Consider the following 56,972-nt stretch of genomic DNA (forward strand, 5'->3'; position numbering starts at 1 on the left):
ATACCTGCTGCGCCCAGCCAGATCGGCCAGCTCTCACTGGCGTGCAGCAATGGCTGCTCAAGGACGGCTTGCGCCGTGTCCGGCAGCACGCCGTGGTTGAAGTCGCGGGCGGCGACCACCAGCAATGAGTCGCCCATCAACGTTTCGCAATGCACATCCGGCCACTGGCCATGGCCGAAGCGAATCGCGCAATCAAGCGGGCCTTGCTCGAAGCTGGCGAACTCCATGCTCGACTCCAGCCGCAAGTGCAGCTCGGGGTGAGCCGCCCTGAAATCATGCAGGCGCGGCAACAACCAATGCATGGCGTAGGAAGGCAGCACCGAAGCGGTCAGTTGTGGGTGCCTGGTTTTAGCCATCAGTTTTTCGGTGATCCCGGCGATCTCGCCCAGCCCCTGCCTGATCTGGTAGGCATACACGCGGCCTTCATCCGTCAGCATCAGCGTGCGCTTGTTGCGCATGACCAACGCGAGGCCCAGGTAATCTTCAAGGGCGCGAATCTGATGGCTGACGGCACTGTGGGTCACGTGCAGTTCGAGGGCGGCCAGGTTCACCTTGCCTAATCGGGCCAAGGCCTCGAAGGCCCGCAGCGCGGCGAGTGGTGGCAGTTTCAATGTGTGAATTCCTTTCACAGAAAAGCCTAATAATAGCCGCTATACGTGAAATGAGCGGGCTACCGATAATGGCGACAAGTTATTTATTCAAATAACACCGTGCTGAAACTGTCGGGAGTTGTGCGCCATGATTGATGAGATTCAAGCGTTTCTGAACGATTACTTTAGTGTGCTGCAAACTCAGGACTTGAATACGTTTGATCAAGTCTTTCATCGTGGCTGCGTGTTATACAGCGCACAGAACTCGACCGTGGTCGTGCGGCCGTTCGATGAATACCGGACTATGGTTCAAGGCCGAAAGTCGCCGCAGGAAGGCGGTTTTCCGCAGCTTGACGAGGTATTGATGATCGACGTGATGTCGCCGGAAATGGCCATCGTCAAAGTGCGTTTGCGCTTGTTCAATAACGTGATGGTTGATTATTTGAACCTGATGAAAGTTGACGGTCGCTGGATGATCTTCGCCAAACTTTTTCATAAGGCCGGTGAAGTGGCTGATCAATAAGCTATTGCCTGGATGCAAAAACGCCCCGACTAATCGGGGCGTTTTTGTTAGCGTCGAAAACTCAGCGGTTGCGGGTCAGCAACGCAGGTTTTTCACCACGAGGACGGCCTGGCAGTTGATCCAGCTGCTCAGGTGTCGGGAAGCGATCCGCTTTCGACTCCTTGTGGATGATTTTCGGCGCCGGGCCACCACGCGGGTTCTGCACGGCGGGTTCCGACAAGCGTGGCTGGTCGTCACGGGCCGGGCGGCGGTTGTTGCTGCGCGAGTCTTCGCGACGGGCTTGGCCGTCACGTGGCGCACCATTACGCGGGCCGTTGCGCTTGGCAGGTGGTGTACCGGTGGTACCGCCGCTGCTGTTGCGTGGGCCATTTTGACGACCGCCCTGTGGCTGGCCGCCACGTGGAGCGCTCGTACCTGCGCCCGCACCTTGTGCCGGGGCACCTGGGCGGCGGCCACGGCCTTGGGCCGGCTTGGCCTGGGGCACGTAGTCAACGCGGTTACCGAAGTTATCCACGTCGTCGTCGAGGAACTCGTCCGGGGCGCGGTCGGCGGCGGCGCGTGGCGGCTGGCTCGGCTGGCGCTGTTCGCGGGCCGGGGTGCCTTCACGGGGCTTCTGCTCACGGGCTGGGCGTTCGCCACGGCCGTTGGTGGGCGCTTTTTCCTTGCCGCCTTTGTCTTTGCCCTTGTCGCGACGACCACCGCCACCACCGCCGCCGTTCGGGCCATCGCCCTTCGGACCGCGTGGGTTGCGTGGGTTACGCACGTCCGGACGCTCGCGCGCTTCAGGCTTTTCGGCCTCCACGGCGCTGGAGTCGAAGCCCATCAGGTCGCCGTCGGCGATTTTCTGCTTGGTCATGCGCTCGATGCTTTTCAGCAGTTTTTCTTCGTCCGGAGCGACCAGGGAAATGGCCTCGCCCGAACGACCGGCACGGCCGGTACGGCCGATACGGTGCACGTAATCTTCATCGACGTTCGGCAGCTCGAAGTTGACCACATGTGGCAATTGGTCGATATCCAGGCCGCGTGCGGCGATATCGGTGGCGACCAGGATGCGCACAGTGCCGGCCTTGAAGTCGGCCAGGGCTTTGGTGCGCGCGTTCTGGCTCTTGTTACCATGGATGGCGACGGCGGTGAGGCCGTGCTTGTCCAGGTATTCGGCCAGGCGGTTGGCGCCGTGCTTGGTGCGGGTAAACACCAGCACCTGTTCCCACGCGCCGTGGGTGATCAGGTGCGCAAGCAGCGAGCGCTTGTGGCTGGCGGCCAGGCGGAACACGCGTTGCTCGATACGCTCGACCGTGGTGTTCGGCGGCGTGACTTCGATGCGTTCCGGGTTGTGCAGCAGCTTGCCGGCCAGGGCGGTGATGTCCTGGGAGAACGTTGCCGAGAACAGCAGGTTCTGACGTTTGGCCGGCAGGCGGGCGAGCACTTTTTTCACGTCATGGACAAAGCCCATGTCGAGCATGCGGTCGGCTTCGTCCAGCACGAGGATTTCCACGTGGGACAAGTCGACGCTGCCTTGGCCGCACAGGTCGAGCAAACGACCCGGGCAGGCGACCAGCACGTCAACACCACGGGACATGGCCTGAACCTGTGGGTTCATGCCGACGCCGCCGAAGATGCAGGCGCTGACGAACTTCAAGTCGCGGGCATACAGCTTGAAGCTGTCGTGCACCTGGGCGGCGAGTTCGCGGGTTGGGGTCAAGACCAGTACGCGCGGTTGGCGCGGGCCGTGACGCTGGGATTTGTCCGGGTGACCGTTGGGGAACAACCGCTCCAGAATCGGGAGGGCGAAACCACCGGTTTTACCAGTACCTGTCTGCGCCGCAACCATCAGGTCGCGACCTTGCAACACGGCGGGAATGGCCCGCTGTTGCACCGGAGTAGGCTCGGTATAGCCCGCTGCCTCGATGGCGCGGACTAAAGCCTCGGAGAGACCGAGGGAAGCAAAGGACATGAGTAATCCTGTTTTAGTTAGGGCTTGGCCCAAAGGGATAATCTTGCCGGGCGTGAATGGCGCTTAGGGGAGCGCAACCCCGTCCGGTCCTGCTGCGTCTGGCGGGCACTCCACCGGCTCGCGCGGGCTGCAAAGCTGCGCAGTAGCTGGGTTAGGTGCCTTTTTCAAGACCTCAGCGGCCGGGCGTGAGCCTGGCGGAAAGGCCGGAGTATAACAGAGCAATCACGGCGCGCCGCTTTCCTGCTGCTCAACGGTGTGTTCGGAGGCCGTTATTGCTTGGATTCCGCCATATTTGGCGCTTAAGGCCGCGTAGGCGGGCTCTTGCTTGAAGCGCTTGAGCTCGGCGGCAAAGCGTTGCACCAGCAGGTCCATGCCGGCGCCCCGGCGTACGGCCAAAAATTGCGGCTGGCGGCTGACCACCAGCGGCGCCTGGCTGACCTTGCCTTCCAGGCCCATGGCCTTGATCACATGCTGGCCGACGCGACGGTCCGTAATCACCAGGTCAACGCGGCCCAGCGACAGTTTGCCGAAGTTGGCCTCATGGCTGGGCGCCGGCTCGCGGTCGAACAGGGTGGATTCGCTGAAAGCCTCGCCATACAGATAGCCCGGCGACGTGCCGACCGTCAGCCCGCGCAGGTCATCCAGGGTCTGGGCCGGATGAGGGCGGTCGTTGGCATAGAACAGCACGAATTCGACAGCCGACAACGGTTCGCTGGGGTAAAGCAGCAAGGCGTCGCGCTCATGGCTGTGGAAAATATCCAGCGCGCCATCGGCGTGGCCTTGATCCAACATGGCCAGGCAGCGTTTCCAGGGCAGGAATTGCCACTCTACATCCACCCCCAGGCGTTGGAACACGATCATCGTGGTTTCGTAATCCAGGCCGCGCATGCTGCCGTTGTCGTCGTACACATAAGGTGCCCAAGGCTCGGTGACAACGCGCAATTTCTCGCCGTAAGCGGCGAAGCTCAGGCAAGCAAAAAGCACAGTGGTCAACAGCTTGAGAATGACGGGCATACCCTGAGGTTACGATGCTCCTGCGCTAAAGAGAAGCTCTGGCACGCGCATTCGCGGGCAAGTTGATGTAGCGCATTAAAAGCAAAAGGCCCTCGTATAAACGAGGGCCTTGGCATTACCCAGCAAGCCTTAGCGCGGCAGCTTGAGGTTATTCCAGATGGCCAGGCTGGGTTCAGTCTGGTTCAGGGTGTAGAAGTGCAGCCCTGGTGCGCCACCTTGCAGCAATTGTTCACACATCCGCGTGATCACCTGCTCGCCGAACGCCTGGATGCTCTTGACGTCATCGCCATAAGCTTCCAGTTGCTTGCGCACCCAGCGTGGGATTTCAGCACCGCAGGCGTCGGAGAAACGCGCCAGCTTGCTGTAGTTGGTGATCGGCATGATGCCCGGCACGATAGGGATATTCACACCCATGGCCCGCACACGCTCGACAAAGTAGAAGTAACTGTCGGCGTTGAAGAAGTACTGAGTGATCGCACTGTCGGCGCCGGCATTGGCCTTGCGCACGAAGTTCTGCAGATCGTCTTCGAAATTACGCGCCTGTGGGTGCATCTCCGGGTAAGCCGCCACTTCGATATGGAAGTGATCGCCGCTTTCTTCACGGATGAAGCTCACCAGGTCATTGGCGTAGCGCAGCTCACCGCTGGCCATGCCCATGCCGGATGGCAGGTCGCCACGCAGGGCGACGATGCGCTTGATGCCGGCTTGTTTGTATTGGGTCAGCAGGCTGCGCAGGTCGGCCTTGCTGTCGCCCACGCACGACAAGTGCGGAGCGGCGGGAACTTTGACTTCGCTTTCGAGCTGCAGCACGGTGTTGATCGTGCGGTCACGGGTCGAGCCGCCGGCGCCGTAGGTGCAGGAGAAGAAGTCGGGGTTGAAGCTGGCCAACTGCTTGGCAGTCGCCATCAGTTTTTCATGCCCAGCATCGGTCTTGGTCGGGAAAAACTCGAAGCTGTAGCGACGGTCTTGGGACATGGTTAACACCCTTGGAAACTCATAAAACCGGTGTGGGAGCGGGCTTGCCCGCGATGCAGGCACCTCGGTTTTTCAGCAATACCGAGGGGATGCTATCGCAGCGGTGCGGCGATCCGACAAGCCAGCTCCCACAAAAGCCAGCTCCCCTATGGCAGCTGGCACTGGGCCGATCAGTAACGGTAAGCGTGCGGCTTGAACGGACCTTCAACGGTCACGCCGATGTAGTCGGCCTGGGTCTTGGTCAGTTGAGTCACCACGCCGCCGAAGCCGCGGACCATTTCCAGGGCCACTTCTTCGTCGAGTTTCTTCGGCAGTACTTCCACGGTCAGGCGCTCGGCTTTCTGGGCCGGCGACAGGTCGGCGTACTTCTGACCGAACAGGAAGATCTGCGCCAGGACCTGGTTGGCGAACGAGCCGTCCATGATGCGGCTTGGGTGGCCGGTGGCGTTGCCCAGGTTAACCAGACGGCCTTCGGCCAGCAGGATCAGGTAGTCATCGTTCTGCGGGTCGAAATCGCCAGCGCCGGTACGGTGAACCTTGTGTACCTGCGGCTTCACTTCTTCCCATGCCCAGTTCTTGCGCATGAAAGCGGTGTCGATTTCATTGTCGAAGTGACCGATGTTGCAGACCACGGCACGCTTCTTCAGGGCTTTGAGCATGTTTGCGTCGCAAACATTCACGTTGCCGGTAGTGGTCACGATCAGGTCGATCTTGCCCAGCAGGGCTTTGTCGATGCTCGCTTCGGTGCCGTCGTTCTGGCCGTTGATGAACGGCGAAACCACTTCGAAGCCGTCCATGCAGGCTTGCATGGCGCAGATCGGGTCAACTTCGGAGACTTTAACGATCATGCCTTCCTGGCGCAGGGACTGGGACGAACCCTTGCCCACGTCGCCGTAGCCGATCACCAGGGCTTGTTTGCCCGACAGCAGGTGGTCGGTGCCGCGCTTGATGGCATCGTTGAGGCTGTGACGGCAGCCGTACTTGTTGTCGTTCTTGCTCTTGGTCACCGAGTCGTTGACGTTGATGGCCGGGATTTTCAGCTCGCCCTTGGCCAGCATGTCCAGCAGGCGGTGCACGCCGGTGGTGGTTTCTTCGGTCACACCGTGAACGCGGTCCAGAATCTGCGGGTATTTCTTGTGCAGCAGCTCGGTCAGGTCGCCGCCGTCGTCGAGGATCATGTTGGCGTCCCATGGCTTGCCATCTTTGAGGATGGTTTGCTCCAGGCACCACTCGTACTCTTCTTCGGTTTCGCCTTTCCAGGCGTAAACCGCGATGCCGGCAGCCGCGATAGCAGCAGCGGCCTGGTCTTGAGTCGAGAAAATGTTGCAGGACGACCAGCGTACTTCGGCACCCAGGGCAACCAGGGTTTCGATCAGTACGGCAGTCTGAATGGTCATGTGGATGCAGCCGAGGATCTTCGCGCCTTTGAGCGGCTGCTCAGCAGCGTACTTGCGGCGCAGGCCCATCAGGGCTGGCATTTCGGATTCGGCGATAAAGGTTTCGCGACGGCCCCAGGCAGCGAGGGACATGTCGGCGACTTTGTAGTCGGTAAAACCTGCAGGCGTGATTACAGCGCTCATGAAGAGCCTCCATTCGTAGTGTGCGAATGGGCGCCGTTGTGCGTTTAGTATCCAGCTGGCTAACCAGGCCGGACAACGCCCCATCCGAGCCTGACAGGTTGAACCTGCTGCAGCGCCCCTCGGACAGGTGGCGGGAGAACGGTATCAATCGAAGATGACCGTTTTGAAGCGGTGGCGATTATAGCCGTGTGCGCGGCACTTCCCAAGCCTTTCTGTCGGCCACATGCAGATCGTGCATGGGCGTGATAGGCAATGGCGCATAGAGCTTGGGCGCGGGCTCTGCCATGATGTTGCCCATCATTTCGCAAGACGCTTTGGAGTGACCATGAACTTCCACACCCGCAAATGGGTAAAACCCGAAGACCTCAACCCCAACGGCACCCTGTTCGGCGGCAGCCTGCTGCGCTGGATCGACGAAGAAGCGGCCATTTACGCGATTGTTCAACTGGGCAACCAGCGTGTGGTGACCAAGTACATCTCCGAAATCAACTTCGTCAGCGCCTCGCGCCAGGGCGACATCATCGAGCTGGGCATCACCGCCACCGAGTTCGGCCGCACCTCGATCACCCTGACCTGTGAAGTGCGCAACAAGATCACCCGCAAAAGCATCCTCACTGTGGAGAAAATGGTCTTCGTCAACCTGGGTGAAGACGGTTTGCCGGCACCGCACGGGCGTACTGAAATCAAATATGTGAAAGACCAGTTTCAGGATGAGTAACTGCACGGCCTGCGTCAGCGGGCATTGAACGCTCGCGAATGAAGACAGGTCGTACCTGAACCGCATCCCCTTGTTCAGGTACGACCATGGCTACGCAAGCAGACGGCAAAACCCCCAACCTGTCGCAGGAAGAGCAACAGGACGTCGACGAGAACCAGCCGCCCCGCGCGGCGGTTCTGCACGAAATCATCCGCACCCAGGGCGACCAGGAACTGGAGCGCAATGTGGCTGCGTTGTGGTGGTCGGCGCTGGCGGCGGGCCTGACCATGGGCCTGTCGCTAATGGGCATGGGCCTGCTCAACTCGCGCCTGCCGGATGGCGAAGGCTTCAAGGTGATCGCCAGCTTTGGTTATTGCGCGGGCTTTCTCGCGGTGATCCTGGCGCGCCAGCAACTGTTCACCGAAAACACCCTGACCGCCGTGCTGCCGGTGATGAGCAAGCCGACGCTGGCCAATGCCGGCCGCCTGTTGCGGTTGTGGACGGTGGTGCTGGTGGGCAACCTGTGCGGCACCTTGCTGGTGGCCTACGTGATGCTGCACCTGCCGATCTTCGACACCAAGACCGACATGGCCTTCCTCGAAATCGGCCGCAAGGTCATGGAAAACGACCCCGGCCAGATGTTCGCCAAGGGCATTATTTCCGGCTGGATGATCGCCACCATGGTGTGGATGATCCCGTCCATGGAAAGCGCGAAGATGTTCATCATCATCCTGATCACTTACCTCATGGCGCTGGGGGACTTCACCCACATCGTCGTCGGTTCGGCGGAAGTGTCGTACCTGGTGTTTGCCGGCGAACTGCCGTGGAAGGATTTCTGGCTGGTGTTCGCCGGGCCGACCCTGGCGGGCAATATCATCGGCGGCAGTTTTATCTTTGCGTTGATCAGCCATGCGCAGATTCGCAGTGAGAGCAGCTTGCCGGGCAAGGCTGCTGCGGACCCCAGACATCCGCAGCAAATCAAAAAGGATCAGTGAGCCTCAGGCGTGGCCTGGGGCTCTCCCTTGGTCACATGCTTGACCAGCTTGCCGATGCTCAAACCCTGCAACAGGATCGACGACAGCACCACGATGTAGGTGATGCTCAGCAGCAAGTCGCGTTCCGGGCCAAGTGGCAGGGCCAGCGCCAGTGCGACCGAGACGCCACCGCGCAAACCACCCCAGGTGAGAATGCGGATAGTGCCGCGTGGCACCGTGCGCCAGCGGCGCAGCAACAGGATCGCCGGGGCCACGGTGAGCAGGCGTGAGGCCAGGATCGCCACGGCCAGCAAGCTGGCGGCCAGTACGTGCAACCAGTTGAACGGCAACAGCAGCAGCTCCATGCCGATCAGGGCAAACAGCAGGGCGTTGAGCATGTCATCGAGCAACTCCCAGAAACCGTCGAGGTAGCGTCGGGTCATGTCGTTCATCGCCAGCTTGCGGCCCAGGTTGCCGATGATCAGCCCGGCCACCACCATCGCAATCGGCGCCGAGACGTGCAGTTCGGTCGCCATTGCCGAGCCGCCGATCACCAGCGCCAGGGTCAGCATCACTTCGATCTGGTGCTGCTCGATGCTCTTGATCATCAGGTACACCAGGTAGCCGATCAGCCCACCGAACACCACGCCGCCAATCGCTTCATGGGCGAACAGCATGGCCGTGGCGCCGACGGTGGGTGTTTCGCCCAACTGTGCGATGCCCAGCAGTACGGTAAACACCACCACCGCCGTGCCGTCGTTGAATAGCGATTCGCCGACGATGGTGGTTTTAAGCGGCTTCGATGCGTTGGCGGTTCGCAGTACGCCCAGCACCGCAATCGGGTCGGTGGGTGAGATCAGCGCGCCGAACAGCAGGCAGTAGAGGAAGCTGACGTGCCAGCCGAACAGGGCAAAGATGTAATACGCCAGGCTGCCAATGACCACGGTGGCGATCAATACGCCGAAGGTCGCCAGCAGGCCGATGGGCCAGCGATAGCTGCGCAGGTCGTTGAGGTTGACGTGCAAGGCGCCGGCGAACAGCAGGAACGACAGCATCCAGTTCATCAGCAAGTCGCCGAAGTCGATCTGGCCGATCAACTGCTGGATACGCTCTTCCAATCCTGGGTAGCCGATAAGGCTCAAGCCCTGCAGAATCAGGGAAAACAGCAGGGCCGTGACCATCACACCGATGGTGGGCGGCAGCCCGATAAATCGGTAGTTCACATAGGTGAGCAGCGTGGTGAGGCAAATAAAAGCGGCGACAAGTTCAAGCATCCGAGGTCCTTGGAAGTGAGGGAAGGTCGTTATTGCTGGGATGGACCGCAACAGCGGCGGGATGTTTCAAGGCGCCGGCTAAAAGCGCGATAGAACCTTTCGGCGTGCTTCGGTTCATAGCCGGTGAGTGCGATTTTGCAGTGATAGTGCTAAAACTTTAATTTCTATTTAAAACAAAAAAAGGAATCCTTCATGACGGCCGCTTTCTGGTGTGTGTTGATCGCAATATTCCTGCCTTACCTGTGCACGGGGGTGGCCAAGTTCAGCGGCGGCAAGTTCGGCCCGCGGCATAACCACGACCCGCGCGCCTTCCTGGACACCGTCGAAGGCCTCGCCAAGCGCGCCCACAACGCCCAACTCAACAGCTTTGAAGTGACGCCTGCGTTTGCCGCGGCGGTGATCATCGCGCACCTGGCCGGTACGGCGTCGCTGGTGACCATCAATGTGCTGGCGGTGCTGTTTATCACCAGTCGGCTGCTGTACATCATTTGCTACCTGGCCGACTGGGCGATGCTGCGTTCGCTGGTGTGGGCGGTAGGGATGGCGTTGATTGCGAGTTTCTTTTTTGTGTCGATCTAGAGGTATTACGCACATTCAATAGGGTAGCGGGCTTGTTGTGGCGAGCGGGCTTGCCCCGCGTTGGGCTGCGAAGCAGCCCTAAAACAGGCACTGAGCTCTTTCTGAAAGAACTCGTTGCTCTTATTGGGGCCGCTGCGCAGCCCAACGCGGGGCAAGCCCGCTCGCCACATATGCCTCCACACAAGCCAGCTCCTACATTTGATCTTCTGCGTTATTCAGGAGCCAGCAGGCGCATCCGGCACGTGGGGCAACGCCGCGCCCTTGGGCCACAGCATCCAGATCTGCCCCTGCTGCTTCATATTCCCCGCCAGCTCACCCGCCGCTTCACCGGTGCCCCAGAACAAGTCTGCGCGCACTTCGCCGGTGATCGCGCCGCCCGTGTCTTGGGCTGCCACGGGTCGGGCAATCGGTGACCCGTCAGGCTTAGTGGTCGACAGCCACAACAGGCTGCCCAGCGGAATCACCTTGCGGTCCACTGCCACGCTGTAACCCGCCGTCAGCGGCACATTCAGTGAACCACGCGGACCTTCGTTGCTGTCCGGGCGGGCGCTGAAAAACACGTAGCTGGGGTTGCTCGCCAACAATTGTGGAATACGCTGTGGGTTGGCCTTGGCCCAGGCGCTGATGGCGCCCATGGTCACGTCCTCCTTTTTCAGCTCGCCTTGCTCCACCAGCCAGCGGCCGATCGGGCGGTATGGGTAGCCATTCTGGTCACCATAACCAACGCGCAGTTGGCGCCCACCGGCCAGTTGAATACGCCCAGAGCCCTGGATCTGCAGGAACTGCAGGTCCATCGGGTTGGTCAGCCAGGCAATCGGTTTGGCGGTGGAGCCCTGGCCGTTGATGGTGCTGGCATCGTCATACGGCTTGAGCACGCGGCCCTCGAGGCGGCCGCGCAGGCGCTTGCCCTTGAGTTCCGGGTAGATGCTTTCCAGGTTGACGATGATCAGGTCGTCCGGCACGCCGTATACCGGCACATGGGCAGTGGCGGTTTCGGTCAGGCTGCCAGGGTAGACCGGCTCGTAGTAGCCGGTGATCAAGCCATTGGGTGTGTTGTCGGCCGAGCGCAGACCGAACACATCCAGGCGCTCCTTGAGAAAACCGCGCACGGCCACGGCATCGCCCGGTACGGTGGCGGCGGCGGCACAGGTCGCGCCCCATACCGGATCAGCCTTGAGGCGCTGGCAGGCACTGCGCCAGGATTCAAACCCGGCCAGCAGGTCGCTGTCGGACACCGCCGGCAGCGCTTCCCACGGTGCACTGACATAAGTGGCGACGGCATGGGGCTTGGCCGCTTGATCTTTTTTGTCGGCGTCTTTGCCGCCATCACAACCGGCCAGCAGCGCAACCATCGGCAGAGCCCACACCATTCGGCGGCTCCAGCGTTTCAAGGTGACATTCATACACGTAATTCCTGAAGCGGTTGCCTGCGCCGCAGCGCAGTTGGGCAACCCTTATTATTAATAGGGCTATTGGTCTTTGCGGGCGGGGCGAGGATACTGGCCGCCGTTTCCCGTGACCCTGAAGCCATCATGACTTTTAAAAAACTGACCGTGGTATTGCTGGCCTGCCTGACCTTGTCCGCCTGCGGCGGTGTCGACCCGAATTCGCCGCTGGGCCAACGCAAGGCCATCTTCAAGCAGATGCTCAAGACCGGCGAAGACCTGGGCGGCATGCTGCGCGGGCGTATCCCGTTCGACGGCGCGAAGTTCGCCGAAGGCGCGGTCAAGCTCGATGCGCTGTCCCACGAACCGTGGAAGCATTTCCCGAGCGTGCGTGAGGAAGATCACACCAGCGCCAAGGACACGGTGTGGCAACAGCAGGCACGCTTCCAGGAGCTGGCCCGAAACCTTGAAGCGGCCACCGGTGAATTGGTGATCGCAAGCCAGGTGCAGCCCTACAAGGCCAGCAACCTGGGGCCTGCGGTGCAAAAAGTCGAAGATGCCTGCACGGCTTGCCATAAACAGTTTCGCGACCACTGACCGGTTTTACTTGTCGAGTTCTTCGACGGCCTCTTGCAGTTCTTTGCGTGACTGAGCCAGCTTGTCTTTGCGTTTGTTGATTTTCTCGGCATCGCCTTTTTTCATCGCCTTGTCGAGGTCGGCCTGACGGCGGCTGACCTCATGCTTGGCGTCGAGCACCTTGTTCTCGCGTTCCTTGCGCAGGGACGCATCGGTGCAGTGGGCGGTGACTTCGCTCAGGGCTTTTTCCAGGCCGGCCTGTTGCTCGCTGTTGCCATGGGCCTTGGCTTGTTCGATTTGTGCGCTGATGTCCTGGCGCTTGGCGGCGCAGCCGGTGAGTTCCGGCACTTCTTCGGCGGCCAGCAGCGGCATGCTCGCCAAGGTTACGGTGGTCAACAAGGCAAGTGGGGCTAGAAATTTCATGTGGGGCTCCAAGGTCGCAATTGGATGGCAGGGTGAATTCTGCCGGGTTAAAAGTGGCTGGGCTGGGCTTAAAACCCGTCAATCCCTGCCACGCGTAATGTTTCAGCTAACGCTTGTACGTGTGGGTCGCGAAAAAAAGCGCTCAGTTGCGCCGCGCGGCCCGGGCCAATGCCGTCGGTGGCCAGCCAGGCTTGCGTGTCTTTGGCGGCCAGGGCCTGCCAGCCGCCCTCCAGATCGTTGCGCGCCGAAGGCGGTACGCCCAGGGCTTTTAGCCATTGTGCAAAGGGCCGTTGCCGCGCGCTTTGCAGGCTGTCGAGCACCCGGGCACGGCGGCGATCACCGAAGCCGTCAATGTTAGCAAGCTCTGCCGCATCCAGGGTTAACCAATCGAGAATGCCTGCGATTAGACCCGCCTGGATCAAAGCGTTCCAGGTTTCCCGGCCCATATAGGGCAGGGCCAGGCCCTGATTGCTGCTCAGCCAGGTCAGGCGCGCGAGCAATTGCTCCTCGCAACCGGGGTCCAGTTGCCAGCAACTCAAGGCGTGGAAGTCGCGCGCATCGGGCACATGCACCGCCACCCTGGTCTCGTTGCGCAGGATCACCTGCTCCAACCGCGGAATCACTTGGCCGGCAAGGCTGATGGAGACTTGATCGCCGGGGCGGATGTCCAGCGCGTGCCAGTGCTTCAAGGAGCCGACGCTGACACGGCGGATTTGCCGGTCGTCCAGCCGCACCGACTCCAGTTCCAGAATGGGCGTGATACGCCCCGTGCGGCCGATCTTGAACTGCACCTTGCGCACCAGCGCCAAAGCCCTGGTTACCGGGTACTTCCATGCGACCGCCCAATACGGCGCGCTGGCCTGCCAGCGCTTGGCGGGCGCGTGCAGGGCCTGGTGCAACACCACGCCATCGCTGGCAAAGGGCAGCGGATGGTTGTACCAGTAGCTGCGCCAATGCGCGGCCTCAGTGAGGTTTTGCACGGGGTGGCTGTAGCGACGGCTGTCGGTGAAGCCCCAGCGCGCGAGGGTGGCCAGCCGCGTGCTGAAGTCTGCCGGGCCTTCGGGCCAGGCCCAGACGAATAGCCCGACCCTGGAAGCCTCGGCCTCACTTAACTGTCGGCGATTCATCAGCCCGGCCACTTTGCTGCGGGCACTGAGCCCGCCGTGTTCGGACTGCACATGATCGTCAAGGCGCCAATAGAGTTCGCCTTGCAGCACCAGGTCGATGGGCTCGGGCAGTTGCTGGACAATGCCCTGGATCTTGCGCGCAGCGGCAGTCCAATCCTGACCGAGCAGGCCGTCGCCACGGCTGATGAGTCGGCTCAGGCGGCCTTTGCGATACACCAGCGTCACCGCAACGCCGTCGACCTTGGGCTGCACCCAGACGTCCTGGCGTGTCTTGAGCCACTCACCGACCGCTTCTTCATTCACCAGCTTTTCCAGGCCGGTATGGGCGACGGGATGCGGCCGTGTGCCGCGTGCACCTGCCAGCGGGTTGTCAGCCGTCGACCGTGTTTGCGCAAAACAGGCTTGCCAGCGCTCCAGGCGCTGGCGGGCCTGGTCATACAGCTCGTCGCTGACCGGAGACTGACCGAGCCGGTGGTAACTGTCATCCCAGAGCTTGATCTGTTCAGCCAGGGTGCCGACCTGTGAGCGCGCCTCTTCGGGGCAGTCTTCGGCCCAGGCCAGAAATGACAGGGCGCTGAGTACAAGGGCTATCAGTAAAGGCATCATGAGCATCCTTGCTCGGAAGGGACGCCCAGCCTAAGTGATCCCGGCGGGCACAAAAAAGCCCCGGCAGGGCGGGGCTTTTTACCGGGTGTTTCCAGTTACCTGAACAGGCCGCCCAATGCTTTCACAGCTTGGTGATTTTCCATCGTGGCTTCCTGTGTTTGCTGCTTGGCATCGACCCTGACCTCGGGCTCCGCGAGTTTGTTACAGCCTTTGTTGAGCTGCGCCTGTGCCGCTTTAAGGGGCTGGATGTTCGGCAGGTCAACCTGCAAAGGTCATTGCGCAGGCCATAAAAAGCCCCGCCGGGCGAACCCGGCGGGGCTTTTGGTGCAACGCGTGCTTACAGGCCGGCGGCTGTGCGCAAGTCGTTGGCGCGGTCGGTTTTTTCCCAGGTGAAGGTAGTGAAGGTGTCGTCGCCGACAGTCTTCTGTGCAGGGGTACGACCGAAGTGGCCGTAGGCTGCGGTGTCCTGGTACATCGGGTGCAGCAGGTCGAGCATGGTGGTGATGGCGTACGGGCGCAGGTCGAAGATCTCACGCACCAGCTTGACGATCTTGTCATCGCTGATCTTGCCGGTGCCGAAGGTGTTCAGCGAGATCGACGTAGGCTGGGCCACACCGATAGCGTAGGAAACCTGAATCTCGCAACGCTCAGCCAGGCCGGCCGCGACGATGTTCTTGGCCACGTAACGACCGGCGTAGGCCGCCGAACGGTCAACCTTGGAGGGGTCTTTACCCGAGAACGCGCCACCGCCGTGACGGGCCATGCCGCCGTAGCTGTCGACGATGATCTTGCGACCGGTCAGGCCGCAGTCGCCCACCGGGCCACCGATGATGAACTGGCCGGTCGGGTTGATGTGGAACTGGGTGTCTTTGGTCAGCAGTTCGGCAGGCAGCACGTGCTTGACGATCAGCTCCATCACGCCTTCACGCAGGTCGGCGTAGGACACGTCCGGGTTATGCTGGGTCGACAGTACAACGGCGTCGATACCCACCACTTTGCCGCCTTCGTAACGGCAGGTGACCTGGGACTTGGCGTCTGGGCGCAGCCACGGCAGCACGCCGGATTTACGTGCTTCGGCCTGGCGCTGCACCAGCTGGTGCGAGAAGGTGATCGGTGCTGGCATCAGCACGTCGGTTTCGTTGCTGGCGTAGCCGAACATCAGGCCCTGGTCGCCGGCGCCCTGATCTTCAGGCTTGGCGCGGTCCACACCCTGGTTGATGTCGGGGGACTGCTTGCCGATGATGTTCATCACGCCGCAGGTCGCGCCGTCGAAGCCGACGTCGGAGCTGTTGTAGCCAATGTCGGTGATCACGTCACGAACGATCTGCTCCAGGTCGACCCAGGCCGTGGTGGTGACTTCACCGGCGATGATCGCCACGCCCGTTTTCACCAGAGTCTCGCACGCCACACGGGCGAACTTGTCTTCAGCAATGATGGCGTCCAGCACCGCGTCAGAAATCTGGTCGGCGATTTTGTCCGGATGCCCTTCAGACACGGACTCGGAGGTGAAAAGGGAGTATTCGCTCATCTCGATGTTTTCCTGATATTTACCGATGGTGAGTGTCGCCAGTCGGTCGCTGAAAGTGGCGGACCTGGATCTGGAAACCATTACGTAAACCTACATAGAGGCTTTCCCCGGGAACGAGTCCCGCAGCGGTGGCCCAACGGGCCAGATCGTCCTGTTCAAAACCCAACCAGAGATCACCGCAGGCCTCCTTGGCCCAATTCTGGTTGTGGCTGCATAAATCTGTGACCAGCAGGCTGCCGCCCGGTTGCAGCAAATTCGCCATCTGCTTGAGGGCTTCGGCGGGGGCGGCAAAGTGGTGCAAGACCATGTTCAGCACCACGCAATCGGCCAGCAGGCTGGTGTCATTCAACGCGTCGGCCAACTGCAGGCTGACGTTGCCCAGCGCTTCGCGCTCGCACAGCTGGCGCGCCAGTTCAAGCATCGCCGGGCTGTTGTCCAGCGCGGTCACCTGCTTGAAGCGACGTGCCAGTTCCGGCAGGAAGCCACCGTCGCCGGGGCCAACTTCCAACGCCGTCGCCTCATCACTGAAGCTCAGCTTGTCCAACAGCGCCAGTACGCTTTCGCGGTATTGGGGCAAACCGGCGATCAAGTCCTGTTGGGCGCGAAACTTCTCGGCTACCCGTGAGAAAAAGTCCTGGCTGGCGGCGGCGCGTTGCCCGTGGACCTGGCTGATGCGCGACTGCACGTCGCTGGGCAGGCCCAAACTGTCTACCTCGTCGAGCAGGGCGGCGTGCAACTTGCCGCCGAGCAACTCGGTGTGGGGCAGGGCGCGACGATAAAAAATCGCATTGCCTTCGCGGCGCGTGGCGACCAGCTCGGCCTGGGCCAGCACCTTGAGGTGGTGGCTCATGCCGGACTGGCCGATGGCAAAGATCTGCGCCAGTTCCAGCACGCCAAAAGAGTCGTTGGCCAGTGCACGCAACACGTTCAGGCGCAACGGATCACCGGCGGCCTTGCATAAGGCAGCCAGCTCATCGCTGTCGTCGGGGCGCAGGGAAGGCACGGGTAGGTTCATAAGGCCAGCAGTCTAGTGACGGGTGGAAATCCCCGCAAGGCCAATATCAAAAAGTTTTGATATTGGTCGATAATCGGTAGTTATAAGCCACCGCTATAACCTTTAGACGAAGTGGTGGGCCGTTTCTGCAAGCCAATGCCGGGTAAACCGCAGGAAAAACACTTCAAGTGACTATCTGTCATTGCCCGCAGGCGGTGGCTGAGGGAAAATGCCGGTCCTTTTTTCCGTTTCTTCTACTCAAACCCCAGGAGATCAGCGATGCCCAGCCGTCGTGAGCGTGCCAACGCCATTCGTGCCCTCAGCATGGATGCCGTGCAAAAAGCCAACAGCGGCCATCCCGGTGCCCCGATGGGCATGGCGGATATCGCCGAGGTACTTTGGCGTGACTACCTGAAACACAACCCGAGCAACCCGTCGTTCGCCGACCGTGACCGCTTCGTGCTGTCCAACGGCCACGGTTCGATGCTGATCTATTCGCTGCTGCACCTGACCGGCTACGACGTCACCATCGATGACCTCAAGAGCTTCCGCCAGCTGCACAGCCGCACGCCGGGCCACCCGGAATTCGGTTACACCCCGGGCGTCGAAACCACCACCGGCCCACTGGGTCAGGGCCTGGCCAACGCCGTGGGTTTTGCCCTGGCTGAAAAAGTATTGGGCGCGCAGTTCAACCGCCCTGGCCACGACATCGTCGACCACCACACCTATGTGTTCCTGGGTGATGGCTGCATGATGGAAGGCATTTCCCACGAAGTCGCTTCCCTGGCCGGCACCCTGGGCCTGGGCAAGCTGATTGCCTTCTACGATGACAACGGCATCTCCATCGACGGCGAAGTCGAAGGCTGGTTCACCGACGACACGCCAAAGCGTTTCGAAGCCTACAACTGGCAAGTGATCCGCAACGTTGACGGCCACGATCCGGAAGAGATCAAGACCGCCATCGACACCGCCCGCAAGAGCGAGCAGCCGACCCTGATCTGCTGCAAGACCATCATCGGTTTCGGCTCGCCGAACAAGCAAGGTAAAGAAGACTGCCACGGCGCCCCACTGGGTGACGCGGAAATCGCCTTGGCTCGCGAAGCGCTGAAGTGGAACCACGGCCCGTTCGAAATCCCGGCTGACATCTACGCCGAGTGGAGCGCCAAGGAAAAAGGCCTGGCCGCCGAAGCCGAGTGGGACCAGCGTTTTGCGGCCTACTCCGCCGAATTCCCGGAATTGGCCAACGAGCTGGTGCGCCGCCTGGCCGGTGACCTGCCTGCCGACTTCTCGGAAAAAGCCTCGGCCTACATCGCCGAAGTTGCGGCCAAGGGCGAAACCATCGCCAGCCGTAAAGCCAGCCAGAACACCCTGAACGCCTTTGGCCCATTGCTGCCCGAGATCCTCGGCGGTTCGGCTGACCTGGCCGGTTCCAACCTGACCCTGTGGAAAGGTTGCAAAGGTGTGTCGGCCGAAGACGCCAGCGGCAACTACATGTACTACGGCGTGCGCGAGTTCGGCATGAGCGCCATCATGAACGGCGTGTCCCTGCACGGCGGCCTGGTGCCTTACGGCGCGACCTTCCTGATGTTCATGGAATACGCGCGTAACGCGGTACGTATGGCCGCGCTGATGAAGAAGCGCGTGATCCATGTGTACACCCACGACTCCATCGGCCTGGGCGAAGACGGCCCGACGCACCAGCCGGTCGAGCAACTGACCAGCCTGCGTACCACCCCGAACCTGGATTGCTGGCGCCCAGCCGACGCGGTGGAATCCGCGGTGGCCTGGAAGCACGCGATCGAGCGCAAGGACGGCCCTTCGGCGCTGATCTTCTCGCGTCAGAACCTGCAGCACCAAGTGCGTACCGACGCGCAGATCGCCAACATCAGCCGTGGCGGTTATGTGCTCAAAGACTGCATCGGCGAGCCGGAACTGATCCTGATCTCCACCGGTTCCGAAGTCGGCCTGACGGTTCAAGCCTACGACAAGCTGACCGAGCAGGGCCGCAACGTTCGCGTGGTGTCCATGCCGTGCATCAGCCTGTTCGAAGCCCAGGACGCGGACTACAAGCAATCGGTGCTGCCGTTGCAGGTCAGCGCACGTATCGCCATCGAAGCGGCTCACGCCGACTACTGGTACAAGTACGTGGGCCTGGAAGGCCGCGTGATCGGCATGACCACCTACGGTGAGTCCGCGCCGGCGCCAGCCTTGTTCGAAGAGTTCGGTTTCACCCTGGAAAACATCCTGGGTCAGGCTGAAGAGCTGCTGGAAGACTAAGGCTGTAGATTGAGGTGGCTGTGCCGGCCTCTTCGCGAGCAAGCCCGCTCCCACACTTGACCGGGTTCACACAGTTGTAATTGTGAACCCATTCATGTGTGGGAGCGGGCTTGCTCGCGAAAGCGGTCTAACAGCCACCCCATTACCCAAGGTAATCGAGAACCCCATGCCTCAACCGCGTCCCTACAAAGTTGCACTCAACGGCTACGGCCGCATTGGTCGTTGCGTCTTGCGTGCTCTGTTCGAGCGAGGGGCGGCGGCCGGGTTTGAAATTGTGGCGATCAACGATTTGGCCGACATGGCCAGCATCGAATACCTGACACGCTTTGACTCCACTCACGGCCGATTCCCCGGCGAAGTGCGGGTTGAGGGCGATTGTCTGCATATTAATGGCACCTGCGTGAAGGTCTTGCGCAGTGCCACCCCCGAAGGCATCGACTGGAAAGCACTGGGCGTTGACCTGGTGCTGGAATGCTCCGGTGTCTATCACACCCGTGCCGACGGTCAGCGTTTTCTCGACGCCGGCGCACCGCGTGTGCTGTTTTCCCAGCCGATGGCCAGCGAGGCGGATGTCGACGCCACCATCGTCTACGGCATCAACCAGGATTGCCTGACCGGCGATGAGCTGCTGGTGTCCAACGCGTCCTGCACCACCAACTGCAGCGTGCCGTTGTTGCGCCTGCTGGACCAGGCGATCGGCCTGGATTACGTGTCGATCACCACCATTCACTCGGCAATGAACGACCAGCCGGTGATCGACGCCTATCATCATGAAGACCTGCGCCGCACGCGCTCGGCATTCCAGTCAGTGATTCCGGTGTCTACCGGCCTGGCCCGTGGCATCGAGCGACTGTTGCCGGAACTTGCCGGGCGAATCCAGGCCAAAGCCGTACGGGTGCCGACGGTGAACGTGTCTTGCCTGGACATCACCATGCAAACCGTCAGCGACACTGACGCGACGGAGGTCAACCGGATCCTGCGCGACGCCGCCACCAGCGGCCCGCTCAAGGGCTTGTTGGCCTACACCGAGTTGCCGCACGCCAGTTGTGATTTCAACCATGACCCGCATTCGGCGATTGTCGATGCCAGCCAGACCCGTGTTTCCGGCCCCAGGCTGGTGAACATCCTGGCCTGGTTCGACAACGAATGGGGCTTTGCCAACCGCATGTTGGATGTTGCAGGGCACTATCTGCACATCGCCACTAAACAACCTCAACAGTAATTCAGGAACTGCGACCCATGACCGTGTTGAAGATGACCGACCTCGATCTGCAAGGTAAGCGCGTACTGATTCGCGAAGACCTCAACGTCCCAGTCAAGGACGGTGTTGTCACCAGCGATGCGCGAATCCTGGCCTCGCTGCCGACCATCAAGCTGGCCCTGGAAAAAGGCGCGGCCGTGATGGTCTGCTCCCACCTGGGTCGCCCGACCGAAGGTGAGTTCTCCGCTGAAAACAGCCTCAAGCCTGTGGCCGACTACCTGAGCAAGGCCCTGGGCCGCGACGTGCCGCTGGTAGCCGACTACCTGGGCGGCGTCGACGTCAAGCCTGGCGACATCGTGCTGTTCGAGAACGTGCGCTTTAACAAAGGCGAGAAAAAGAACAGCGACGAGCTGGCCCAGCAATACGCGGCCCTGTGCGACGTGTTCGTGATGGACGCTTTCGGCACCGCGCACCGCGCCGAGGGTTCGACCCACGGCGTGGCCAAGTTCGCTAAAGTGGCAGCGGCTGGCCCATTGCTGGCTGCTGAGCTGGATGCATTGGGCAAGGCGCTGGGTGCTCCGGCACAACCGATGGCTGCCATCGTGGCCGGCTCCAAAGTGTCGACCAAGCTGGACGTGCTCAACAGCCTCAGCACCATCTGCAATCAGCTGATTGTCGGCGGCGGCATTGCCAACACCTTCCTGGCCGCAGCCGGGCACCCGGTGGGCAAGTCGCTGTATGAGCCAGACCTGCTCGATACTGCCCGCGCCATCGCCGCCAAAGTCAGCGTGCCGCTGCCGGTGGACGTGGTGGTTGCCAAGGAATTCGCGGAAAGCGCCGAAGCCACCGTCAAGCTCATCGCTGACGTGGCGGCGGACGACATGATTCTGGATATCGGCCCACAAACGGCGGCTAACTTTGCGCAACTGCTGAAAGCTTCCCAGACCATTTTGTGGAACGGCCCGGTTGGCGTGTTCGAGTTCGACCAGTTCGGCAACGGCACCAAAGTGCTGGCCAAGGCGATTGCCGAAAGCTCGGCATTCTCCATCGCCGGTGGCGGTGACACCCTGGCCGCCATCGATAAATATGGCGTTGCTGACCAGATCTCCTACATTTCTACCGGTGGCGGCGCATTCCTCGAATTCGTCGAAGGCAAAGTGTTGCCGGCCGTTGAAGTGCTGGAAACCCGAGCCAAAGGTTAAGGCTCGTGATCCGGAAAAGGAGCATTCCCATGATCAAGTCGTTGGCACTGGTGATCGCAGCGGGCCTGTTGGCCGGCTGCGGCAGCACGCCAAGCGCTGCGCCCGAGGCGCAAGCGCCTGGGGCTGCGCCGAAAAAAAGCTGCTACCAGGCCGACTGGCAAGCCGAAACCATGCCGGTGATCAACAAGCGCATCGGCAATGAACGGCTGGAACAATACGACGCCGCGCCCAACGGTCAGGAACAGGGTTGCCCATGACGGGTCTGATCAACTAACCGACAGCAGTGGCGGCCTTTGGGGCCGTCGTTCGAGGAGTGGCAATGAAAGGCGTTTTCGCCCTGGCAGCCCTGGCCTTGTTGGCCGGTTGCAGCAGCATGAACATGTTCAACAAGGCGGCTGAGCCGGCAGACAAATGGACCACCTGGACCTGCGACAGCAAGGCCGAGGTCAACTGGCGCTTTGCCAACCCGGCCCGTTCCGAAGTGGATGTACGCCTCGGCGGTGCCGACCAGGTTTATCGCCTCAAGCAAGAGGTTGCCGCCTCGGGCGTGCTGTACAGCGACGGCCAACTGGCGTTTCACACAAAAGGTGAGGAAGGCCTGGTTTACTGGGTCGCCACCGATGATTTGATTGGGCGTGGCTGTAAGGCCCAGTAATGCAGAACACGATCTCAAAATAAATGAGATCAAAATGTGGGAGCTGGCTTGCCTGCGATTGCGGTGGGTCAGCAAAACAAATGTTGTCTGATTTGCCCCCATCGCAGGCAAGCCAGCTCCCACATTGATCCGGTTCCAAAGGCACTAATGTGTAAACCGGACACTGCAATAACGATTCAGCAGCTCAAGCTTAACCCCTTGATCTGCAATAACTTGAATAGCAGCCGCCGCTACGGCAGGCTTGCACGATTAACGACCCTCGACCGGGAGAGACAACACAATGGCACTTATCAGCATGCGTCAAATGCTGGACCACGCAGCCGAGTTCGGCTACGGCGTCCCAGCCTTTAACGTCAACAACCTTGAGCAGATGCGCGCCATCATGGAAGCCGCTGACAAGACCGACTCCCCCGTGATCGTCCAGGCTTCGGCCGGTGCGCGCAAATACGCCGGCGCCCCGTTCCTGCGTCACCTGATCCTCGCTGCGATCGAAGAATTCCCGCACATCCCGGTGTGCATGCACCAGGACCACGGCACCAGCCCTGACGTGTGCCAGCGCTCTATCCAACTGGGCTTCAGCTCGGTAATGATGGACGGCTCCCTGGGCGAAGACGGCAAGACCCCGACCGACTACGAGTACAACGTACGCGTGACCCAACAGACCGTGGCCATGGCACACGCCTGTGGTGTGTCGGTTGAAGGCGAGCTGGGCTGCCTGGGTTCGCTGGAAACCGGTATGGCCGGCGAAGAAGACGGCATCGGCGCCGAAGGCGTGCTGGATCACAGCCAGATGCTGACCGACCCGGAAGAAGCCGCTGACTTCGTGAAAAAGACCCAAGTGGACGCCCTGGCCATCGCCATCGGCACCAGCCACGGCGCCTACAAGTTCACCAAGCCACCTACCGGCGACGTGCTGGCCATCGACCGCATCAAGGAAATCCACAAGCGCATCCCTAACACCCACCTAGTGATGCACGGCTCTTCCTCGGTACCGCAAGAGTGGCTGGCGATCATCAACCAGTACGGCGGCGACATCAAAGAAACCTACGGCGTGCCGGTTGAAGAAATCGTCGAAGGCATCAAGTACGGCGTGCGCAAGGTCAACATCGACACCGACCTGCGCCTGGCGTCCACCGGCGCAATGCGTCGCCTGATGGCCACCAACCCGAGCGAATTTGACCCACGTAAATTCTTCGGCGCCACCGTGACGGCCATGCGTGATGTATGTATCGCTCGTTACGAAGCCTTTGGGACTGCCGGTAATGCTTCGAAGATCAAACCGATCTCGTTGGAAGCCATGTACCAGCGTTACCTGAAAGGTGAGTTGAACGCCAAGGTGAACTAAGCCTTAAGCGTTTAAAAAGAAGCCCGCAGCGATGCGGGCTTTTTTGTGGCCGCGCGTTACAGACGGAAGGTAGTTGAAATGTCCGTTATAGTGGACATAATCATGATTGATACTTTAAAAGTCCTATATGGGTGACATTTTGCTTATCACCAATCCTCCCTCATTTGGCGAACGGCTGAGACAGCTGCGGCGGGCGAAGCAATACAGTCAGCAACAGCTCGCGGAAAAAGCTCGATGCAGTCGCAAGACAATCATTGATCTTGAAGCGGGGGAGAATGTGGCTATGTATACCGTATTCAGGGTGATTACCGCATTGGGAATGGCACTGGAGGTGGTTGATCGGCGCATCGACCTCAAATCCCTTGCCGAACTGGTAGAGCGCGATGAGTAAGGTCAAGCGGCTCAACATAACCACGCCCCAAGGCATGGCAGGCGAGCTGTCCAAAGGCTCACAGTTTTCGTTCGCCTATGCCTCGGCGCAGGCTTCGTCTGAAGTGTCATTGGTCATGCCCTATGACCCGACGCCTGCGGTCAGCAACGTCCTGCATCCGATTTTTGATATGAATGTGCCGGAGGGTTTCCTGGCTGATCAGATTAAACGTCGCATGGCCAAGCATATGCAGGTGGACGAAATGCGTTTGCTGTCGATCATTGGTGGCAATCAGATCGGTCGATTGAGTTACGAGAACCCCGTTGAAGCGTCTGCACCGGTGAAAGCGCAAGTGGGGTTGCAAGAAATCCTTTCTGCGGATGCCTCACAAGGCGTATTCGACTTCCTGGTCGAGACCTACTTTGAGTCAGGTATTTCCGGGGTGCAGCCGAAGGTGCTGGTACCTGATCTGGATAAGCTGACAGGCAGTCGCAAAACCATGCTCAGTTCTGACTTGATCGTGAAGTCCGGCGCTGATGAATATGCACACTTGGCCCAGAACGAATTCCTCTGTTTGGAAGCTGCTCGCCTTGCCGGCATGCAAACTCCGCGTTTCTGGCTGTCGGAACGTGGTGATCTCTTTGTCATGGAGCGTTTTGATCTGACGGCGTCTGGCAGGTTGGGGTTCGAGGATATGGCAGTGCTGTTGGGACTGAACAAAGATCCTCATGACAACTACAAGTATTCCCAAAGTTACGAAACGCTAGCCGCGGTGATAAATGAGGTTTGCCGACAGGGTGATGTGCTGCGTGAACTCGAACGTTTTTATTCATCTGTGTGCTTGTCGGTCATGGTGCGCAATGGCGATGCTCATCTGAAAAATTTCGGTGTGCTCTATACCCATCCCGGTGCGCTGGAAACCGTGCAGTTAGCCCCTGTGTTCGATGTCACAACGACTACCGTGTATGAAAATTACAACCCCAAGTCTGGTCAGTCACTGGTCGACCGTACCTTGGCGATCAAGATGAACAAGGTAAAGGCCTACCCGGATCGCCAGCAACTGATCGAGTTCGGTCGCAAGCACTGTGGTGTTGCAAACCCAGGCGCGATTATTGAGCGAATTAGCGATGCCATGTCTGAGGCGCTAAGCGCGCATAAAGTACACATCGACGTTGAGCTGTTTTCAACGATGCAGAAGGAGTGGGACGCCGGCCGCGCAATGGCGCTTCATGATTCGGTGGTATCGGGTATGAGACGAAAACCAGTGGAAAAACGGGCGCCATAAGTACCTGCAAAGAAGCCCGCAGCGATGCGGGCTTTTTTGTGGCTGGGATTTGATCAGGCGGCGGTGTCGAGGCCTCGGTGCTCGATGACGCGGAACACGTCGCTCACGTCCTGCACCAGAATACGTGCGGTATTGGCCACGTTATTCAGGTCGCTCTCGGCGAAGTCCGGCAGGCTGGAGCAGGCCATCAGGTTGAGGTGTTCGAGGGCGGCGTTGAGGCGTTCGCGCAGGCAGGCGTGGAGGTCGGGCAGTGGGGCGGCGCTGTCGATCAAGAGCACGGGTGAGTCAGTGGCGGACTCGGTGCAGGGGTAGAAGCGGCGGGGTGGTAATGGGTCGGTCATGGCAAATATTCCTCGTATCTAGAAGGACTACCGCCGATCGCTGCGAAACGAATGGGTGGTAGCTGTGTGCGGGTTCGCAGACCGAGGATACGAGGAACCCGGCAGACCCGAAGGTCTCCCACACACAGCCACCATAAAGTAAACGTCGGGCGCAGAAGCGCTCCACGTTGCATTCATGATGCTCGGTTACACACGTATCGTTAGGGCTGCGAAACCCTATCGCTGTTCTCAGCGACCGGCGAACTATAAGCGGCGATCTGTCTGCCCGCAACGGTCGTGTAGGACGAGCACGTCACCTGCAGCCGAAGCATAACCAATGTGGGAGCCGGGCTTGCCCGCGATGGCGGTGTGTCAGGCTCTGCTAATGGTGCCTGATACACCGCCATCGCGGGCAAGCCCGGCTCCCACAGGGTTCGGTGGTGAGTTTAAGTGGTTGGATTAATCCGAGAATAGTCTTTGTATCTGTCGGAGTTTGCCTACGAATATCATCGACTCAAAAGTGCTTTGCAATCGGAAGTCTCCTGAAACCAGTCAGTAAAATTCCCGGTGCCTTTATAGTTTTTCTGTTTTATTTGTACGCCATTAAAAGTGCGCTTTTATCCGTCTCTGATCATTTAAGGTTGATCTTTAAATGTATTCAATGATGGAGAATTGATAATGAACTTGATAAAAGTCGCTGGCGCTATCATCGCGTTGCTCGCAGCAGGATCTTTTGCCCACGCCGAGGGCCGAATATTCACCGCATCTGTTAACGAAAAGGGGCAAGTTACTGCACAGTCGCCTAAGTGGCTGAAAGAGGTTAAGTTGACCGCGCAGCCTGACTATTTTTCAACCTATAAGGTCAGGTTCATACCGGGCGTATTTAAAGAACCTCCCCGTTTCTGCACGGTTTCGGTCACCGATGTGAGCTCCAACGAACATATCTTCTATGGCCATGCCAAGTTGGGCAGTGTGCCGGCGGTCAATTACATTAACGTATTGACGCTCAAGGTCGGCGATAACAAACCCGCCGGTGATTCATCGATGGGCTTTATGCTGATGTGCGTTGAATAACCTCACTCAGAAGCCCCGTGATTAACGGGGCTTCTGTCACGCTTTATTCGTGATCAATATCCAGCTTGGCAAACGTTACCCGTGCGCCTTCCTTGCTGTCGCCGCTGTTGTCCTGCACATACACGCCGGCCTTGAAGTACAGCGGTTTGGCACCCCACGCGGCGCCGATGCGTTCGTTCCATTCGCCATCTGCGGCGTGCACATTGAGCAACCCGGCTTTATTGAGGTTGATCACGTAGGTAAAACTCTTGTTGAGCGGCACATTGGAGGCGACGGTGACCACACGCCCCTCGCCATCATCCGGGCGCATGCGCACCTTGGCGACGATGTTGCCGGTCTGGGTTTTTTCCTTGAATTGGTACTCCAGCTTGATCAGTGGTTTCTGGCTGTCATACGCGTGGATCTGGCCGATGACCACTTTGCCGCTGGAGGGCACCTGGTTGACGGCCACGGTGGCGCGCAGGAAGTTGTTGGCCTCGTTGTAAGTCCAGTTGCGCAGGCGCCCATCCGCGTAGGTTTCGCGTAACTCGCTGCGTGGGTAGATGGCGTTTTCGGTACGGGTGCCGGTCACGGGTGTCCAGAATTGCACGTTGCTGCCTTCGGCCTGGAAGTACTGGTCTTTGAAGCCGCTCAGCAGCTTGGGGGTGTCGATGGTCGTGGGCGGGGAGCCGACCGGGATGCTCAGGTTCCAGGTGGAAAGGTCGATCATGGTGTTGGCCTTTTACAGAGAATGAAGGCTTTAGCCCGAGGGCTGCGCAGGTTCTTTATAAGCGGTAGTAACCAAGTTGTTAATTAAGCGCTGGCAAATTATTGGCGTCAGCTAAATGCCAAAAAGCCATGTTTCCCACAGGCCGTGGGCTGTAGGGCTTGACCGTTAGTCGGCTTCCTGAGCTTTGGCGCAATGATGGCACCCACGTCACTTCTGCTTTTTTTAAAGCGGGGCTAGAGTGAGCCCTCTGTGTTTGTCCGGTTTTTGTAGCAGAAGTGACCGGTGCAGCCCCTCAAGGAAGAGACGTAGCATGGATTGCGCACCACACCCCGGCGATGGCAGTTCGGTTCTTCTGGTAGTCGATGACTACCCCGAGAACCTCATCAGCATGCGTGCGCTTTTGCAGCGTGAAGACTGGCACGTGATCACGGCCGCCTCCGGGCTGGAAGCCCTGGAATTGCTGCTCGCCCACGAGGTCGACCTAGTGTTGCTGGATGTGCGCATGCCCGGCATGGACGGCTTTGAAGTCGCACGCCTGATGCGCGGCAGCCAGCGTACGCGCATGACGCCGATTATCTTTCTGACGGCCCACGCCCAATCGTCCGACGCCGTGCAGGAAGGCTACGCCAGCGGTGCGATCGACTATCTGTTCAAGCCCTTTGACCCGCATATCCTCAAGCCCAAGGTCCAGGCCCTGCTGGAACACCAACGCAACCGCCGGGCCTTGCAGCGGCTGAGCCATGACCTGGAGCTGGCGCGTGCCTTTAACGCCTCGGTGCTCGACAACGCCGCCGAAGGCCTGCTGGTGGTGGGCGAGGGCAGTGTGATCGAGTACGCCAACCCGGCCATTTCACGCTTGCTGAACGCCACCATGGCCGAGTTGCAGGGCGAGAGCTTTTTGAGCTTCCTGCAAAAGCCCCATGTGCCCGCGTGGTTGAGTTTCCCGATGTACGAGGCGTACCGGCGGGGTGAAACGTGGCGCCAGCATGACGCAATCTTGCGCACCGGGCGTGGTCAGCAGGTGCCGGTGGCGTTGTCCTGTGCACCGCTGCCCGCCGAGCAGAAGGCCATGGTGGTGACCGTGCTGGACATGTCCGAGGTACGCCATCTGCATCAGCAGTTGGAGTTCCAGGCCGTGACCGACCCTTTGACGGGGCTGTTGAACCGGCGTGGCTTTCACCAGGCGGTGGAGAACCTCTTGTTGCGCAGCGAGCGTAACGAGCAGTCGCTGGTGTTGCTGTACCTGGACCTGGACGGTTTCAAGCGGGTCAATGACTCGTTGGGCCACGACGCGGGCGACCGCGTGCTGCGCTGGGTCTCGGAGCAGATGCAGGCGTGTCTGCGCTCCTGCGACATTCTTGGGCGCATGGGCGGGGATGAGTTCACCGCGTTGCTGGAATTGGAGTTCCCGGAGCAGGCCGCCAAGATTGCGGAAAAACTGATCGAAAGGGTGTCTGTGTGCCAGCAAGTGGACGGTTTGGAGGTGATGCTCGGCGTCAGCATCGGCATCGCCACGTTCCCGGACTGCGGCTCCGACCTGAGTGGTCTGTTGCGTGCGGCGGATATCGCCATGTACGAAGCCAAGCGCGCGGGGCGTCAGCAATATCGCTATTACGATCAGGAAATGAACGGCCGTGCCCGTTCGCGGCTGATGCTGGAAGACAGTGTGCGCACCGCGATCCACAACAAGGATTTCACTTTGGTCTACCAGCCACAGGTTTCGCTGGAAGACGGGCGCTTGCGCGGTGTCGAGGCGCTGTTGCGCTGGCAGCACCCCAGCGTCGGCGATGTGCCGCCGGGCTTGTTCTTGCCGCTGCTGGAAGAGGCGCGGCTGATCAGCCAGTTGAGCGCCTGGATCTACCAGCAAGTCGCTGCCCAGCGCCAGGCCTGGCAAGCCACCTTCGATGAAGCGCTGGTGCTGAGCGTGAGTTTGAGTGCCAGCCAGTTCAACATGCCCAACCTCGCCAGCCAACTGCAGCAGGTCCTTGAGCGACATGGGTTGCAGGGGCGCCAGCTGGAGGTGGAAATCAGTGAAGACAGCCTGATGAGTAACCTTGAAGAGACCCATAAGCAGCTCAAGTTACTGCGCCAGATCGGCGTGCGCATTGCCCTGGATGATTTCGGCCTGGGCCAATGCTCCCTGGCCCACCTGCGGGACCTGGCGTTCGACACGCTCAAGCTCGACCCGCAACTGGTGGCGCGCCTGCCGGGCTCGGTACGGGACGCGGCGATGGCGCGCAGTATCATCCAGTTATGCGCTCATTTTGAGGTGTTGGTGATCGCCGAGGGTGTGGAAACCCTCGAGCAGTCAACGTGGCTCAAGGCCAATGGCTGCGCCTTTATCCAGGGGCCGTTGGCGGCCCAACCGTTGGTGGCGGAGGAAGTGGCTGCCTGGTCCCACCCTCGTCTGCTGTGAATTCGCTACACTGGCGGCCATTCGAACCCTGTTGCAGAGCCCCATGACCGCGCTGAAATACCTCCAGGCCTACCCCGCAGCGCTTCAAGAGCAAGTGCGCCAATTGATCGCCAAGGACCAGTTGGGCGCCTACCTGGAGCAACGCTACCCCGAGCGCCACGGCGTGCAGAGCGACAAGGCGTTATACAGCTATGCCCTGGCATTGAAGCAGGAACACCTGCGCAACGCACCGGCCATCGACAAAGTGCTGTTCGACAACCGCCTGGACCTTACCCACCGCGCCCTGGGCCTGCACACCACGATTTCGCGGGTGCACGGCGGCAACCTCAAAGCCAAGAAAGAGATCCGCATTGCTGCCTTGTTCAAGGAGGCCGCGCCGGAGTTTCTGCGCATGATCGTGGTACACGAGCTGGCGCACTTCAAGGAATCGGACCACAACAAGGCGTTCTATAAACTCTGTGAGTACATGATGCCGGGCTACCATCAGGTGGAATTCGACCTGCGGGTGTACCTCACCTATCGCGACTTGCAGGGCAAGCCCTAACTTCACAAGGCGTTCGAGCATGGATGTGAGCAAGACCAAAAGCAGTTTCTACCGCCGCCTGTATGTGGCCTACCTGATCGACAGCGGCCAGGCCAGCAGCGTGCCGGCACTGACCGACGCCACCGGCATGCCACGGCGCACGGCGCAGGACACGATTGCGGCGTTGGCTGATCTGGATATCGTGTGTGAATTCGAGCAGGAGGACGGTGCGCGCAATCATGCCGGGTGTTATCGGATTCGCAGCTGGGGCGCGATTGATCGGCGCTGGATCGAGGCGAACCTGGTGTCGATCAAGCAGGTGTTGGGTTATCCCTGAGCAGGGTGCCAAGCAGGTCTGGCCTCATCGCAGGCAAGCCAGCTCCCACACTTGAAGTGTTCGCAAATCAAATGTGGGAGCTGGCTTGCCTGCGATGGCGTCCTTACTGGCGCCGCATACCAATGTGTGGAATGTCATCCTCCAGGTATTCCTCACCCGCCACCGCAAACCCATACCGCCCGTAATACCCCTGCAAATGCGCCTGGGCTGACAGATAGATCGGCGTCTGCGGCCAGATGTCTTCAATGCGCTTGAGCGCTTCTTCCATCATCTGGTGCCCCAGCCCGGTACCGCGTGCCACCGGTGCCACGATCACCCGGCCAATCACCACGTCACCGCCCTGGGATTCCGGGTCCAGCAGGCGCAGATAAGCCACCAGCACGTCATCTTTCCAGGCCATCAAGTGGTGGGTATCGCCCGAAAGATCCTGCCCGTCGAGGTCTTGATACACGCATTTTTGCTCGACGACGAACACCTCATTGCGCAGACGCATAATGGCGTACAGCTGCTCTTTGCCGAGGTCTTCGTGATGTTTGCAGACCCATTCAACCGTCATGGCGTTTTCCCTTATTAATGTCTGTTGCCGATAGTAAGCGCCATCGGCCGCCCTGTCTAAAGCGAGCATTTTTGTGAATGGCGTCAATTTGCCATCATTCAGTTCGTTCGCTGCTGGCGTCTTTGTGTAATCTGCAATACAGGCTCATTGATGAGCTACTGTTATCAGGCCACTGCCTGCCTGCCCGCCAAGGACCTTGAGCATGCCGCGATTTTCTCGTGCCGTTGCTTTGATTGGAGTGTTGCTGCTGGCCCAGCCCGCGGTGGCGCAGCGCTTGCGCCTGGTGGCGGATGTATGGCCACCGTTTACCGATTCGACCTTGATTAACGGTGGCCTGGCCACTGACATTGTCAGTACGGCGCTGGCCCGGGCAGGGTATGCCAGTGATTTCGAACAAGTGCCATGGGCGCGGGCGTTAATGGGCGTGGGCGATGGCCGTTATGACGTGTTGATCAACGCCTGGTACGACGATGCCCGCACCAAGCTGGGCCAGTTTTCCGGCGAATACCTGATGAATCGCGTGCGGTTTATCAAGCGCCGCGACGACCCCATCGATTATCAGAACCTGGAGCAACTGCACGACGATCCCATCGCAGTGGTGCGCGGCTACGCCTACTCGGCGGCGTTCGAGCAGGATGCGCAGCTGCAGAAAGTGCCCGTGCATAACTTCGCCATGGCGGTGCGCATGCTGGCGGCCAACCGCGTCAAGCTGACCCTGGAAGATGAGTTTGTCGCCCGCTATTACCTGGCGCGGGAGTCGCCCCGGGTGCGCAATGCGGTGGAGTTTTTACCCAAGCCACTGAGCGAGAACAGCCTGCATATTCTGGTGAGCCTGAAGAACCCGGAGCATGAGCAGATTGTGGCCAGCTTTGATCGGGAGATTGCCAGGATGAAGGCAGATGGCAGTTATGCGCGGTTGATGAAGGCGCATGGGATGTAGTGTTCTGGCGGGCCCCATCGCAGGCAAGCCAGCTCCCACATTTTGATTTGTGAACACAGTCAAATGTGGGAGCTGGCTTGCCTGCGACGGCGGTCTACGCCGCGCTGGTATCTTTGATCAGATGCGCCGCCAACGTGCGCAACGGCCCCAACTGCCGGCAGATCAACGCCAGTTGCGTCTGCACCAACCGCTGCCCCTCATCGATCTCATCGGGCATCTGCTCCAGGTCCGCCGCCAACGCTTCCTCGGCATCACTCTGAATCGCGATCGGCTGCTTGTTGGCCAGCCCCGTGGCAATTTCGTCGATGCTCGCCGCCAGGCTGTTCCCGGCGCCGTCGATCAGATGTTCACGCACGTCGGCCGGTAATTGAGTCTCTCGATGGGCACCCAGCCCGGAAAGGTAGCTGAGCAAGGTGTGGGACAACACCAGAAAGCGGAAGCCCACATCGGCTTCCTTACGGAAATGTCCAGGTTCCATGAGCATATTCGCCAGCGTGGTCGACAGCGCCGCATCGGCGTTGTGCGCATTGCGCCGCGCCAGCCGGTAGGCCAGGTCGTCGCTCTTGCCGGCGGCGTATTGCTGCATGATCTGGCGCAGGTAAATGCTGTTGCAGGTCAGGGTGTTGGCCAGCACCTTGTTCAGGCGCCGGCCTTGCCAGTCCGGCAGGAACAGGAACACCGCCAGGCCGGCAATCAAACTGCCCAGCAAGGTATCGAACAGGCGTGGCAGGAACAGCCCGTAACCGTCGCCCACCTGGTTGAAGCAGAACAGCACCATCAGGGTGATCGCCGCCGTGGCCAGGGTGTAGCGGGTGGTGCGGTTGATAAAGAACACCAGGCCTGCGGCGATGGCGAACATCGACTGCACCAGCGGGCTTGGGAACAGGTCGAACAGCGCCCAGGCCACGGTCAGGCCGATGGCGGTGCCGATGATCCGCTGGCCTAGCTTGCGCCGCGTGGCGCCGTAGTTGGGCTGGCACACAAACAGGGTGGTGAGGATGATCCAGTAGCCCTGGGAGGGGTGGATGAGGTGCACCATCCAGTAGCCGATACTCAGCGCCAGCGGCAGGCGCAGGGCGTGACGGAACAGCAGTGACGTCGGCGTCAGTTGCGTGCGCAGGCGCGTCCACATTTCCTTGAGGTTGCGCGGTGCACGGTCCAGCAGGCTGCTGTCGGTGGCGTCGGCCAGGGAGTCGGGGTTGCTGGCATCGCCGAGCAGGCGGTCGAGGGTGGACAGGTTGGCGGCCAATGCCCGCAACGAGCGCAGCAGGCCGCGCCAGGCCGTGTTGCTCTGGATGCGCAGGTGTTCCAGCGAGGCGTTCAGGTCGCCCAGGGCTTCAGCGAAGCTGTCGTCATAAATGAACGGCTGGCGCAGCTGGATCGATTCGGCCAGGGCCTGGCAGGCCTTGCCTTGCTGGCGCAACAGGCGCTGGCAGCGGAACAGCACGTCGCTGTGGAAGAAGGCTTCGGCCAGGGCGTTGTAAGGGTAGTGGGACGAGCTGGCGCGTTCGTGGATATCCTGGGCCAGAAAGTACAGTTTCAGGTAACGGCTGACTTTCGAGCCTGGGCGGCCATTGCCTACGCGGTGCAGGATGATTTCTTTGGCGGCATTCAGCGCCGCCACCACCCGGCCGTTTTGCTGGGCCAGTTCCAGGCGGCGCGCTTCCACATCCAGTTGGCGAATCGGCTCGAACAGCGATGATTTGAGCTTGAGGTAACGCCCCAGCTCGCGAAACAACCGCGCCAGGCTTTGCTGCACCGGCTGGTTGGAAAACAGCACCTGCCACAGCACCGACAGCACGCCATACCACGCGGCACCGGCCACCAGCAGCAACGGCTCATGCCAGAAGTCGGTGACGGCGCCACCGCGCTGGTCCACGCCGATCATGGTGTACACCGACAGAATCAACGTCGCTGAAGCAATCGCGCCATAACGTTCGCCCAACGCGCCGAGCATGGTCAGGCAGAAGCTGGCCAGGGCCAGGGCGATGGCGAAGATCCAGGGATAGGGGAACAGCAGCTCAACCGACAGCGCGGCGACGCTGAAACACACCAGCGTCACGGCCAGTGCATTCAGGCGGCCTTGCCAGCTGTCATCGGTCTCGGCCAGGGCGCTGGCGATAATCCCCAGGAACAGCGGGATCAGCAGGGTCATTTCGTTCTGATACCAGCACAGCGCCATGCTGCCGGTGAGGGCGATGAATACCCGAACGCTGTAACTGAATTTATCCAGCGCCCACAGGCGCCGCATGGACTGCTTGAACGAGGTCGATGACATGAAGTCTGGAGTCTTCCGGGACGATGCCGCTAAATTGAGCCAGTAATGACGCCACGGCAAGCGTGGCGATCACATGTAACAGCAAAATTTATTCCAGCCAACACCTTAAGAACACCACGAAACTACTGTGGGAGCTGGCTTGCCTGCGATAGCGGCGGTGAATCCACCACCGCTATCGCAGGCGAGCCAGCTCCCACCTGTTGACTGCGTACATTCTTCAGGCGTATTGGGCGGCTGCGTAACCGGAAGCCCATGCCCACTGGAAGTTGAACCCACCCAGGTGACCGGTCACATCAAGCACTTCACCGATAAAGTACAAGCCCGGGCTTTTCAGCGATTCCATGGTCTTGGACGACACTTCCCGCGTGTCAACACCACCCAGCGTCACCTCGGCCGTGCGATAGCCTTCGGTGCCTGCCGGCACTAACTGCCAGCTCGACAGCTTTTGCGCGATGTCGGCGACTTCGGCGTGGGTGTATTGCTTCATCGGCTTGGACACAAACCAGCTCTGCGCCAACAGGTTGGCCATCTTCTTGGTGAAGATCTCACCCAGCAGGGTTTTCAGCTCGCTGTTGGGGTGCTCGACCTGTTGCTGTTGTAGCCAGGTGTGGGCGTCGTGGTCGGGCAGCAGGTTGATTACCACCGTGTCGCCGGTTTCCCAGTACGACGAAATCTGCAAAATTGCCGGGCCACTGAGGCCGCGGTGGGTAAACAGGATGTTCTCGCGAAAGCTCTGATCGTTGCAGCTCACCAGGCAATCCACAGATGTGCCGGACAGCTCGCCGCACAACTCCTTGAGCTGGTCGGTGATGGTGAACGGCACCAAACCTGCGCGGGTCGGCAGCAGTTCGTGGCCAAATTGCTTGGCCACCTGGTAACCAAAACCGGTGGCGCCCAGGGTCGGAATCGACAGGCCGCCCGTGGCGATCACCAGGGATTCGCAGCGCAGTTCGCCCAAGGTGGTTTGCAACTGATAGCCGCCGTCGACTTTGGCGATTTCCTCGATGGAAGTGTCCAGGTGCAGGCTCACGCCGGTCTGGATGCACTCATCGAGCAGCATGCCGAGGATGTCGCTGGATTTGTTATCGCAGAACAGCTGGCCGAGTTTTTTCTCGTGGTACGGCACGCCGTGCTTGGCCACCAGCCCGATGAAATCCCACTGAGTGTAGCGGGCCAGGGCCGACTTGCAGAAGTGCGCGTTGTGCGAGAGGAAGTTGGCCGGCTCGGTGTACATGTTGGTGAAATTGCAGCGGCCACCGCCGGACATCAGGATCTTTTTGCCGGCCTTGTTGGCGTGGTCGATCAGCATCACCTTGCGCCCACGCCCGGCGGCGGTCAGTGCGCACATCAAGCCTGCGGCGCCGGCGCCAATGATCACAACTTCGGTCGAGCGCAAAACAGTTTCCTCATGTTCATCAGATCATTCCCACGCTCTGCGTGGGAACGCATCCCGTGACGCTCTGCGTCACAAAGCGGACGCAGAGCGTCCATGGCGGCATTCCCACGCGGAGCGTGGGAACGATCAGGTCAGAGGATGCGCACGCGCAACGAGCGGCCTTTGATCTTGCCGTCATTCAAACGCTGCAACGCCTGCTTGGCGATCCCGCGCTCAACAGCCACGAACGCCTGGAAATCAAAGATCGCGATCTTGCCGACCTGGGCACCCGGAATCCCGGCGTCACCGGTCAGTGCGCCAAGGATGTCGCCTGGGCGAACCTTGTCTTTACGGCCGGCGGCGATGCACAGCGTGCTCATCTGTGGCAGCAACGGGCCACCGCTTTGCGGCTTGAGGTTGTCCAGTTGGTCCCAGTTCAGCGGCGACTTTTGCAGTTGCTCGATGGCCTGGGCGCGGTGCGCTTCGGACGGTGCCACCAGGCTGATGGCGATGCCGGTCTCACCGGCGCGACCGGTACGGCCTACGCGGTGGATGTGGATTTCCGAGTCGCGGGCCAGTTCGACGTTGATCACCATGTCCAGCGAGTCAATGTCCAGGCCACGGGCGGCGACGTCGGTCGCCACCAGCACTGAAGTGCTGCGGTTGGCGAACATCGCCAGTACCTGGTCACGGTCGCGCTGTTCCAGGTCGCCATGCAGGCCGACGGCGGAGATGCCTTTGGCGGTCAGGTGATCCACAGTTTCCTGCACTTGCTGCTTGGTAAAGCAGAACGCCACGCAAGACGCCGGACGGAAGTGCGCCAGCACCTTGGTCACCGCGTCCATGCGCTCTTCCGGCGAGATCTCGTAGAAACGCTGCTCGATCTGGTCGTCGGAGTGGAAGGCTTCGGCCTTCACTTGCTGCGGCGCGCGCATGAACTTGGAGGCCAGCTGCTTGATGCTCACCGGGTAGGTGGCCGAGAACAGCAGGGTCTGGCGGCGCGGCGGGGTCTTGCTGATGATGTCTTCGATGGCGTCGTAGAAGCCCATGTCGAGCATGCGGTCGGCTTCGTCGAGGATCAGCGTGTTCAGGCCGTCCAGCACCAGCGAACCTTTGCGCAGGTGTTGCTGGATACGGCCCGGTGTGCCGACGATGACGTGGGCGCCGTGTTCCAGCGAGGCGATCTGCGGGCCGAGGGACACGCCGCCACAAAGGGTCAGTACCTTGATGTTGTCTTCGGCACGCGCCAGGCGACGGATTTCCTTGGCGACCTGGTCAGCCAGCTCACGCGTCGGGCACATCACCAGCGCCTGGCAGCCGAAGTAACGCGGGTTGATCGGGTTGAGCAGGCCGATGCCGAAGGCGGCGGTCTTGCCGCTGCCGGTCTTGGCTTGGGCGATCAGGTCCAGCCCCTTGAGGATCACCGGCAAGCTTTGCGCCTGGATCTGCGTCATCTCGACGTAACCCAGCGAGTCGAGGTTAGCCAGCATGGCGGCGGACAGGGGCAAAGTATTAAAAGCGGTGGCGATGGTAGTCACGGGACTGGCTCTGCAAAACAAAATGTCGCGCAGTGTACCAGCCCTGTGGGATTTTCCCTGCAAGTTCTAGACGAGAAGCCTGTTAATGCTCAAGGTCGTGCTCGCGGCTGACCACCCGTTTGCCGTCTTTTGGCGACAGTTGCAGGAAGATCGCCGCTGCCAGCATGGCCATGATGCCGACGGTCAGGAAGGTCAGTTGGAACGCGCCCAACACGCTTTCCACGCCGTCATTGCCCGCTTCGCCCGTAAAGCCGCCGAGCAAGGCACCGGCACAGGCTACGCCCAGGCTCAAGGACAATTGCGCCACCACCGAGAGCAAACTGTTGCCGCTGCTGGCCTGGGCGTCGTCGAGGTCGATCAGGGTGACGGTGTTCATCGCGGTAAATTGCAGCGAGTTGATCGCACCCAGCACCGCCAGCATGCACAGCAGCAGCGGGTAGGGTGTGTGTTCGCTGACCAGGCCCATGCTGGCCAGCATGATGCCCAGCGCCAGGGTGTTGCCGGTGAGCACAATGCGATAGCCCAGCCGCTCGATCAGTGGCCGGGCGATGGACTTGGCAAACATCGCCGCCGCCGCCAGGGGCAGCATGCTCATCCCGGCTTCGGAGGGCGAATAACCCAGTGCCACCTGCAGCAGCAACGGCACCAGAAATGGCAGCGCGCCGCTGCCCAACCGCGCGAACAGGTTGCCGAGGATGCCCACGGCAAAGGTGCGGGTTTTGAACAGTACCGGCGAGAACAGCGGGTTATCGATATGCCCGGCGCGCAGCCAGTACGCGGCCAGGCAGGCGAGCCCGCCGAACAACAGCAACATCACCCGCAGGTGCGGCAGGTGCAGTTCGCCCAGGCCTTCCATGGCGATGGTGATCAACACCATCGCCGCGCCAAACAGCACAAACCCCACACTGTCAAAGCGCGTGCGTTCGCTGCCGCGCAAGTCGGGGATGAGCTTCCACACGGCGTAGCAGCCGACCATGCCCACCGGCAGGTTGATCAGGAAGATCCAGTGCCAGGTCAGGTATTGCACCATCCAGCCGCCCATGGTGGGGCCGAGCAAGGGGCCGAGCAGGCCGGGGATGGTGATGAAGCCCATGATGCGTACGAGTTCGGAGCGCGGATAAGCGCGCAAGACCACCAGCCGCCCGACCGGCAGCATCAGCGCACCGCCCAAGCCCTGGATGACCCGCGCGCCGACCAGCATGGTCAAGCTGCTCGACAAGGCGCACAGCAAGGAACCGATGCTGAACAGCATGATCGCGCCGAAGAAGATTTTTTTGGTGCCGAAGCGGTCGGCCACCCAGCCCGAAGCCGGAATCAGCAAGGCGACGGTGAGCATGTAGGCGATCACCACCCCTTGCATGCGCAGCGGGTTTTCCGCCAAGTCCCGCGCCATGGCCGGCAGCGCAGTGTTGAGAATCGTCCCGTCCAGCGACTGCATGAAGAAGGCAATCGCTACCACCCAGGGTAGCCAGCGGGCGGTCTTGGCATCGAGAGGGGCGCGATTCGGCATATGAACCCTTTTTATTAGCAGGCTATGTGTTGGCGATTATGCGCCATCCGTCGCTCCTTTTCCCACTGGCGGTTCGTCTAATTCCGACAACGCCGCGTGCTCTCCCACCAGGAAATTCAAGAGTGCACGGTGCACCGCCATGGCCGCTTCGCGCGACTCCAAATCAAGTAAATGCCCGGTGTGTTCGGCGACCGCAAAGCTGCTGCGGCCGACATAGTCCTTGAAGAGCCGGGCCTCGGCTGCCGGCGTGTATTCATCCAGTGCGCCGTTGAGGAAGTGCACCGGGGTTTCGATCCGGGTCAGCGCCGGCAGGTAATTGCCATCGCCCAAGGCCAGCACCTGATGGATATGGAAACGCGCCTGGCGGTACTCGGTGGTGGCCATGTTCGACAGGTGTCGATGGTTGTTGCGCTTGAGGCGTGGCGACAGGTATTTGCCGACGGTTTCGTTGAGCAAGTGGCCGACGGCGGATTTGTCATCGGCCTCGATCAGCACGCGCACACGCTCCACGTAGTCGAGCATGGCCTGGTTGAGGTTGGGCGCCAGGGCCATCACCACCGAGCTTTGAATGGAGGGTGGGTTGTGCGCCAGGGTCAGCAAGGTGGAGATGCCGCCCCAGGAGGCCGACACCAGATGGTTGACCTCGAAGCGCTCTACCAGGGCGCGCAGGATTTGTACCTCGTCGTCCTTGGTCACAAGGTCGAGGTCGGTGTTGTGCTCGCGCGAATAGCCGGAGAAGGGCAGGTCGAACAGCAGCACATTAAAATGCTCCGCCAGGCATTTGCTGGTTCGCGCGAAAGAGCGCGTGGTAGACAGCGCGCCGTTGACCATCAGCACGGTGTTTTTTTTCGAATCGTTTCCTAGCTGCTCAACATGAACGTTGTAGTGCTTGAACAGTTTCTCTATGACAAAACTTCCATGATTCATGTCAACGCTCCAGCTTGCCCTTCCCGGGCAAGGTCATCCATCACTTGTAGTTCAAGCGGGTTAGGGACGGCGAGATAGTGGTTGGATTTATTTTTATCGCGCAGATATGGCTACATGCCACCAGCTTTATAGCGAGGTTTTTTACGTGGAACAACCGGTCAAAGGGTCAAATGTCGGAGAAAGCGAAAGTTCGTCGTAACCGAAAAGAATTGCCTGTAGGAAGCGGTGTTCTTCTCGGTTGACGGGAGGCCGGGCGTTACACCAGAAGCCATGCGTGAGGCGCTTTTTCCCATCCGGAATTGGCCAGTGGCAGTTTGACGCCCCACAGGTCAATGAAGCCGTCAATGACGGCTACCGAATGATGAGCGGTGGCGAGGGTGCCGATGGCGCCATTTTTCAAGGCTTGAACGTCGCCTTTGCGCATGTGGTTTATCAGCCCCAGTCGACCCAACGCTTCGCCTGGGCTTTCGCCGTCGTTCAAGGTCCTCAGTGCCGCTTCATAGCCTTGATGGGCGCTATAGTCGTTATCTTCGTTTTGCGCCCGCTTTGCACTCAAGGCATATAAAACAATGGCGTGCTGCAATACCTTGCCTCGTCCGGCGAACCCGGCGCTTGCCCTGGCCATTTCCAGTTCGGCGTGGGTGATAGCGGTTTTGACGCCGTCCTTCATCGTCACCTCAATGCCTTCGCGGGTGCTTTTGAACGTGTCGAAGATATCCGCGGGGTGATGGCCGAACTTCACCATCGCGGCTTTAATGGCTGACACAGTGACGCAGTTTCCCTCCCTCACCTGAAAGAAATCTTTCCATATGTTTTTAACGCGCATGCCGGAGGTTGTGCGGGAGTGATCCGTGGGCGTGGGTGACGGCTCAAGGCTCTGTGTGTAGTGAGACCTGATGTCGCCGTGTCCCTGGCGCGGGCTGTTGATATTGCGGTTGTCGTAAGGCTGGGCGAAGTTGAGGCTGGTTGACGCGTAAAGTCCCAGATTCATGAAGTGAATCTCCTTGTCTGGCTTCGAACGGTGCGGGTTTGATCGACCATCGAGCAGGGTCAGGCCAACTGGTAGCCGTGGCGCTGGGCATTTTCATCGCCAGGGTAATAACGCCCTTCTTTGACCAGCGTGCCTTGGTTGAACAGCCCGCCGCTGTTTCCGCCAATCATTAATACCAAGCCTTCGGCGTCACCGGCCCTTTTTACGTAGTTGATCGAGCGCGTTACGCCCATGCCTTCCAACACGTTTTTTACCGTGCGCCCATTAAGATTACCTTCCAGTGCGGCCGCAAAGCTGAGCCCGAAAGACGGTATTGGCGGTTGCAGTTGTTGGCGTTTTATATACGCAGCAAAGATGAAGTTGGCATCTTTGAGTAAACCGTCATCCGCGCCGAGAAACTGTGAGTGTTCTTCGGCCAGTTCGATTTCCTCACGGGAAAGTTTAACGGTGAAGCCATCCCTGAACGTGACATGGTAATCATTGCCCGCGAAGGTCACTTTTGAAAAAACATCCGTTGGACTTTGACCGTAGCGAGACATCAAGAGCTTTATCACGTCGGCATGAACCGAGGTCTCGGCTTCGTGCATATGAGGCCTGTTTGTATAAAACCCCAACAGGGGATCATTCGGTTTTTGCCCATGGCGCCTGGACGATAGATCAGGCAGTTCGTCATTGGCGGCTGAAGGCATATCGGGTATTACCGCCATTTGGGTGCGGCCCGGTTGTTCAAGGGCAGGGGGTAACGTGGCAGGCGGGGATTTGAGGACGATAAAGCTTTCTATCCATTTCGGCGCTGGGGCCTTGCTGCCGTAGTTGTCCATGAAACCATTGGTGATCATGCCCCGCTTAAAAGAGAATTGCTTGATCGCGGGCACGGCCACCTGAGTGCCGACATCCTGAGACCAGACGTGCTGCAGCTGAGCGCCGAGCCCAAGCAGTTCCAGTGCCTTATGCCCACCGATGCCTTCGTCGGCGGATTTCAGAACAGCGCCGAAATCGTGCTTTTTAAGATCGACGCGGTAGCCCAGCTTATAAGCGTCGATTTGATATTCCACGTGTTTGCGTTTATTCATGACGGCAAATAAAAACCGTGCATCGTTGACCATCCCTTCATCATGGCCGGCAAACTTTGCATAACTCATCGCCAACTTGAGTTCTTCATGGGTAATGTGAAATTTAAAACCATCTTTCATGCCGATGTTGAAGCCTGATGCGGTGGGCGCTATTTCATCCAGTATGCTCAAGGGGCTTTGGCCCAGGCCTGACATGGCAGCCTTGATCGCGGACACCCAATCGTCGTGGTCACAGCCGCCGAAATGGGGGTAGTGCTCGTAAATGGGGAATAAACCGGTCCACAGGTTTGCTGGCGGCGAGTCTTTGGGTACGTTGGACAGTAAGTAGGTTGTCGTTGGTTGTTGGGGCTCAGGTGTTTTAGCGTTTTGTTGATAAGTTGATGGTGCTGGAAAGTGTCCGCTGTAAACGTGAGGAGAAGGCACGTGCATATAAGGTTCCTGTGGTTGATAAAAAGTGTGCCCCTCAGTGGCCCCAATCACGCAGCACGTTCCTATGGGCTATTGGCGGATATGTAACTGACCATGATTTCGGTATTTTATTGATACAGAACCAAGTTGAACCTCAGCGATTCTTGCCGATGGCTAAACATCGCCGGCAGCGGAAAAACTCAGTGGCAGCCGGCGCTGCCACTGAGTCTGAATGGAACAGTCGAGGTTTACAGCGTCAAGGTCAGACGCTTGATTAAAGCCCCCGGCAGCAAGGTGGACGAGGTATTGCGCTGGCTGTACGTACTCGCCGACAGCAGCAGTTCCCGTTCCGAGGTCAACGCTTCAAGCTGCGAGCCGAGCAGGCTGTAGACACTGTCGTCAAACCGCATGGTGCTCACCGGCGCCTTGATTTCACCGTCTTCGACCCAGAACGTGGCGAAGCGCGTCATGCCGGTCAGGCGTGCCGCCGGCAAGTCCGAGTAGTTCAGGTACCACAGGTTGCTGATGTACAAGCCAGTGCCCAATTGCTTGAGGATATCGGCCTGGGCCAGGTTGCCGGCGGCCATCTGCAAGGCGCTGGGCGACTCGTCGCTGCTGGCGCCGTTGGTGCTCAGGCCATATTCGGCAGCACTGCGCGAGTTGATCAACTGGCCCTCGGCGTTACCGGCGTTAATCAGCGTGACATCGCCGCGTGGGTAGCCTTCGGTGGAAAATGCCTGGCTCAGGGAGCCGGTGATCTGCTCATCGACCTTCACCATTGGGCTCAGCGACTGCTCACCCGTGTAGAGCTTTTGCAAGCAACTGCCTTTGCTGGCGATGGCCTGGGCGGAAAACCCGCCCCACGTGACAATGCTGAAGATTTCTTCCAACGCCGCCGGGGCCAGGTAGGCGCGGTACTGGCCGGGAGGCAGCTTGTGCAACGGGCGGCCGAGGAATTCCAGCTGCTCACGCGCCCGCTGGAAACGCTCAGTGAACGCGGCGCTGTCCCAGGTGTGCCCGGCGTAGCTGGCCTTTACCGCTTCGCCATTGGCGTGGAACAGGCTGAAATCGAAGTTGAAGCTATTGGCCTGATGCCAGCCGAACGCGCCGTCGGAGCTGGCAAAGCCACGGCTGATCGGGCCGGCAGCATAGAAGCCCACCAGGTCCACACCTTCGGCGGCCTGGCTGATATCTGCCAGCACCTGGGCCAGCTCCGGCAACGGTCGCAGTTGTTCGTTGTGGTTTTGCCAGGCGTTGTGGTTCAGCAGCAGGTACGGATCCTGCGGCAACAATGACAGGGTTTCGCGCAGTTGTTGCAGGCCATCGGCGAGGCGCTGGCGATCCAGCTCCGGCTCGCCCGCCAAGGTGATGCCCAGGTCGGCGTGGCGGCCGTCGTTGATCAGCTTGAGGTTGAGGCTGGCCTGTTCTACCTGCCCGGCTTGGCGCACTTTGGCGTGGTTGAAACGCACAAACTCCGATGATTCGTCAGCGTAGCCCAGGTGAAACTGTTCCTTGTCGGTGATGGCCTGTTTGAGCCAGTTCACCAGTGCCTTGAAGTTGTTCATCAGGCATCTCCCCCGAACACGTCGATATCACTGAACACACAGGCCGGTGAGGCGTGGCCCACGCGGATCACCTGGTTGGGTTCGCCTTTGCCGCAGTTGGGCGTGCCCAACACCTGGAAGGTGCTGGCGTCGCCGACGGCGCTGAGGTTGCGCCAGAACTGCGCGGAGATGGCGCGGTAGTTGGGGTTTTTGACCACACCCTTGAGTTCGCCGTTTTCGATCAACTGGCCCCACTCGCAGCCGAACTGGAATTTATTGCGTGCGTCATCGATGGACCAGGAGCGGTTGGTGCTCATCAGAATGCCGTGCTCGATGCCGCTGATCAGCTCGGCCTGGGTCTTGTCGCCGGCCTCGATATTGAGGTTGGCCATGCGGTCGATCGGCGGCCGATTCCAGCCGCACGCGCGGCTGTTGGCCACGCCTGGCAGGTTTGCGCGAAATTGCGACAGTGCGCCACCCAAGGGCTTGAGCAGCAGGCCATCGCGGATCAGGAATTGTTTGCTGGCGGCCGTGCCGTCGTCGTCATGCCCATAGCTGGCGAGCTGTTCGGGGATGTCCGGGTCGAAGGTCACGTTGAGCAAGGGCGAGCCGTATTGCAGGTGGCCGAAGTCGCGGGCCTTCACAAAACTGGTGCCGGCGTAGTTACGCTCATCGCCCAGGATGCGGTCCAGTTCCAGCGGATGGCCGATGGACTCGTGGATCTGCAGGATCATCTGGTCGGGCATCAGCAGCAGGTCGCGCGGGCCGTGGGGCGTGTTCGGCGCGAGCAGCAGTTGCAGGGCTTCGTCGGCGACCGTACGGGCGGCGCCGGCCAGGCCGAAGCGGCGAATCACGTTCGCACTGCCTTGCTGGCCGAAGTTGGTGCCGCCCAGGGTGCGGGTCTGGCTGTCGTTGCCGTCGAAGGCGGTGACGCTCAGGCCCGGAAAGACGAAACGCTGGGCCTGGCGCAGCTCGGCACCGGCGCTGTTGAGGTAGATCTGTTCAACCCGCGTGGTGCCCAGGCTGACTTCCCAACTCACCAGGCGCTCATCCTTGGGCACGCTGGCGGATTCATCGCCGAGCAGTTGGTAGCAGTCGCTCAGGGATGGGAAGGGCTGGTTGAGGTCGGGCGACAGGTAGTCGGCCACGTCACTGGAGACCTGTTGTGTGTGCAAGTCGAGCAAGGCGTGGGGCGAAATCTGCCGGGCTTGCTGTTCGGCGCGCTCAAGGGCGGCTTGCAGGCCGGAGAGGGAAATATCGTTGGTGGCCGCGTAGGCTTCCACGCCGTTGAGGCGCACGGTGAGCATCGCGCCTTCGTCGTGGCTAAGGTGCGGCGGCTCGGCGACGTTCTTGCGGACCGACAGGTACTGGCCGGATTCGCGCACGTAGCGCAGCGAGAAAAATTCGGCACGGGTGCGCAGGGCACTGAAGTGTTGTTTGAGGGTGGGGTGGGCGTCGAACATCGGGACCTCCTTGAGGGCAGCGCAGTCCCAGAGGCTAGCATAGGTGATCGTTCCCACGCTCTGCGTGGGAATGCCGCCTTGGACGCTCTGCGTCCGCTTTTGAAGGTCGTGACGCAGAGCGTCACAGGATGCATTCCCACGCAGAGCGTGGGAACGATCAACGGGTTACTGCGCGGTCGGGCCTACTTCACGCATCGGCTTGCCACGCACCGGCGCATCGCCTGCCACGTAGTAATCCGCAGTGCTGCGTGGCAGTGGCTTGCGGCCACGGATCTTGTCGGCGATTTTCTCGGCGATCATGATCGTCGGCGCGTTAGATGATTGTGTGCTTTCTTATTGGTTTTATATTCAAGAATAGGCTAACTAACTGTTGGTTTTCACAGGTGGCGGTATCTATTTAGTTATGTAGCATTAAGAAGTGCGGCAAAGAGGTTTTCAAATTTATTTGATGAGGTGATTTTTATGAGTACGGATCGTGGTAAGTCGTTTCTAGCTTCGTTGTGGGTAGAGGGCGCGCCCGTTAACTTTTCTCAAGTTGAGGAGAGCGGCGGTACCGTTAGTAATGTTCGATGTGAATTTATGTGTGCGAACTCTAACTCTACTCCCATGTCGATATATTTCAGGTATAGGCATGATCATTATGTTCTTTTTGTTAGGGGTGGTGAAAAACTTGGATGTGTCGGTACGGTCCATAAAGGATATTGGGTGGGAGGGGTTGGTATAAATAAGTATTATTTCTCCGCAGGTGTGCCCGATGATAATTCCATGCATGTGTATTTGCTTGACTCTTCAGGGCAACGTATAACACTTGATAATATCAGTAGTGATGAAGTGACGGTGGGTATGCAGTTCAAATTTCCAACCTCCTTTAGTCAGGCACTATCTAGGCTTGATTTGATGCCCAAGAATAAAGTGTTGTCAGAGTGGTGGTCCTACTTACAATGTGAAGGTGCGGGTGATGGCGCAATTGAGGCAATTTTCAAACTGAAAATCTTGGAGCGTAATGTCCCTTATTTAAACGACCCCAATGAAGTATGAAAACCATTGCAATTTCCGCATCGCCAATCCAGCCCGGCGCTAGAGGTCGTGGTGTTGCAGGAGCGAGTAAAAACTAAAAAACTGTCCATTCGCTCCTGCAGTCTCAGTATTGATCGTTCCCACGCAGAGCGTGGGAACGATCAACGGGTTACTGCGCGGTCGGGCCCACTTCACGCATCGGCTTGCCACGCACCGGCGCATCGCCTGCTACGTAGTAGTCGGCAGTGCTGCGCGGCAGTGGCTTGCGGCCACGGATCTTGTCGGCGATTTTCTCGGCGATCATGATCGTCGGCGCGTTGAGGTTGCCGGTGGTGATGATCGGCATGATCGACGCATCCACAACACGCAGACCTTGCATGCCATGCACGCGGCCTTCGGCGTCCACTACGGCCATCTCGTCGGTGCCCATTTTGCACGAGCAGGACGGGTGGAACGCGGTTTCAGCGTGCTCACGGATGAACTTGTCCAGCTGCTCATCGGTTTGCACGTCAATGCCCGGGCTGATTTCACGGCCACGGTATGGGTCCAGTGCCGGCTGCTTCATGATTTCGCGGGTCAGGCGAATGCCGTCACGGAATTCCTGCCAGTCCTGCTCGGTGGCCATGTAGTTGAAGAGGATGCTCGGGTAGTCTCGAGGGTTCTTCGACTTCAATTGCACGCGGCCACGGCTCGGCGAACGCATGGAACCCATGTGCGCCTGGAAACCGTGCTCTTTCACACCGTTGCTGCCGTTGTAGTTAATCGCGACCGGCAGGAAGTGGTACTGGATGTTCGGCCAATCGAAGTCTTCACGGGTACGGATAAAACCACCCGCTTCGAACTGGTTGCTGGCGCCGATGCCGGTGCCATTGAACAGCCATTCGGCACCAATGGCCGGCTGGTTGTACCAGAGCAGCGATGGGTACAGCGACACTGGCTGAGTGCAGGCGTATTGCAGGTACAGCTCAAGGTGGTCCTGCAGGTTTTCGCCGACGCCGGGCAGGTCGTGGACCACCGGGATGTCGAGGCTTTCCAGCAGTTTGGCCGGGCCCACACCGGAGCGTTGCAGCAGTTGCGGCGAAGCGATTGCGCCGCTGCACACCAGTACTTCTTTACGCGCACGGGCTTCAACACGTTCTTCGGCCGCGCCTATTAAGTAACGCACGCCCACGGCACGCTTGCCTTCAAACAACACTTTGTCGGTGAGGGCGTGGGTGACGATGGTCAGCGTCGAGCGTTTCTTGGCCGTGTCCAGGTAACCGCGTGCGGTGCTGGCGCGACGGCCCTTAGGCGTGACGGTACGGTCCATCGGGCCGAAGCCTTCTTGCTGGTAGCCGTTCAGGTCGTCGGTACGCGGGTAACCGGCCTGTACGCCGGCTTCAACCATGGCGTGGAACAGCGGGTTGTTGCCGGCTTTCGGCGTGGTCACGCTGACCGGGCCATCGCCACCGTGGTAGTCGTTGGGGCCGATGTCGCGGGTTTCGGCTTTACGGAAATACGGCAGGCAGTCGAGGTAGGTCCAGTTTTCCAGACCTGGCAGTTTTGCCCAGTTGTCGTAGTCCAGGGCGTTGCCACGGATGTAGCACATGCCGTTGATCAGCGAAGAACCGCCCAGGCCCTTGCCGCGGCCGCATTCCATCCGGCGGCCGTCCATGTGCGGCTCTGGATCGGTTTCGTAGGCCCAGTTGTAGCGGCGGCCTTGCAGCGGGAACGCCAGCGCGGCGGGCATTTGGGTACGGAAGTCAAAACGGTAGTCCGGGCCGCCGGCTTCCAGCAGCAGGACGGTGACGCCTTCGTCTTCGGTCAGACGGGTCGCCAGGGTGTTACCGGCGGAGCCGGCACCCACAATGATGTAATCGTATTCTTGGGACATTGGATGCACCCTCTTTTGAGATGGTCAGGTCGGGCCTCATCGCAGGCAAGCCAGCTCCCACATTTTATTGGGTTAACACAGCACAAAATGTGGGAGCCGGGCTTGCCCGCGATGGCGGCCTCGCGGGCAGTACAGCGCTCGGATTTAGAACACCGAGGCGTAGTCGCCCAGCTCAACCTGTACCGATTTGATGCGGGTGAAGTTGTTCAGCGAGCTGATGCCGTTCTCACGGCCCACACCGGATTGCTTGTAGCCACCGACCGGCATCTTGGCGTCGGATTCGCCCCAGGCGTTGATCCAGCAGATACCTGCTTCCAGCTGATGAATCACGCGGTGGGCGCGGTTCAGGTCCTTGGTCACCAGACCTGCGGCCAGGCCGAAGTCGGTGTCGTTGGCGCGGCGGATCACTTCTTCTTCGGTCTCGTAAGTGAGGATGCTCATCACTGGGCCAAAGATTTCTTCACGGACGATGGTCATCTCGTCAGTGCAGTCAGTGAACACAGTCGGGGCCACATAAGCGCCTTTGGCGAATTCGCCGTCGGTCAGGCGGTCGCCGCCGCACAGTACGCGGGCGCCTTCTTCCTTACCTTTGGCGATGTAGCCGAGCACGCTTTCCATGTGGGCGAAGCTGACCAGCGGGCCGAAGTTGGTGTTTTCGTCTTGTGGGTTGCCGACGCGAATGCGCGCAACACGCTCAACGATCTTGGCTTCGAACGCCGCTTGCAGGTGCTTGGGTACGAACACGCGAGTGCCGTTGGTGCAGACCTGACCGGAGCTGTAGAAGTTGGCCATCATGGCGATGTCGGCGGCGCGATCCAGGTCGGCGTCTTCGAACACGATCAGCGGGGATTTGCCGCCCAGTTCCATGGTCACTTCCTTGAGCGACGAGCTCGAAGCGCTGGCCATGACTTTCTTGCCGGTGTCGGTGCCGCCGGTGAACGAGACTTTCTCGATGCGCGGGTGCTCGGTCAGCCAGGTGCCGACTTCACGGCCGCTGCCGGTCAACACGTTGAACACGCCTGCCGGTACGCCGGCTTCGGTGTAGATCTCGGCCAGTTTCAGGGTGGTCAGCGAAGTGACTTCGCTTGGCTTGAAGATCATTGCGTTACCGGCAGCCAGGGCCGGTGCGGATTTCCACAGGGCGATCTGGATCGGGTAGTTCCACGCGCCGATACCGGCCACCACGCCCAGCGGCTCGCGGCGGGTGTAGACGAACGAAGTGTCGCGCAACGGGATCTGCTCGCCTTCGATGGCTGGCACCAGGCCTGCGTAGTATTCCAGCACGTCGGCGCCGGTGACGATGTCGACGTATTGGGTTTCGGAGAAGGCTTTACCGGTGTCCAGGGTTTCCAGGGCGGCCAGTTCATCGTTGCGCTCGCGCAGGATGTCGACGGCGCGACGCAGAATGCGCGAACGCTCCATGGCGGTCATGGCGGCCCAGATTTTCTGGCCTTTTTCGGCGCTGACCACGGCACGTTCCACGTCTTCCTTGGTGGCGCGTTGCACTTGGGCGAGAACTTCACCGTTAGCCGGGTTGATGGCTTCGAAGGTGGCATCGCTGCCAGCGTCGCTGTAGCCGCCGTCAATGTAGAGTTTTTGCAGTTCGAAACGGGCCATAAAGTCCTCGCAAGTGCATAAGTGGTTGGCGTTACCCGCCGCCAGTGGGCCATGGGGTTGTGGCAACACTGAGCGGCAGACGTTCAGGGGTTGAGCGGTTATGTGTGCTCTAACTCACCTGCTTGGCCAATTGGAAATCCATGTATTCGTAAGCGATCCGTTGCGCCTGCTCCGTGTCGAAAGCGTCTCCCGACAGGGCGCCGCGCAACCACAAACCGTCGATCAGGGCCGCCAGGCCTCGGGCTGCTTTGCGTGCGTGCGGCAGCGGTAGCACTCGGCGGAACTGGCAGCACAGGTTGGAATACAGACGTTGATCGTTGATCCGCTGCAACCTGTGCAATGACGGGTGGTGCATGCTGGTGGCCCAGAAGGCCAGCCAGGTTTTCATTGCCGGTCCGTTGACCTGGCTGGCGTCGAAGTTGCCCTCGATGATCACCCGAAGGTGCGCCCGTGGGCTGTCGTCCTTCAGCGCAAGCCTGCGTTCGTGGACGTTCTCGATCAGCACATTCATCAAGTACCGCATCGTTGCGGCGATCAGGCCGTTCTTGTCCTGAAAGTAGTGACTGATGATGCCGTTCGAGACGCCGGCCAAACGGGCGATCAGCGCAATGCTGGCATCTCCCATTCCAACCTGATCGATGGCCGTCAAAGTGGCTTCGATCAACTGCTGGCGGCGTATGGGTTGCATACCGACCTTGGGCATGTAGCACCTCTCCTTAGGCCTGCCGTTGGGCGATAAACACCCGTCGGCTTGATGGCCAGTCTATTTTGTTTTGATTGAACGTTCAATCAACAAAGAATAAGATCTGCGACAAATGGTCGCTGCCTACAGATTTTTCCTACCTGTGAGCGACGTCCTCTGACACCTGCAAAAACCCTTGAAACAGGCCGTATCAGGGCCTGGCCACTGCCTCGGCGCGGCTCAAGAATTTTCGGGGTGTCTTTATAACACCCGTCCGTCGACTGCCGAAAAATCGATGTCCCGGGATAACCGTTGCCTTGTGTTTCTCTCTCGCACTGCCCGGAGCATCTGCGCCATGAGTTCTGCCTCTCTTATAAAGACCCCGCCGGAAAAGGTCAGGGTCAACGGTTGGGTGTTCTACACCTCCACCGCGCTCATTCTGTTGTTGACCGCCATTCTGATCATCGCCCCGCAGGAGGCCGGGCGCATGCTCGGCATCGCCCAGGCGTGGCTGTCGAAAAGCTTCGGCTGGTACTACATGGTGGTCATTGCTGCCTACCTGGTGTTTGTGGTCGGCCTGGCGTTTTCGTCCTACGGTAAATTGAAACTGGGCAGCAAGGACGACACCCCGGACTTCAGCTACGGCGCCTGGGCCGGCATGTTGTTCTCGTCCGGCATCGGCATCTCGCTGCTGTATTTCGGGGCTTCCGAGCCGTTGGATCACTACTTCAACCCGCCCGAAGGCGCCGCCGCCAGCAATGGCGCAGCCCGCCAGGCGTTGCAGTTGACGTTCCTGCACTGGGGCCTGCACGGCTGGGCGATTTATGCGCTGGTCGGCCTGGCCGTGGCGTACTTCGCGTACCGTCATAACCAGCCGCTGGCCTTGCGTTCGGCGCTGTACCCGCTGGTGGGTGAGCGTTGGGTCAAAGGCGCAGCCGGCCACGCGGTGGACGGCTTCGGCATGTTCGTGACCCTGCTGGGCCTGGTGACGAACCTGGGGATTGGTTCGATGCAGGTGTCGTCGGGCCTTGAAAACCTGTTCGGCATGCAGCACAGCAACACCAACCTGCTGATCGTGATCATCGTGATGAGCACCGTGGCGACCATCGCCGCCGTGTCGGGTGTGGAAAACGGCATTCGCCGCCTGTCCAACCTCAACATCGTGTTGTTCAGCGGCTTGCTGATCTTTGTGCTGTTGTTTGGCCCGACCTTGCACCTGCTCAATGGCCTGGTGCAGAACACCGGTGACTACCTCAACGGTATCGTGCTGAAAACCTTCGACCTGTATGTGTACGAAGGCGACGCCGACAAGACTGAACGCTGGATGGGCCTGTGGACCCTGTTCTACTGGGCCTGGTGGATTTCCTGGGCGCCATTTGTAGGCATGTTCATCGCGCGGATTTCCCGTGGTCGTACGGTGCGTGAGCTGGTGGCCGGCGTGCTGCTGATCCCGCTGGGCTTCACCCTGGCGTGGTTGTCGATCTTCGGTAACTCGGCGCTGGACCTGGTGTTGAACCACGGTGCGGTCGAGTTGGGCAAGACGGCGCTGGAACAACCGTCGATGGCCATCTACCAACTGCTTGAGCATTACCCAGCGTCGAAAATCGTGATCGGCGTGTCGATCTTCGTGGGCTTTGTGCTGTTCCTGACCCCGGCGGATTCCGGCGCGGTGATGATGGCCAACCTTTCGTGCAAGGGCGGCAATGTGGATGAAGATGCGCCGCACTGGCTGCGGATCTTCTGGTCGGTGGTGATCACCCTGGTGACCATCGGCCTGCTGTTCGCGGGTAACTTCGAAGCCATGCAAACCATGGTGGTGCTGGCGGGGTTGCCGTTCTCGGTGGTGCTGATTCTGTTTATGTTCGGTTTGCACAAGGCGATGCGCCAGGATGTGGCCATCGAACAGGAGCAGGCGCAATTGGCTGAGCGTGGTCGTCGTGGTTTCAGCGAGCGTTTGACCGCCCTGGACCTGCAACCGAGCCAGGGCACCGTGCAGCGCTTTATGGACAAGCACGTTACGCCGGCGTTGGAAGAAGCGGCGAGTGCGCTGCGCGATCAAGGGCTGGAAGTGCAGACGCTGCTGGGTAAATCCAAGCGCTGCATCGGTGTGCGTATCGAGATGGAAGAGGGCAACCCGTTTGTCTATGAAGTGAGCCTGGATGCTTACTCCTCGGCACCGAGCGACCTGCCCGAAGAAGAGCGCACCCGTTACTACCGGGCCGAGGTCTACCTGCACAACGGACCTCAGGAATATGACCTGATGGGCTTCGCCCAGGAACAGATCACCCGGGACGTGCTCGATCAGTTTGAAAGCCATCGGCAGCTCCTTGGCCGTGTCTATAGCTGATGGTTGAGCTTGAATGATCGTTCCCACGCTCCGCGTGGGAATGCATCCTGTGACGCTCCGCGTCACGACTTCAAGAGCGGACGCAGAGCGTCCAGGGCGGCATTCCCACGCGGAGCGTGGGAACGATCAGGCGACTAGCCCAGGTTCTTGCCCAGCAGGGCATGGTACAGCTCGCTATCCCCCAGAATCCCCACCACCTGGTTGTTGTTATGCAACACCAGCTTGTTCCCCGTGTGATACCGGATCTGCAACGCATCGCGCATGCCGATATTGGAGTCCACCAGCGTCGGCACACGGCCCAAACCTTCCACCGGTTGCCCTGGCGCCCAGTTCTGCAGGTTCAACGGCGTGCCGTTCTGGCGTGCGCCCTTGATCACATTGCCTTCGGCCAGGTCCAGCCACGAGTCGCCGCCCGGGTCCAGGCTGATGGAGCCGTTGACGTGGGTGCAGTTCTCTACGGTGCGCATCAGGCTACGCCCGCACAGCACGTTCAGCGGGTTGGTATGGGCGACGAAGGTGCGCACATAGTCATCCGCCGGGTTCAGCACGATCTCTTCCGGCACGCTGTACTGGATGATCTTGCCGTCTTTCATGATCGCGATGCGGCTGCCGAGTTTGAGCGCCTCATCAAGGTCGTGGCTTACGAACACGATGGTCTTGCTCAGCTTGCGTTGCAGCTCCAGCAATTCATCTTGCAGGCCTTGGCGGATCAGCGGGTCGAGGGCCGAGAAGGGTTCGTCCATCAGCAGGATATCGGCGTCCATCGCCAGGGCGCGGGCCAGGCCGACGCGCTGCTGCATGCCGCCGGACAGCTCATCGGGCTTCTTGTTACGCCATTGGGCCAGGCCCACCAGTTCGAGTTTTTCATCCACCAGCGCACGCCGTTCTTTCTCCGGGCGGCCCTGCATCTCCAAGCCAAAGCTGATGTTCTCGCGCACCGTCAGCCACGGCATCAACGCGAACTTCTGGAACACCATGGCGATGCGCTTGGTGCGCATCATTTTCAGCTCGGCCGGTGTGCACGAAGCGATGTCGATCTGGCGACCTTCATGCTCCACAAACAGCTGGCCGCGGCTTACGGTGTTGAGGCCGTTGATGCAGCGCAGCAGGCTTGATTTGCCGGAGCCGGACAGGCCCATCAGCACGCAGATCTCGCCTTTTTCAACGTCCAGGCTGGCTTTTTCAACGCCGACAATCTGCCCGGTCTTTTTCAGGATCTCGTTACGGCTCATGCCCTGGTCCAGCAGCTTGAGCGCTTCGCGTGGGTCTTTGGAGAAGATCACGTCGACATTGTCGAATCGGATAATGCTCATGCATCACCCCCTACTTTGGCGTCGGGTTGTTTGCAGATGCGGTCGAGCATGATGGCCAGCAATACGATTGCCAGGCCGGCTTCAAAGCCCAGGGCGATGTCGGCGGTGTTGAGTGCGTTGACCACCGGCTTGCCGAGGCCGTCGGCGCCCACCAGGGCCGCGATCACCACCATCGACAACGACAGCATGATGCATTGGGTAATGCCGGCGGCAATGCTCGGCATGGCGTGGGGCAGTTCAATGCGTGAGAGCAACTGACGGCGCGAGCAGCCAAAGGCCTTGCCGGCGTCCATCAACTCTTGTGGTACATCACGGATACCCAGGTAGGTCAGGCGGATAGGCGCGGCAATCGCGAACACCACCGTGGAGATCAAACCAGGCACCACGCCCAGCCCGAAGAGGGTCAGGGTCGGGATGAGGTAGACGAAGGTCGGCACGGTCTGCATCAGATCGAGCACCGGCCGCATCATGGTGTAGAACAGCGGTTTGTGCGCGGCAACAATGCCCAGCGGCACACCGATGACCACGCAGACCAGGGTGGCGAACAACACCTGGGCGAGGGTTTCCATGGTTTCCTGCCAGTACCCCAGGTTGAGGATCAGCAGGAAGGAGGCGATGACAAAAACGGTCAGGCCCCATTTGCGTTGAATAAAGTGAGCCAGCAGCGCAATCAGACCGATCAATGCCAGCGGATTGAACCAGGTCAGCGCGAACGTCACACCGTGGATCATCGTTTCCAGAGTCGATGCGATTGCGTCGAAATAGTTGGCACCATGTTGGGTCAACCATTCGACGAAGGCAGCGATGTACTGGCCTAGTGGGATTTTCTGTTCAGTCAGCATGGTAGTGAATGTCCACATGCGAAGGGGAAAACATCCCAGGCCAGCGCACCGGCCTGGGGTCAGCGATGTTGCCGGGTTAATTATTTGGCGAGGTAAGCTTTAACGGCGTCCAGCCCTGGTTTGCCATCAACGGTAGTGACACCGGCAAGCCAGGTGTCGAGTACTTGTGGGTTGGATTTGAGCCAGGCTTTGGCGGCTACATCCGGTTTTTGTTTGTCGTCCAGGACTTTACCCATCAGGGTGCTTTCCATGTTCAGGGTGAACGACAGGTTTTTCAGCAACTGACCGACGTTGCTGCATTCCTGGGTGTAGCCCTTGCGAACGTTGGTGTAGATGGTGGCCTGGCCATAGTTGGGGCCGAACGAATCGTCACCGCCGGTCAGGTACTTCATCTTGAAGCGGGTGTTCATCGGGTGCGGTTCCCAACCGAGGAACACGATGGCCTGGTCGCGTTTGGTGGCGCGTTCCACTTGCGAGAGCATCCCGGCTTCGCTGGACTCCACCACTTTGAAACCGGCGGTTTTCAGGCCGAAGGCGTCTTTGTCGATCAGGGTTTGAATGGTGCGGTTGCCGTCGTTACCCGGCTCGATGCCGTAGATCTTGCCGCCCAGCTCATCCTTGAATTTGGCGATATCGGCAAAGTCTTTCAGGCCCTTGTTATACAGCGCCTCGGGTACGGCCAGGGTGTACTTGGCGTTCTCCAGGTTGGCGCGCACGGTTTCCACGGTGCCGGCATCACGGTACTGCTTGATGTCGTTTTCCATGGTCGGCATCCAGTTGCCGAGGAAGATGTCCATGTTCTTGCCGTCGGCCAGCGACTTGTAGGTCACCGGTACTGAAATCATCGTGGTACGTGGCTTGTAGCCCAAGCCCTTGAGGATTTCACTGGTGGTTGCGGTGGTGACGGTTATGTCGGTCCAGCCGACATCGGAGAAATTGACGGTCTGACATTGTGCCGGTTCTGCAGCGTGCGCCAGGGCTGGCAGACTCAACATGGCGGCCAACAACAACGAGGGTGAACCTTTCATCTGGGTAGACTCCTGTGTCTTTTTTCTGACGGCTTGTGCCGCGCTTTATAAGTGTTGCGGTTGGGGCGTGCTTCAAGCTGACGGCACGATGCCTTGCAAACGAGTCGAGACTGATCATGTACCAGTGAAAATCTGACGCCTACAGGGGGCGTCGTATCCAGTACAGGGATGGTCGTATCCAGTGTCGGTGACGTCGCTTACAGATTTTTTCAACGGCAAAACTGCATTTTTTGCCGCTCTGCACCGCTAAAAACGGCCAAAACGCCGGTTCGTGCGAGGGCGGCGCTGCTGAGCATGGTCACGTCGGTGTGAGACGCCGTGAGGGGCAACAAAAGCTTGATGATGCCGCTATTCGGGCGAGTTCAGCGTAGCAGGTCGCCCGTGCCCATCGAGGAGTTTCACGGCAATGGCTATCAGCGTTTTCGACCTGTTCAAGATCGGCATCGGGCCTTCGAGTTCTCACACCGTCGGCCCCATGCGCGCCGCGGCGTTGTTCGTTCAGCACTTGCGTGAACGTGGAATGTTGGAACAAGTACGTCGCGTCGAAGTTCAGCTGTATGGCTCGTTGTCGGCCACCGGCATCGGCCACGGCAGCGACACCGCTACCATCATGGGCTTGATGGGCGAATGGCCGGACGCAATTGACCCGTCGCAGATCGGCCAGCGTATTCACACCCTGCGTGAGACCGACACCTTGTTGCTCGACGGGCGTTTGCCGGTGCCCTTTATCTGGGCGCGCGACATGCGCCTGCTCGACGAAAACCTGCCCTTCCACCCCAACGCCATGACCCTGGTGGTGTTTGGTGATGACGGCGAGTTGCACCGCGACACCTACTATTCAGTCGGCGGCGGTTTTGTGGTGGATGAGGCCCAGGCGCAAAGCGGCGTGGCGGACATGGACCGCACCGAGCTGCCCTATGATTTCTCCAGCGCGGTAGAGCTGTTGCAGCTGTGCAAGACCCACAACCTGCGCGTTGCCGAATTGATGCTGGCCAACGAAAAAACCTGGCGCAGTGAAGAAGAAATCCGCAGCGGCCTGATGAAGCTCTGGCGCGCCATGCAGGACTGCGTGGAGCAGGGCCTCAAGCACGAAGGCATCCTGCCCGGCGGCCTGAATGTGCGTCGTCGCGCGGCCAA

Annotated in this window: 51 protein-coding genes, 1 pseudogene and 1 riboswitch (2 of these 53 running past the window's edge); of the genes and pseudogenes, 21 read left to right on the plus strand and 31 right to left on the minus strand. The window is 59.9% G+C overall.

Going from position 1 to position 56,972, the window contains the following annotated elements; translation table 11 throughout:
• On the minus strand, positions 1-611 hold the 5' portion of the coding sequence (locus ASE80_RS03805; RefSeq protein WP_056857725.1) for a LysR substrate-binding domain-containing protein. 274 nt of this gene lie to the left of the window's left edge; 611 of the gene's 885 nt are visible here — the first part of the coding sequence; the start codon lies at positions 609-611; its stop codon lies beyond the left edge, outside the window.
• 127 nt (positions 612-738) lie between these two features.
• On the opposite strand from ASE80_RS03805, the gene ASE80_RS03810 reads away from it, so the two are divergent.
• Positions 739-1,113, plus strand: coding sequence for a nuclear transport factor 2 family protein (locus tag ASE80_RS03810; RefSeq protein WP_056857726.1), 375 nt, complete (start codon positions 739-741; stop codon positions 1,111-1,113).
• Positions 1,114-1,174: 61 nt separating this feature from the next.
• On the opposite strand, the gene ASE80_RS03815 is transcribed toward ASE80_RS03810, so the two are convergent.
• From ASE80_RS03815 to ahcY, 4 genes are all read right to left on the minus strand, one after another.
• Positions 1,175-3,067: a DEAD/DEAH box helicase gene (locus ASE80_RS03815; RefSeq protein ID WP_056857727.1), complete on the minus strand. Its 1,893-nt coding sequence runs from the start codon at positions 3,065-3,067 to the stop codon at positions 1,175-1,177.
• Between the two features lie 222 nt (positions 3,068-3,289).
• Positions 3,290-4,081 carry a substrate-binding periplasmic protein gene (locus ASE80_RS03820; RefSeq protein ID WP_056857728.1) on the minus strand — a complete coding sequence of 264 codons (792 nt, stop codon included), beginning with the start codon at positions 4,079-4,081 and terminating at the stop codon, positions 3,290-3,292.
• A gap of 129 nt (positions 4,082-4,210) precedes the next feature.
• Positions 4,211-5,056, minus strand: coding sequence for a methylenetetrahydrofolate reductase [NAD(P)H] (gene metF, locus ASE80_RS03825; protein ID WP_056857729.1), 846 nt, complete (start codon positions 5,054-5,056; stop codon positions 4,211-4,213).
• 170 nt (positions 5,057-5,226) lie between these two features.
• The gene (gene ahcY, locus ASE80_RS03830) at positions 5,227-6,636 is read right to left on the minus strand and encodes an adenosylhomocysteinase (RefSeq protein WP_056857730.1); all 1,410 of its coding nucleotides are present in this window, start codon (positions 6,634-6,636) and stop codon (positions 5,227-5,229) included.
• A 21-nt stretch (positions 6,637-6,657) separates the two neighbouring features.
• Positions 6,658-6,763: riboswitch (S-adenosyl-L-homocysteine riboswitch) on the minus strand.
• A gap of 198 nt (positions 6,764-6,961) precedes the next feature.
• Here ahcY and ASE80_RS03835 point away from each other — a divergent pair.
• A complete protein-coding gene (locus ASE80_RS03835; protein WP_016977737.1) occupies positions 6,962-7,354 on the plus strand; it encodes an acyl-CoA thioesterase in 393 nt (130 codons plus the stop codon).
• 86 nt (positions 7,355-7,440) lie between these two features.
• A complete protein-coding gene (locus tag ASE80_RS03840) occupies positions 7,441-8,328 on the plus strand; it encodes a formate/nitrite transporter family protein (protein WP_056857731.1) in 888 nt (295 codons plus the stop codon).
• Here ASE80_RS03840 and ASE80_RS03845 read toward each other — a convergent pair.
• Positions 8,322-9,581 (minus strand): cation:proton antiporter, encoded by a 1,260-nt coding sequence (locus tag ASE80_RS03845; protein ID WP_056857732.1) that lies wholly within the window; start codon positions 9,579-9,581, stop codon positions 8,322-8,324. The genes ASE80_RS03840 and ASE80_RS03845 overlap by 7 nt on opposite strands.
• Positions 9,582-9,773: 192 nt before the next feature.
• On the opposite strand from ASE80_RS03845, the gene ASE80_RS03850 reads away from it, so the two are divergent.
• Positions 9,774-10,160: an MAPEG family protein gene (locus tag ASE80_RS03850; protein ID WP_056857733.1), complete on the plus strand. Its 387-nt coding sequence runs from the start codon at positions 9,774-9,776 to the stop codon at positions 10,158-10,160.
• Positions 10,161-10,375: 215 nt separating this feature from the next.
• Here the strand turns inward: ASE80_RS03850 and mltA are convergent, their stop codons facing one another.
• The gene (mltA, locus tag ASE80_RS03855) at positions 10,376-11,563 is read right to left on the minus strand and encodes a murein transglycosylase A (protein WP_056857734.1); all 1,188 of its coding nucleotides are present in this window, start codon (positions 11,561-11,563) and stop codon (positions 10,376-10,378) included.
• Between the two features lie 129 nt (positions 11,564-11,692).
• Here mltA and ASE80_RS03860 point away from each other — a divergent pair, with 129 nt between their 5' ends.
• The gene (locus ASE80_RS03860; RefSeq protein WP_056857735.1) at positions 11,693-12,142 is read left to right on the plus strand and encodes a c-type cytochrome; all 450 of its coding nucleotides are present in this window, start codon (positions 11,693-11,695) and stop codon (positions 12,140-12,142) included.
• Positions 12,143-12,148: 6 nt separating this feature from the next.
• Here ASE80_RS03860 and ASE80_RS03865 read toward each other — a convergent pair whose 3' ends face one another.
• From ASE80_RS03865 to ASE80_RS03880, 5 genes are all read right to left on the minus strand, one after another.
• Positions 12,149-12,544 (minus strand): DUF1090 domain-containing protein, encoded by a 396-nt coding sequence (locus ASE80_RS03865; protein WP_056857736.1) that lies wholly within the window; start codon positions 12,542-12,544, stop codon positions 12,149-12,151.
• A 68-nt stretch (positions 12,545-12,612) separates the two neighbouring features.
• On the minus strand, positions 12,613-14,277 hold the full coding sequence (gene ligB / locus ASE80_RS03870; RefSeq protein WP_056857737.1) for an NAD-dependent DNA ligase LigB: 1,665 nt from the start codon (positions 14,275-14,277) through the stop codon (positions 12,613-12,615).
• A 95-nt stretch (positions 14,278-14,372) separates the two neighbouring features.
• Positions 14,373-14,546, minus strand: coding sequence for a hypothetical protein (locus ASE80_RS30600; protein ID WP_156376407.1), 174 nt, complete (start codon positions 14,544-14,546; stop codon positions 14,373-14,375).
• A 68-nt stretch (positions 14,547-14,614) separates the two neighbouring features.
• On the minus strand, positions 14,615-15,805 hold the full coding sequence (gene metK / locus ASE80_RS03875) for a methionine adenosyltransferase (protein ID WP_056857738.1): 1,191 nt from the start codon (positions 15,803-15,805) through the stop codon (positions 14,615-14,617).
• A 19-nt stretch (positions 15,806-15,824) separates the two neighbouring features.
• Entirely contained in the window at positions 15,825-16,820 is a 996-nt protein-coding gene (locus tag ASE80_RS03880; RefSeq protein ID WP_056857739.1) for an ArsR/SmtB family transcription factor, read from the minus strand.
• 258 nt (positions 16,821-17,078) lie between these two features.
• Here ASE80_RS03880 and tkt point away from each other — a divergent pair, with 258 nt between their 5' ends.
• The 8 genes from tkt (at position 17,079) to ASE80_RS03920 (ending at position 25,134) form a co-directional block, all read left to right on the plus strand.
• Entirely contained in the window at positions 17,079-19,076 is a 1,998-nt protein-coding gene (tkt, locus tag ASE80_RS03885) for a transketolase (RefSeq protein ID WP_056857740.1), read from the plus strand.
• Between the two features lie 166 nt (positions 19,077-19,242).
• Positions 19,243-20,298, plus strand: a complete 1,056-nt coding sequence (gene epd, locus ASE80_RS03890) for an erythrose-4-phosphate dehydrogenase (protein WP_056857741.1) — start codon at positions 19,243-19,245, stop codon at positions 20,296-20,298.
• 17 nt (positions 20,299-20,315) lie between these two features.
• The gene (locus ASE80_RS03895) at positions 20,316-21,479 is read left to right on the plus strand and encodes a phosphoglycerate kinase (protein ID WP_056857742.1); all 1,164 of its coding nucleotides are present in this window, start codon (positions 20,316-20,318) and stop codon (positions 21,477-21,479) included.
• Positions 21,480-21,508: 29 nt separating this feature from the next.
• Positions 21,509-21,736 (plus strand): hypothetical protein, encoded by a 228-nt coding sequence (locus ASE80_RS03900; protein ID WP_056857743.1) that lies wholly within the window; start codon positions 21,509-21,511, stop codon positions 21,734-21,736.
• 62 nt (positions 21,737-21,798) lie between these two features.
• Positions 21,799-22,134, plus strand: a complete 336-nt coding sequence (locus ASE80_RS03905; protein ID WP_056857744.1) for an MliC family protein — start codon at positions 21,799-21,801, stop codon at positions 22,132-22,134.
• Between the two features lie 280 nt (positions 22,135-22,414).
• Positions 22,415-23,479 carry a class II fructose-bisphosphate aldolase gene (gene fba, locus ASE80_RS03910; protein WP_003177554.1) on the plus strand — a complete coding sequence of 355 codons (1,065 nt, stop codon included), beginning with the start codon at positions 22,415-22,417 and terminating at the stop codon, positions 23,477-23,479.
• Positions 23,480-23,606: 127 nt separating this feature from the next.
• Positions 23,607-23,870, plus strand: a complete 264-nt coding sequence (locus ASE80_RS03915) for a helix-turn-helix transcriptional regulator (RefSeq protein WP_236708801.1) — start codon at positions 23,607-23,609, stop codon at positions 23,868-23,870.
• Positions 23,863-25,134: a type II toxin-antitoxin system HipA family toxin gene (locus ASE80_RS03920; protein WP_056857745.1), complete on the plus strand. Its 1,272-nt coding sequence runs from the start codon at positions 23,863-23,865 to the stop codon at positions 25,132-25,134. Before ASE80_RS03915 ends, ASE80_RS03920 begins: the two co-directional genes overlap by 8 nt.
• A 53-nt stretch (positions 25,135-25,187) precedes the next feature.
• On the opposite strand, the gene ASE80_RS03925 is transcribed toward ASE80_RS03920, so the two are convergent.
• Positions 25,188-25,475, minus strand: a complete 288-nt coding sequence (locus ASE80_RS03925; protein WP_056857746.1) for a hypothetical protein — start codon at positions 25,473-25,475, stop codon at positions 25,188-25,190.
• Between the two features lie 657 nt (positions 25,476-26,132).
• Here ASE80_RS03925 and ASE80_RS03930 point away from each other — a divergent pair.
• Positions 26,133-26,528, plus strand: coding sequence for a hypothetical protein (locus tag ASE80_RS03930; RefSeq protein WP_056857747.1), 396 nt, complete (start codon positions 26,133-26,135; stop codon positions 26,526-26,528).
• 43 nt (positions 26,529-26,571) lie between these two features.
• Here the strand turns inward: ASE80_RS03930 and ASE80_RS03935 are convergent, their stop codons facing one another.
• A complete protein-coding gene (locus tag ASE80_RS03935; protein ID WP_056857748.1) occupies positions 26,572-27,237 on the minus strand; it encodes a polysaccharide lyase family 7 protein in 666 nt (221 codons plus the stop codon).
• A gap of 310 nt (positions 27,238-27,547) precedes the next feature.
• On the opposite strand from ASE80_RS03935, the gene ASE80_RS03940 reads away from it, so the two are divergent.
• From ASE80_RS03940 to ASE80_RS03950, 3 genes are read left to right on the plus strand one after another with little or no spacing between them, the layout of a single operon-like run.
• On the plus strand, positions 27,548-29,653 hold the full coding sequence (locus ASE80_RS03940) for a putative bifunctional diguanylate cyclase/phosphodiesterase (protein WP_056857749.1): 2,106 nt from the start codon (positions 27,548-27,550) through the stop codon (positions 29,651-29,653).
• A 43-nt stretch (positions 29,654-29,696) separates the two neighbouring features.
• Positions 29,697-30,197 (plus strand): M48 metallopeptidase family protein, encoded by a 501-nt coding sequence (locus ASE80_RS03945; RefSeq protein WP_056857750.1) that lies wholly within the window; start codon positions 29,697-29,699, stop codon positions 30,195-30,197.
• Between the two features lie 19 nt (positions 30,198-30,216).
• A complete protein-coding gene (locus ASE80_RS03950; protein ID WP_056857751.1) occupies positions 30,217-30,513 on the plus strand; it encodes a winged helix-turn-helix domain-containing protein in 297 nt (98 codons plus the stop codon).
• Between the two features lie 103 nt (positions 30,514-30,616).
• On the opposite strand, the gene ASE80_RS03955 is transcribed toward ASE80_RS03950, so the two are convergent.
• Positions 30,617-31,069: a GNAT family N-acetyltransferase gene (locus ASE80_RS03955; RefSeq protein WP_056857752.1), complete on the minus strand. Its 453-nt coding sequence runs from the start codon at positions 31,067-31,069 to the stop codon at positions 30,617-30,619.
• A 202-nt stretch (positions 31,070-31,271) separates the two neighbouring features.
• Here ASE80_RS03955 and ASE80_RS03960 point away from each other — a divergent pair, with 202 nt between their 5' ends.
• On the plus strand, positions 31,272-32,009 hold the full coding sequence (locus tag ASE80_RS03960) for a substrate-binding periplasmic protein (protein WP_056857753.1): 738 nt from the start codon (positions 31,272-31,274) through the stop codon (positions 32,007-32,009).
• 94 nt (positions 32,010-32,103) lie between these two features.
• Here the strand turns inward: ASE80_RS03960 and yccS are convergent, their stop codons facing one another.
• The 10 genes and pseudogenes from yccS to ASE80_RS31605 all read right to left on the minus strand — a co-directional run.
• Positions 32,104-34,287 (minus strand): YccS family putative transporter, encoded by a 2,184-nt coding sequence (gene yccS, locus ASE80_RS03965; RefSeq protein ID WP_056857754.1) that lies wholly within the window; start codon positions 34,285-34,287, stop codon positions 32,104-32,106.
• A gap of 217 nt (positions 34,288-34,504) precedes the next feature.
• Entirely contained in the window at positions 34,505-35,683 is a 1,179-nt protein-coding gene (locus tag ASE80_RS03970; protein WP_056857755.1) for an NAD(P)/FAD-dependent oxidoreductase, read from the minus strand.
• Positions 35,684-35,814: 131 nt separating this feature from the next.
• Positions 35,815-37,152 carry an ATP-dependent RNA helicase DbpA gene (gene dbpA, locus ASE80_RS03975; RefSeq protein ID WP_232626477.1) on the minus strand — a complete coding sequence of 446 codons (1,338 nt, stop codon included), beginning with the start codon at positions 37,150-37,152 and terminating at the stop codon, positions 35,815-35,817.
• Between the two features lie 130 nt (positions 37,153-37,282).
• Positions 37,283-38,710, minus strand: a complete 1,428-nt coding sequence (gene mdtD / locus ASE80_RS03980) for a multidrug transporter subunit MdtD (protein ID WP_056857756.1) — start codon at positions 38,708-38,710, stop codon at positions 37,283-37,285.
• Positions 38,711-38,746: 36 nt separating this feature from the next.
• Positions 38,747-39,637 carry an alpha/beta fold hydrolase gene (locus ASE80_RS03985; protein ID WP_056857757.1) on the minus strand — a complete coding sequence of 297 codons (891 nt, stop codon included), beginning with the start codon at positions 39,635-39,637 and terminating at the stop codon, positions 38,747-38,749.
• A 256-nt stretch (positions 39,638-39,893) separates the two neighbouring features.
• Entirely contained in the window at positions 39,894-40,628 is a 735-nt protein-coding gene (locus ASE80_RS03990; protein WP_056857758.1) for a hypothetical protein, read from the minus strand.
• Between the two features lie 59 nt (positions 40,629-40,687).
• Positions 40,688-42,130: a hypothetical protein gene (locus ASE80_RS03995; RefSeq protein WP_133257331.1), complete on the minus strand. Its 1,443-nt coding sequence runs from the start codon at positions 42,128-42,130 to the stop codon at positions 40,688-40,690.
• 227 nt (positions 42,131-42,357) lie between these two features.
• On the minus strand, positions 42,358-43,674 hold the full coding sequence (locus ASE80_RS04000; RefSeq protein ID WP_056857760.1) for a TldD/PmbA family protein: 1,317 nt from the start codon (positions 43,672-43,674) through the stop codon (positions 42,358-42,360).
• Complete coding sequence (locus tag ASE80_RS04005; RefSeq protein ID WP_056857761.1) at positions 43,674-45,116, minus strand: TldD/PmbA family protein; 1,443 nt, start codon at positions 45,114-45,116, stop codon at positions 43,674-43,676. The genes ASE80_RS04000 and ASE80_RS04005 overlap by 1 nt, the downstream gene beginning before the upstream one ends.
• A gap of 165 nt (positions 45,117-45,281) precedes the next feature.
• Positions 45,282-45,443: pseudogene (locus tag ASE80_RS31605) on the minus strand (hypothetical protein); the annotation flags it as partial.
• A gap of 135 nt (positions 45,444-45,578) precedes the next feature.
• On the opposite strand from ASE80_RS31605, the gene ASE80_RS30610 reads away from it, so the two are divergent.
• Positions 45,579-46,154, plus strand: a complete 576-nt coding sequence (locus ASE80_RS30610) for a hypothetical protein (protein WP_133257332.1) — start codon at positions 45,579-45,581, stop codon at positions 46,152-46,154.
• A gap of 148 nt (positions 46,155-46,302) precedes the next feature.
• On the opposite strand, the gene betA is transcribed toward ASE80_RS30610, so the two are convergent.
• The 3 genes from betA to betI all read right to left on the minus strand — a co-directional run bounded on the left by betA (position 46,303) and on the right by betI (position 50,326).
• Positions 46,303-48,006, minus strand: a complete 1,704-nt coding sequence (betA, locus tag ASE80_RS04010; protein WP_056857762.1) for a choline dehydrogenase — start codon at positions 48,004-48,006, stop codon at positions 46,303-46,305.
• A 144-nt stretch (positions 48,007-48,150) separates the two neighbouring features.
• On the minus strand, positions 48,151-49,623 hold the full coding sequence (betB, locus tag ASE80_RS04015) for a betaine-aldehyde dehydrogenase (RefSeq protein WP_017139377.1): 1,473 nt from the start codon (positions 49,621-49,623) through the stop codon (positions 48,151-48,153).
• Between the two features lie 109 nt (positions 49,624-49,732).
• Entirely contained in the window at positions 49,733-50,326 is a 594-nt protein-coding gene (gene betI / locus ASE80_RS04020; RefSeq protein ID WP_010207128.1) for a transcriptional regulator BetI, read from the minus strand.
• Positions 50,327-50,717: 391 nt separating this feature from the next.
• Between betI and ASE80_RS04025 the strand changes: the two genes are divergently transcribed.
• Positions 50,718-52,652 carry a BCCT family transporter gene (locus ASE80_RS04025; protein ID WP_236708802.1) on the plus strand — a complete coding sequence of 645 codons (1,935 nt, stop codon included), beginning with the start codon at positions 50,718-50,720 and terminating at the stop codon, positions 52,650-52,652.
• 134 nt (positions 52,653-52,786) lie between these two features.
• Here the strand turns inward: ASE80_RS04025 and choV are convergent, their stop codons facing one another.
• The 3 genes from choV to ASE80_RS04040 all read right to left on the minus strand — a co-directional run bounded on the left by choV (position 52,787) and on the right by ASE80_RS04040 (position 55,835).
• A complete protein-coding gene (gene choV, locus ASE80_RS04030; RefSeq protein ID WP_056857764.1) occupies positions 52,787-53,965 on the minus strand; it encodes a choline ABC transporter ATP-binding protein in 1,179 nt (392 codons plus the stop codon).
• Positions 53,962-54,807 (minus strand): choline ABC transporter permease subunit, encoded by an 846-nt coding sequence (choW, locus tag ASE80_RS04035; RefSeq protein WP_016972877.1) that lies wholly within the window; start codon positions 54,805-54,807, stop codon positions 53,962-53,964. The genes choV and choW overlap by 4 nt, the downstream gene beginning before the upstream one ends.
• An 80-nt stretch (positions 54,808-54,887) precedes the next feature.
• Positions 54,888-55,835, minus strand: a complete 948-nt coding sequence (locus ASE80_RS04040) for a choline ABC transporter substrate-binding protein (protein ID WP_056857765.1) — start codon at positions 55,833-55,835, stop codon at positions 54,888-54,890.
• A gap of 406 nt (positions 55,836-56,241) precedes the next feature.
• Here ASE80_RS04040 and ASE80_RS04045 point away from each other — a divergent pair, with 406 nt between their 5' ends.
• Positions 56,242-56,972: the 5' portion of an L-serine ammonia-lyase gene (locus ASE80_RS04045; RefSeq protein WP_056857766.1), read on the plus strand. The gene runs 646 nt beyond the window's last position; the window shows 731 of its 1,377 coding nt (coding positions 1-731); the start codon lies at positions 56,242-56,244; its stop codon lies off the right edge, out of view.

The organism is Pseudomonas sp. Leaf15 (assembly GCF_001421425.1).
Lineage (GTDB): Bacteria > Pseudomonadota > Gammaproteobacteria > Pseudomonadales > Pseudomonadaceae > Aquipseudomonas > Aquipseudomonas salomonii.

Bases quoted from the DNA above. Each gene is read 5' to 3' on its own strand.
- ASE80_RS03810 (WP_056857726.1), top strand. From the start codon at position 739: ATGATTGATGAGATTCAAGCGTTTCTGAACGATTACTTTAGTGTGCTG.
- ASE80_RS03815 (WP_056857727.1), bottom strand. From the start codon at position 3,067: ATGTCCTTTGCTTCCCTCGGTCTCTCCGAGGCTTTAGTCCGCGCCATC.
- ASE80_RS03820 (WP_056857728.1), bottom strand. From the start codon at position 4,081: ATGCCCGTCATTCTCAAGCTGTTGACCACTGTGCTTTTTGCTTGCCTG.
- metF (WP_056857729.1), bottom strand. From the start codon at position 5,056: ATGTCCCAAGACCGTCGCTACAGCTTCGAGTTTTTCCCGACCAAGACC.
- ahcY (WP_056857730.1), bottom strand. From the start codon at position 6,636: ATGAGCGCTGTAATCACGCCTGCAGGTTTTACCGACTACAAAGTCGCC.
- ASE80_RS03835 (WP_016977737.1), top strand. From the start codon at position 6,962: ATGAACTTCCACACCCGCAAATGGGTAAAACCCGAAGACCTCAACCCC.
- ASE80_RS03840 (WP_056857731.1), top strand. From the start codon at position 7,441: ATGGCTACGCAAGCAGACGGCAAAACCCCCAACCTGTCGCAGGAAGAG.
- ASE80_RS03845 (WP_056857732.1), bottom strand. From the start codon at position 9,581: ATGCTTGAACTTGTCGCCGCTTTTATTTGCCTCACCACGCTGCTCACC.
- ASE80_RS03850 (WP_056857733.1), top strand. From the start codon at position 9,774: ATGACGGCCGCTTTCTGGTGTGTGTTGATCGCAATATTCCTGCCTTAC.
- mltA (WP_056857734.1), bottom strand. From the start codon at position 11,563: ATGAATGTCACCTTGAAACGCTGGAGCCGCCGAATGGTGTGGGCTCTG.
- ASE80_RS03860 (WP_056857735.1), top strand. From the start codon at position 11,693: ATGACTTTTAAAAAACTGACCGTGGTATTGCTGGCCTGCCTGACCTTG.
- ASE80_RS03865 (WP_056857736.1), bottom strand. From the start codon at position 12,544: ATGAAATTTCTAGCCCCACTTGCCTTGTTGACCACCGTAACCTTGGCG.
- ligB (WP_056857737.1), bottom strand. From the start codon at position 14,277: ATGATGCCTTTACTGATAGCCCTTGTACTCAGCGCCCTGTCATTTCTG.
- metK (WP_056857738.1), bottom strand. From the start codon at position 15,805: ATGAGCGAATACTCCCTTTTCACCTCCGAGTCCGTGTCTGAAGGGCAT.
- ASE80_RS03880 (WP_056857739.1), bottom strand. From the start codon at position 16,820: ATGAACCTACCCGTGCCTTCCCTGCGCCCCGACGACAGCGATGAGCTG.
- tkt (WP_056857740.1), top strand. From the start codon at position 17,079: ATGCCCAGCCGTCGTGAGCGTGCCAACGCCATTCGTGCCCTCAGCATG.
- epd (WP_056857741.1), top strand. From the start codon at position 19,243: ATGCCTCAACCGCGTCCCTACAAAGTTGCACTCAACGGCTACGGCCGC.
- ASE80_RS03895 (WP_056857742.1), top strand. From the start codon at position 20,316: ATGACCGTGTTGAAGATGACCGACCTCGATCTGCAAGGTAAGCGCGTA.
- ASE80_RS03900 (WP_056857743.1), top strand. From the start codon at position 21,509: ATGATCAAGTCGTTGGCACTGGTGATCGCAGCGGGCCTGTTGGCCGGC.
- ASE80_RS03905 (WP_056857744.1), top strand. From the start codon at position 21,799: ATGAAAGGCGTTTTCGCCCTGGCAGCCCTGGCCTTGTTGGCCGGTTGC.
- fba (WP_003177554.1), top strand. From the start codon at position 22,415: ATGGCACTTATCAGCATGCGTCAAATGCTGGACCACGCAGCCGAGTTC.
- ASE80_RS03915 (WP_236708801.1), top strand. From the start codon at position 23,607: ATGGGTGACATTTTGCTTATCACCAATCCTCCCTCATTTGGCGAACGG.
- ASE80_RS03920 (WP_056857745.1), top strand. From the start codon at position 23,863: ATGAGTAAGGTCAAGCGGCTCAACATAACCACGCCCCAAGGCATGGCA.
- ASE80_RS03925 (WP_056857746.1), bottom strand. From the start codon at position 25,475: ATGACCGACCCATTACCACCCCGCCGCTTCTACCCCTGCACCGAGTCC.
- ASE80_RS03930 (WP_056857747.1), top strand. From the start codon at position 26,133: ATGAACTTGATAAAAGTCGCTGGCGCTATCATCGCGTTGCTCGCAGCA.
- ASE80_RS03935 (WP_056857748.1), bottom strand. From the start codon at position 27,237: ATGATCGACCTTTCCACCTGGAACCTGAGCATCCCGGTCGGCTCCCCG.
- ASE80_RS03940 (WP_056857749.1), top strand. From the start codon at position 27,548: ATGGATTGCGCACCACACCCCGGCGATGGCAGTTCGGTTCTTCTGGTA.
- ASE80_RS03945 (WP_056857750.1), top strand. From the start codon at position 29,697: ATGACCGCGCTGAAATACCTCCAGGCCTACCCCGCAGCGCTTCAAGAG.
- ASE80_RS03950 (WP_056857751.1), top strand. From the start codon at position 30,217: ATGGATGTGAGCAAGACCAAAAGCAGTTTCTACCGCCGCCTGTATGTG.
- ASE80_RS03955 (WP_056857752.1), bottom strand. From the start codon at position 31,069: ATGACGGTTGAATGGGTCTGCAAACATCACGAAGACCTCGGCAAAGAG.
- ASE80_RS03960 (WP_056857753.1), top strand. From the start codon at position 31,272: ATGCCGCGATTTTCTCGTGCCGTTGCTTTGATTGGAGTGTTGCTGCTG.
- yccS (WP_056857754.1), bottom strand. From the start codon at position 34,287: ATGTCATCGACCTCGTTCAAGCAGTCCATGCGGCGCCTGTGGGCGCTG.
- dbpA (WP_232626477.1), bottom strand. From the start codon at position 37,152: ATGCTGGCTAACCTCGACTCGCTGGGTTACGTCGAGATGACGCAGATC.
- mdtD (WP_056857756.1), bottom strand. From the start codon at position 38,710: ATGCCGAATCGCGCCCCTCTCGATGCCAAGACCGCCCGCTGGCTACCC.
- ASE80_RS03985 (WP_056857757.1), bottom strand. From the start codon at position 39,637: ATGAATCATGGAAGTTTTGTCATAGAGAAACTGTTCAAGCACTACAAC.
- ASE80_RS03990 (WP_056857758.1), bottom strand. From the start codon at position 40,628: ATGAATCTGGGACTTTACGCGTCAACCAGCCTCAACTTCGCCCAGCCT.
- ASE80_RS03995 (WP_133257331.1), bottom strand. From the start codon at position 42,130: ATGCACGTGCCTTCTCCTCACGTTTACAGCGGACACTTTCCAGCACCA.
- ASE80_RS04000 (WP_056857760.1), bottom strand. From the start codon at position 43,674: ATGAACAACTTCAAGGCACTGGTGAACTGGCTCAAACAGGCCATCACC.
- ASE80_RS04005 (WP_056857761.1), bottom strand. From the start codon at position 45,116: ATGTTCGACGCCCACCCCACCCTCAAACAACACTTCAGTGCCCTGCGC.
- ASE80_RS30610 (WP_133257332.1), top strand. From the start codon at position 45,579: ATGAGTACGGATCGTGGTAAGTCGTTTCTAGCTTCGTTGTGGGTAGAG.
- betA (WP_056857762.1), bottom strand. From the start codon at position 48,006: ATGTCCCAAGAATACGATTACATCATTGTGGGTGCCGGCTCCGCCGGT.
- betB (WP_017139377.1), bottom strand. From the start codon at position 49,623: ATGGCCCGTTTCGAACTGCAAAAACTCTACATTGACGGCGGCTACAGC.
- betI (WP_010207128.1), bottom strand. From the start codon at position 50,326: ATGCCCAAGGTCGGTATGCAACCCATACGCCGCCAGCAGTTGATCGAA.
- choV (WP_056857764.1), bottom strand. From the start codon at position 53,965: ATGAGCATTATCCGATTCGACAATGTCGACGTGATCTTCTCCAAAGAC.
- choW (WP_016972877.1), bottom strand. From the start codon at position 54,807: ATGCTGACTGAACAGAAAATCCCACTAGGCCAGTACATCGCTGCCTTC.
- ASE80_RS04040 (WP_056857765.1), bottom strand. From the start codon at position 55,835: ATGAAAGGTTCACCCTCGTTGTTGTTGGCCGCCATGTTGAGTCTGCCA.